Below are 56715 nucleotides of genomic sequence, written 5' to 3' on the forward strand. Positions count from 1 at the left end.
GCCCACGCGCGTAACTGCCAAAAATCTGCGCCTCTAACGCCGGTGAGGTAGTGAGACGAACTCCGTTTTCCGCTTCACTGAAATTGGCATCGGCAAAGTCTCGCAGGGCCTCGGGATCCCAATTAGCAAAGACACCTTTACCCTCAAGCTGCTGGCAGACCGCCTCCTTTGACGGGAAATGGGCTCTCCGGCGGCGTGTCATCGCAATCATGGGATGAAAATTTCCTAGCCCGACTGCACAGACGAAGCGAGTGAACCAAACTGTTCTGCGTGGCAGATAAATGGGATCGAGGAGTAATAGCTGATCAAATAAGTGTTGGTGTTTAGCTGCAATAAGCGTCGTGAGAACACCGCCAAAACTATGCCCAGCTCCTAGGCACGTTTTCCAATTTGCACGTTTTTCCTGAACTAAGTCAGCGATGGCCTCGGCCCATTCATTCCAGCCCTCAAATTTTCCGGTAGCCGGGTTATTACCGTGCCCCTGAATTTCAGGCAAAAATAAATCAAATCGCTCTGATAACTGAGTAAGTAGCTTCTGGTAAGTTCGCGGAGCGAAACCGTTGCCATGGAGAAACACCAGCACCGGACGCTGACCAATATTCGGTGACTCGTAATACGCCAGGTTCAAACCGTTAGTGGTTCGATAGTGCTTGTGATTCAACGCTAAAGACATCAATACAACCTGTTAATATTCGATGTTATCGATGTGTTGCAAACGAGCTAACAGGCTAGAGGTATCCCAACGGCCTCCCCCTGCACGCTGAACATCACCATAGAACTGATCGACTAGGGCAGTCATCGGCACACTCGCACCCTGTTGATCCGCTTCAGCTAAGACAATCGCAAGATCCTTGCGCATCCAGTCTACGGCAAAACCGTGTTCGTACTCGCCAGCCAGCATAGTTTGATAGCGATTTTCCATCTGCCAAGATTGGGCTGCACCCTTTGAGATCACCTCAATCACTGCCGCTGCATCAAGGCCTGCTTTTTGGGCAAAATGTAGCCCCTCTGATAGACCTTGGACGATGCCGGCAATACAAATTTGATTAACCATCTTAGTGAGCTGACCTGATCCCACTGGCCCCATCAGCTTCACCGATTGAGCGAAGTGATTCATCAGCGGCGCTACGCGATCAAACACTGCCTGATCACCGCCGCACATTACGGTTAGCTTACCGTTTTCTGCGCCAGCCTGACCACCGGATACGGGCGCATCAATAAACGCTAGGCTTAACTTTTTCGCCGCTTCCGCAAGCTCTCTGGCCACGTCAGCAGAGGCGGTAGTATGATCAACAAAAACACTGCCCGCTTTCATGCTCGAAAAGGCACCGTCATCTCCTAAACACACGGAGCGAATATCGTTATCGTTACCGACACAGGCGAATACGACATCTGCATTAACCGCGGCTTTGGCCGGCGTCGCCTCGGCAGCGCCGGGGTAGGTAGCCACCCAACGTTCGGCCTTTGCCGTGCTGCGATTGTAAACCACCACGTTATGACCAGCTTTCGCCAAGTATCCCGCCATTGGGAAACCCATGACGCCTAAGCCTAAAAATGCAACGTTCATATCCTGAGCCCTATATCAAAACAACGATGAGTAACGCGCCAAGTGCGAAGCGATAGATAACGAATGGCAACATTCCCAACTGATCCAACCAGCGCATAAATAGCTTAATACATACGAAGGCACTGATAAATGAGATTACTAGACCAAACAGCACTGGAATCCAATCGATGCTCGGTGCCGCCAATAACTCAGAAGCTTTGTATGAGCCGGCCGCCGCAATAAGCGGAATCGATAGCAGAAACGAAATGCTCGCCGCCGCTCTTCTTGAATAGCCCAAGAACAGCGCCGTCGTCATGGTAATTCCTGAGCGAGAAACTCCTGGAACCAACGCGAGCGCTTGTGCAACTGCAATCCAGAACATATGGCGAGGCGTTAGCTCATCACGAGTTCGGATACGCCTGCCGATAACGTCGGCATACCAGAGCAACGCACCAAATAAAATTGTGGTCCCGGCGATTATCCACCCAGAGCGGAGATACAGTTCGACAAAATCATTGAGTAGTCGCCCAACAATCACAGCGGGGATCGTAGCGAAAAGTATCATCCAGGCGAAAGTTGAGTCAGGGCTGCGGACTCCCGAAAACCAACCAAACCATGCCCTAGTAAAGCGGACTACTTCAACGCGAAAGTGAATCATAACCGCCATTAACGTTCCAACATGAACCGCTACATCGAAGGCCAGACCTTGATCGGGCCAACCGAAGATGGCCGTTGGGAGAATCAGGTGGGCCGAACTACTAATTGGTAAAAACTCAGTTAGCCCTTGAATCACTGCCAACAAAAAAGCATGGAATAAATCCATCTCAACTCCAAGTTACGACGATTTAAATTGATCAACCAGTTTCACGCGCTTTTTCCAACTTACTTCGTTGCGCAGATATACGGGTTCCACATCATCAGCCAAATCGGCGTCGCCGCGAACAAAGGCTTCCACCGCCAAGCGCGCAATAAACGCCGCTTGTGGATCTATCTGACCTTTAAATTTTGTGCCGGCCGAACGCCGCTGAGCGTCATTAATCATTTCAAAGCCTGTGCCGATGATCACTTCATCGGCAGTAAACACTTCAATTTGATCTGGGGAAATCAGTCTATCTGATAGTACTGGGATCACTGTATCACCCACTCGCTCCCAAATACCCTCATAACATTCAGACATACGTGCATCCTGAATAACGTGACAGCGGGATACCTCGTACTCTTCAGCTGCCTGAAGTGCCATCGCACCCAGCGTCGAGACCCCGACTACCGGTTTATTCACCGAAAAAGCCAAGCCTTGTACAACCCCTAGGCAAATTCGAAGCCCCGTAAAGCTGCCTGGACCCGCTCCATAGGCAATACAGTCAACATCGTTGAGCGTTAGCTGAGCCTCGGCAAGTACATCATCTACCATGGGTAGGAGGCGCTTTGTATGTTGCCTAGCGGCCTGCTCGAAACGCTGAACACAACCCTCCGCACTGAGCAGCGCTACCGAGCAGGCGTCAGTAGAGGTATCGAGGGCCAAAATAGTGGGGGCTTTAGACATAGCTTTTCCCTAGTAATAAACAAAACAGGCCCCATTAAAGGAGCCTGTCAGGGTTAACACAACACAGAATTACGCGATTGCTTCAAGAACCTGGGCCGTAATCGACTCAACGGAACCGATACCGTTCACTTTAGCAAAACGACACTGACCTGCGTCAGCCTGCTTCTTATAGAATTCGATTAGTGGTTGAGTCTGATCATGGAATACATCAAGGCGATTGCGAACCGTCTCTTCTTTATCGTCGTCACGCTGAATAAGCGCTTCGCCGGTTTCATCATCAATCCCTTCCTGCTTTGGTGGATTGTAATGGATGTGATAGGTGCGACCTGATGCCGGATGCATACGACGACCACTCATGCGCTTGATGATTTCTTCATCCGCAACGTCAATCTCTAATACCAAATCAATTTCTACGTTGTTCTGAATTAATGCTTCTGCCTGCACGATAGTACGTGGGAAGCCATCGAACAGAAAACCGTTGGCACAATCCGGCTGAGCAATACGCTCTTTGACTAGACCAATGATTATTTCATCCGAAACTAAACCACCGGACGCCATGACAGCTTTAACTTGTAGTCCAAGTGGAGACTCTGCCTTTACTGCTGCACGAAGCATATCACCCGTTGAGATCTGCGGGATGTCTTTGCTCTCGGTAATGAATCGAGCTTGAGTGCCCTTTCCTGCGCCCGGCGCGCCTAACAGAATTACTCGCATTTAATTTTCCTCTAATCGCTAATTGCCGCGACATGAATAACAATTTGATTCACTTATAAACAAATAGCCTACGCGAAGTGAGTATTCACGACCATAGCTCTGTGAAATTTGCCGACATTTTAAAGTAATTATCGCAAACTTCCCAGTGGCAAATGACGGTCATTTCGCCGATGAATTCTAGACTTTGGCCTTAGCGGCTTGCCACAGTGATTCCATCTGATCGAGGCTAGCATCAGCCATGGAAATACCCTGTATTTTAAGATTTTCTTCGATATAACTAAAACGCTGGTAAAACTTCTCATTGCTTCTGCGCAATGCGGTATTCGGGTCCGTGCCCACCGATCTCGCTAAATTGATAACGCTAAATAAGACATCGCCAATTTCATCCTCGATGGCGCCCGGGTTCGCTAATGCGACAGCTTCTTCCACCTCCGCCAACTCCTCGTGAACCTTCGCCATCACCTCAATACTATTAGGCCAATCAAATCCGACCTTCGCCGCTTTCTTTTGTAGGGCATAGGCTCTATCTGTAGGAGGCTGAGAGCGACTCACTGAATCCAGATAGCGTACCGTTGCGCGAGGTTTCTCCGCGCGCTTAATTTTATTCCAGTTAGCACGGATTTCTTCGTCGCTGAGCACATGGCTAGGATCGCGCGAACTTTGAAGCGTTCCATCGGGAAAGACATGTGGATGACGACGAAGAAGCTTAGCCACAATCCCATCAACCACTTCTGCAAAACTAAAGCGCTGGTCCTCTTCCGCCAAGCGACTGTAAAAGATCACTTGAAAGAGAAGATCGCCAAGTTCCTCACGCAGGTTTTCCATATCACCACGATCAATGGCATCGACTACCTCAAAGGTTTCCTCAATGGTGTGGGGTACAACCGACGCATAATCCTGCTTAATATCCCAGGGACAGCCCGTTTTCGGTTCACGAAGGCGCGCCATTAAATAGATCAAATCGGACAGGCTATGCATTGGCTGACTTCTTCGAACCAATGCGCTGCGCGCTGATCACGTTGGGTAACTGATTTAACACGCTAATTAACTGCGCGAGCGAGTGGATACTATCAACTTCGCACTCAATGCTCATATCTACCGTACTGGTGTCACGATCAGATTTGGTGCTAATCGCGGTGACGTTCACGCTTTCTAGATCCAGAACCGTGGTGACATCCCGTAATAATCCCGTTCTATCCCACGCCTCAATCTTTAATTGGGCGGCGTAACGATCTTCATTTTGCTGGCCCCATGTGAGCTTAATAATTCGCTCTGGTTCGTCTTGCATTAACTGCAAAACATTAGGGCAGTCACTGCGATGAACAATTACCACGCGTCGATTGTCAACGAATCCGGTGATCTCAGATTCAGAACTCGGAGCACAACAACTTGCATATTCCATTGCGAGGTTACCCACCCCATTGATAACGGGGCCAGACTCGTGTTGTTGAATAGATTGGACAGGAAGCAGACCATGACTTCCTGGGCCATTTTCAAGTTCAAGCGCCGCGCTGATGACATCCATAACTCCGAGGTCACTGGCGCCAACCGAGGCATAGAGATCATCCAAACTAGCGAAGCCTAAGCGTTCGTAGAGCGCTTGGAAGTCAATGCTCATCAATCCTAGACGCTTGAACTCGCGATCTAATAGCATACCCCCGTCGGCAACATTCTGATCTCGCGCTTGTTGACGAAACCAATGGCTGATATTCGTTCTGGCTTTGGAGGTGACAATATAGCCTAAGGAGTCATCTAACCATGAGCGGCTTGGTGCTTCACGGCGGCTAGTAATAATTTCTACCTGATCGCCGTTGCGCAGATTTTGATTAAGGGGAACGACTCGCCCATTGACTTTGGCGCCTCTACAGCGATGCCCAACTTCGGTATGAACCTGATAGGCAAAGTCTAATGCAGTGCCCCCGAGCGGAAGATCCACCACATGGCCCTCTGGGGTAAACACATAGACTCTATCTTGAATAATACCCACGCGAATTTGCTCAGCAAAAGCCGCCCGACTTCCCTCTTCCTCATGCCAACTCAGGACATTACGTAACCAGTCCATCTTTTGCTCGTAGGCATCGGCTGACTTCTCCATGTCTGCACCCTTGTAGCGCCAGTGAGCACAGACGCCAAACTCCGCCTCCTCGTGCATTTCGTTGGTGCGAATTTGCACCTCAATGACTTTGCCTTCAGGCCCCACTACGGCGGTATGCAACGAGCGATAGCCGTTATCCTTTGGGGAGGCAATATAATCATCGAATTCATGGGGGATATTGCGCCAAAGCGCATGAACTAATCCGAGCACCGAATAACAGTCTCGGGTGGAATCCACTAAAATACGAACGGCACGAATGTCATACACTTGGGAAAATGCAATTTCTTTCTTTTGCATTTTTTTCCAGATAGAAAAAATATGCTTCGCCCGACCTTCAACAATACCGTGAATACCCGCTTCACCGATAACATTGTTCAATCGGCCAATCATCATGGCGATGTATTCCTGCCGAGCAACCCGCTTTTCATCCAGCTGCTTAGCAATTTCTTTGTAAGTAGAAGACTCAAGGTAACGGAAAGCGAGATCTTCCAACTCCCATTTCAAGTGACCAATACCTAATCGATGGGCTAAAGGCGCGTAAACATCGCGAACTTCTCTCGCAACACGAATTTGTTTTTCCGGATCATTGAATTTTACGGTTCGTATTGCGCAGGTTCGCTCTACGATTTTGATGAGCCCTACACGGACATCGTCGATCATCGCCACCAGCATTTTGCGTACCGATTCAATCTGATCGGCTTCGGCTTGACCAAACGCGCCTGATGAGTCATTTCGGAGAGCCCCAATCACGGCCATCCGCAACACTCCGTCTATTAAATCAGCGACAGCATCGCCAAATAATTTTCTCACCTCATTTAAATCAACTTTTTCTTCGCGAACGCAGCGATAAATCGCCGCAGCAATCAACGTGTCGACATCACAATGGAGTTCGGCCAATACCTCAACCATCTCCAAACCGAATTCAAGCGTGCTCACTTCGCCGCCGCCCCAAACGTTATTCTCGGCGATGGCTCGCTGCTCGATAACATCCGCAAACTCGATAGCCGTGGTGAGCTTATTCTGCTGCTCTGTCGTTAAGTCAAAGCGATGACGAAATTTTTGGGACCACGCAGTTATGTCAACCCGTCCTTCTGGGCACAGCGGATGGTCGTCGCGTACTTTTACCATATAACTAACTTATCCTTGTTCTAAACACGCGTTAACAGCACGATAGTTTCAGAATGGATCGTATTCGGAAACATATCTGCCAACGCCAAGCCTTCTATGTTGAAGCCACCCGCCACCAGTATCTTAAGATCTCGCGCCAATGAATTGGTATCACAGGATACATAGACAACACGTTCAACTTTTGCTGCCTTCGATAATTGCTCACATAAACTTTGAGCTCCGGCTCTAGGAGGGTCTAGCAATACTTTATTATAATTTTCTAGCACTAACTGGGTGCCAAATAGATCAACACTTCGATAGACAATACGACTCGCAGTCGAGCGCTCTGCGGCCTCAGAAGCCCGCTTCACCATTGCATCACTGCCCTCAAAGCCAACCACGGCGGCCCCTTTGACCGCCATTGGCACGCTGAAGTTCCCGAGGCCAGAAAAGAAATCTGCAACGGAGTCGCCCTCGTCCACCGCCATCCATTCAAGCACTCGTTCAACCATCAGCGCGTTGATCTTAGTATTCGCCTGAAGGAAGTCTCCCGGCTGATAGGCAACTGACGAGCCATTATTGGAGACTAACCACGGCGTATCAACCAACCAAGCCTCATCGCGGGAGACCTTTAAGGCAACCCCAGGTAGGGATTGAAACGCATCAAGCTGCTGTTCCTGCAATGGCTCGGTAAGCCTTAGGTGCAGACCAACCGCGTGATCCAATTGGAGAAGATCAATATGAGAGACGGCTCGTTGCTGAGCTAGCAGAGGCTTTAACGCCTTAATCACCTGATTGAGCGGATCCGTTAGATTATAACAGCTGTCGATATCGACGATTCGATTTGATTTAGCTTGTCGGAAGCCCATCCGCAGCTTGCCACCGCGATAGCTAACCGACAGTCGCGCGCGCCTTCGATAGCCTCTGTCCTCAGCGCTGAGTAGCTCAACCTCAGGCAAGTTATCTAAAGCCAAACCATGAAGAAAGCGCGTCAGCCTATCAGCCTTGAAGTTTAGCTGCCCACGGGGCGTCACATGCTGAAGTTGACACCCTCCGCATTCACTCGCGTAGCGACAGGGTGATTTGCGCCGGTCATCACTTGGTGTTAACACCTTTATTAATTTAGGCGGCTTAGAGGCTAGAACTGAAACTAACTCATCAGGAATCGCTCCGGCCACAAACAAACGCTTCGAGCCGACATGCAGTTCGCCGTCGCCATGATCACCCCAGGCTAACACTTCTGCCTCAATAGGCTTAGGTTCTCGATCACGACTGATAGACGAACGCCAGCGATTACTCACTAAAGACTCCAGAGGAGAGGTAGCGATCACCGCGATCGCAAATAATGGCGACAATCGTGGCATTTTCTAGGCTTTTCGCCAGTTCAAGGGCAGCGAAAACTGAGCCGCCAGACGAGACTCCGGCGAAAACCCCCTCTTCTCGAGCAAGTCGGCGCATGGTGACTTCGGCATCACTCTGACTAATATCCATCACTCTGTCTACGCGCTTACTATCGAAAATTGCCGGTAGGTAAGCTTTAGGCCATCGGCGGATACCCGGGATCTGATCCCCGTCTACCGGCTGTAAGCCTACAATTTCTATCTCTGAGTTCTTGCCTTTGAGGTATTCAGAAACGCCCATGATTGTACCGGTGGTTCCCATGGAAGACACAAAATGGGTTATTTTGCCGTTTGTCTGCTGCCAAATTTCTGGACCCGTTCCGTTAATGTGAGCACGAGGATTATAGAGATTGGCGAATTGATTGAGCACAATACCTTCACCACGCGCTGCCATGGAATCGGCTAAATCTCGTGCGCCCTCCATTCCCTCTTCAGCCGACACCAAAATAAGCTCAGCTCCATATGCTCTCATTGCATCTTTGCGCTCAGTCGTGGCGTTGTCAGGCATGATCAAACACATCTTGTAGCCCTTAATTGCAGCGGCCATCGCTAGCGCAATACCGGTATTGCCGCTCGTTGCTTCAATGAGTCGGTCGCCCGGGCGAATATGTCCATCTTGTTCAGCCCCTTGGATCATGTTGAGTGCAGGCCGGTCTTTCACCGAGCCAGCAGGATTGTTACCTTCAAGTTTAAGAAGAATCGTGTTCGTGGTGGTATTCATCCTCTGTAATCGGACCAATGGCGTATTGCCAACGCAGTCTTCGATGGTGGGGTAGGACATAAAAATTCCTTGAGCAAAGGCTATGCAAATGTGAATCTAGCTAGTTCCCTATTTTAGATGACTCTGCATCAAAGACCTAGCTGCAAGATTGCCACAGTTTATTCCTCCCTTGCGTCATTGCCAACTTTCGGAATATGCTAAACCAAAGAAAGAAGGAATAGATTATGGAAAGTGCTTTAGTCATAGACACCCCTCGCTTCAAAGACATTTGCTGCCAACAGGCTGATATTGCAACTAGCCTTCTCTCTCAGATACAAAACGACCTTCCTGAACTAGCCTCAGCACTGGATTCAAAGGATACCGATGAGATACTTTTCGCCGCTCACCGATTCTTAGGCATTGGACGGTACTGTGGAATCGATCAGCTTGTAGCGGTGAGTCAAGAAATTGAATCTGAAGGGCTACGAGGGATATTTTCAGTCCATAAAATTGAAGAGCTCAAAGAACTTAGTTGCCAACTCAGTCAATGGCTGGGGGAATCGAAGGAATGGGTAGCGCAGAATTTTTCCTAGGAAAGGGTAATCCAGTTGACCTCGTCTATGCCAACACTACCCTCCGATCGATATGACCACGTCAAGAAAGGCGTTACTGTCCCTGAGCCAACCACTCTTCAAGACTAATGTCGCTCGTCGCATCAACGCGAATTAATTCAGACTCCTGCCCGCGCAACCAACCGACTCCGTCATTAGCTCGGGGGGCATGAACAACTACTCCCCCACCTTGTAACTCTAAAAATCTGGTAGCACCATCCTGGCTTAACTGCATCTTGTAGGCGTAGCACAGTGAGTCACCACTCCATGAGTGATTAACGATCGTTTGCTCTTCTACTACTTCCATACTCAGGCGCTGGGTAACACCTGTTGATTGCTGGCGCGCCGATAGCTCAAGCTCTCCTTCAATTGGCTCAGAACTAATATAATAAAGTCTTACTTCTTCGGGTTTGGCGGCAATTGTCTCGGTATCACTCCAAATTGCTAAGGGGCTCCAATCAAATGAACTCACCGAAGAACAGGCGCTAAGTACTATAACGCTGGCTAGAAAAGATATTCTTATTGTGAAACTCATGTGTGCCTCGGATTTGTGGCAAAACTGCGTATCGTTACGCACTATTAATATGTAATTATGAATAGTATTCTGTAATGCTTTTCGCAAAAGCACAAGGTCGAACTGACCTCAACGAGACGATCGAAACTATGCAAGAAATAATTGATGAACTTCTAAGCGTTGCCGACGAGATCGCTTACCCCCTAGACGAACCTGATTTCGATGATATCGTCCGAGTTGAGGAGGCCATTCTACTCCCTCTCTCTCGGAGCATGAAAACCTTCTTACAGGAATGCTCTCACATCACCCACGGCCGTTACGAACCTGTAACCGTGGCTGATGAACACTCGCATACGTATTTAGCGGATCTCACCGCACGAGTTTGGTCGGAGGGCATCCCGCGAGATTGTGTTCCACTGTGTCAATATGGCCGCGACTTATTTGTTGTCACACTTGATGATGAGGTCGCGCTCTATGAAGATGGCGAACTTTCGGATAAGACCTGGCCCAGCATTTGGCACTGGGTAGAAGAAGTATGGATTCGCGATTCGGATTATTGAGATGAATAGCTTAAAATTATTAACACTCCCCTGGCAGCTCTCGCGATTTGAGACACCCACCATCCTAGTCGACGGAGGTCTAGCCATCGAACTCCAGAATGCTGGAGCACGAGTAGATTCATCACTCTGGACGGCGAAGGCAATTATCAATCGCCCTGAGTATGTCATTGCGGCCCATCAGGCCTATTTGAACGCTGGCGCCAAGATTATCAGCACCGCATCCTACCAAGCTTCGCTACAGGGACTCGTTGCATCCGACTTAACTGAGGAAGAAGCTAAGGACGTCATACGCCAAAGCGTTGAACTTGCCGAAGAGGCTCGTATGCGCAGCAAATCTGAAGCGCTTATTGCAGCAAGTATTGGACCTTATGGCGCGTATCTAGCGGGAGGCGAAGAATATACCGGTGCCTACCATATCGAGCGTGAAGCGCTACTCACATTTCACCTAGATCGCCTTAATGTCATTTTTGAAACCAACGCTGATCTACTTGCTATTGAGACCATTCCGAGTTGTCTAGAGATTGATGTGCTCGTAGATATTTTACGAGCAAAGCCAGACGTAGCAGCTTGGATTAGTTTGAGCTGCAAGAATGATCATCAGCTTGCCGATGGATCGGAGCTACAACCTATCATCGAAAAGCTCAACACGCTCGGTAATCTTGTTGCCGTGGGTGTCAATTGCTGTGCCCCAGACCTCGCGGGAAAGCTGGCCGTATGGTTACGGACAGCAACTGAAAAACCACTCATCATCTATCCCAACCTAGGACAAATTTACGACGCTACCACCAAGAAGTGGTCGGGTGAAGGTGGTTCTTTAACTGACACGATTAATCTTGTTGCGGCATCCGGAACCAGCTTAGTAGGCGGCTGCTGTGAAGTTGACGCAAAAGCGATTGCCGAGCTAAATGAACATCTCTGGAGAACAACTGACTAGGTAACTTTTCAGTGTCAATACAACACTAACGTTAGATCTGGGGCTAGTATCGGGTTGAGGGTAAAGTCGATCTGACGTTAATTCTACGCCTGAGGTTAATCTGGATTTGAGTTTAATTCTACGTTTGAGGTGAATCTAGATTTGAGTTTAATTGTGCCTCTGAGACTAGCGTGGGGTTCTTCTCAGGGGCTCTACGAGGTGCTTCAGATTTTCGGTGTTCACTAACAGCGATAGCGCCAATAACTCCCCGAGCTCACCATTCGGAAAGCCTTCGCGCGAAAACCACTGTAGGTAAGCTTCGGGCAAGTCAATTAGGACGCGCCCCTGATACTTCCCGAAGGGCATTCGGGTGTTAGCAATCTTAATCAAACCACTGGTATCAAACATTTCTTACTCGCAAAAAAAACGCCGCTGAATGCGGCGTTCCATCCTATCGAAAACTTAACCAGAAATCTCAATCCAAGTTGTCTTCAATTCGGTGTAATCATCAAACGCGTGAATTGACTTATCACGACCGTTGCCCGATAGCTTAAAGCCACCAAATGGTACCGTCATATCGCCACCAAAGTAGTTATTCACACCCATGGTCCCAACACGAACTTTACGCGCTACACGCAGCGCCGTATTGATATTCAAGCTCCAGACTGCACCGGCTAGACCGAAGTCAGAGTCGTTGGCAATGCGAACCGCATCGTCTTCGTCTTTAAAGCGAATGATGCTGAGTACCGGCCCGAAAATTTCTTCCTGCGCAATACGCATGTCATTCGTCACGCCATCAAAAATCGTTGCCGGCATGAACCAACCGCCCGTCTCTTCCAACACGCGCTCGCCACCAATTAGACGCTTACAACCTTCTGAATCACCAATGTCTACGTAGGACTTAACCGTATCGTACTGACCTTTATCAACCATGGGCCCCATAGTCGTAGCAGGATCAAGGGTATCGCCACACTTCCAGCCTTCGGTTGCGGCTAAAAGCTTCTCAATAAACTCATCAGCAATTGATTCCTGAACAATCAAACGAGTTCCTGCGGTACAGGTTTGACCACTGTTGTACAAAAAGGCGGTTGCCGCGTTCGACGCTGCTGCATCAAGATCTGCATCAGCAAAAACAATATTCGGTGACTTGCCACCGAGTTCAAGGAAGGTACGTTTAAGGTTCGACTGACCCGAGTATTCCATGAGCGTTTGACCAACCGGGGTGGATCCCGTAAAAGTCAAACCATCAATATCCATGTGCATACCTAGGTGCTTGCCCAAGCTTGCGCCCGAACCAGGTAGCACCTGAAGCACACCACTTGGCAAACCCGCTTCAGTAGCTAGGCCCGCTATATAAAGCGCCGTAAGCGGCGTATTCGATGCAGGCTTAAGGATCACTGAGTTACCCGTGGCCAGTGCCGGTGCCAACTTCCAAGCGGTAGTAGAAAGCGGGAAGTTCCAAGGAACAATCGCTGCCACCACGCCTAGCGGTAAACGTTCAACTAAAGCCAATTCATTGTGTGCGGTAGGCGCTACTTCGTCATAGACCTTATCAATGGCTTCGCCTGACCAGCGGATGCAGCGAACGGCTGCTGGGACATCCACTTCGTAGGTGTTAGAAATTGGCTTACCCACATCCAAACATTCAAGTAGGGCAATAGTGTCGCGATGCGCGTCAATCAATGCCGCCCACTTCACCATTACTTCTTTACGCGCTGCAGGAGCCAAGTCTGCCCAGATACCCGTCGCAAACGCTTCGCGAGCCGAGGCTATGGCGAAATCCGCATCATCGAGTCCACAGCTAGCTACGTCCGTCAGCTTCTCACCGGTTGCGGGATTAAAAGTTGGTCGCGTAGCACCGGATTTTGCATCAACATACTGACCGTTGATAAATGCACGGCCTTCAAATTTGATTGCAGCAGCGCGTTGCTGCCACTCTTGATATGAATACATAGGAACCTCAAAAATATCGGTGCATTTATGTTGTTATATATGCACGGCTGCTAAAAGTTGATTCGAGTGTACCAGAGCCATTTTGGCTCTTAAAGTAAATGTTAAAAATATTTTACACCCGTTGAGTAATTAACAATTTATCAGTCACTGAAACTTAGAAAAACGTCTTCCATTTCGTACGGGCTCGACTCGACAAAGCGACCAATTTCGACACCTTCAGCATCTAGGACTACGAACGTAGGGGTGGATTTAAGTTCATAGAATGTGGCTAAACCCTTATCATCTTGCTTACTATAATCAACACCTACTAACTGATAATCAGTTATGTCAGCCGCTTCCATCAAGCGGATAAAGTAAGGCACTTCTCGCACCGAATCATGGCACCAACTGCCAAACAAGACGATGAACTTCATGTTTCGCAGGGTCTCTACCTCTGTCGAGCTCAGATCAATCTGCCCAAGTTCCCTGTATTGATGCGAAAAGTGGTCGTATTCAGCCAATAATTGCTCGGCTGTAATAGCGCCAATAACCATAGACTTCGATGACGAAGCCTGCATTGAGTCAACACACCCCGATATCGCACCCATAAATATCAGTAAAACAAGTAATTTGATTCGCATTTTATTCCTTTCACTTTTTAGCTTTTCGTCGAACTGTGAATATTAACCCAACTAGCTATTGAACCTATTCCATCTAGTAATCACAATCATATTACGGCGTGTATAAACACATATAAAAGCCACTAGAGCTTAACACTAGCCGAAGGTTCTCGTTCTACTTCATTGTCATTTATCATTAGGAGATTACTATGTCGGGTCAGTCAGCTCGCACAATTCTAAGTCTTGCAGTCAGTGTGGCGTTGAGCTCAACAGCATACGCTCAAGGTTTGGAAGAAATCGTTGTTACCGCTCAAAAGCGTGAGCAGAGTGCTATGGAAGTTCCGTTATCTGTTACTAGTGTCGATACCGAACTCATGCAATCAATTTTTGATGGCGGTAGCGATGTCCGCGCCCTATCAGCTCGGGTACCAGGTTTATACATTGAGTCATCGAATGGCCGTGTCGCACCGCGCTTTTATATTCGAGGTTTAGGTAATACGGATTTTGACCTTGCTGCGTCTCAGCCGGTATCAGTCATCATGGATGACGTGGTCATGGAAAACGTCATCCTCAAGAGTTTCCCAATCTTCGACGTGGAAAACGTTGAAGTGCTTCGTGGCCCACAGGGTACTTTATTCGGTCGCAACACGACGGCGGGTATCGTTAAATTCCAGTCTGCCAAGCCAACTCAAGAGCTTGATGGCTACGCGACGGTCTCTGCTGCTCAGTTGGGTTCATATAACTTTGAAGGTGCGGTTGGTGCAGGTATTACTGACAACCTAGCGTTCCGTGTATCGGTACTCAATCAGCATCGTGATGATTGGATTTCGAACGGCTACACGGGCGACGATGATGTCATGGGCGGCTTCGACGAGCTTGCTGTTCGTGGTCAGCTGTTATGGACTCCAAGTGACCGCTTAGAAGTACTCGCTAACGTTCACTCGCGAGATCTAGACGGCACCGCGGCCATGTTCCGCGCGAATATTTTCGACAAGGGCAGCAACGAGCTAAACGATAGCTTTGATCGTGAAACAGTTTACTACGATAGCCCGTACAACAACCCACAGTCCTATAAATCAAACGGCGCTAGTCTGAATGTTAGCTATGCTCTTGATTCAATCGAATTCACATCGATTACCGCAATTGAAAATGCGGAAGGCTCCAGCTTAGGTGATATCGATGGCGGTTACGGCTGTGCATTCTGCGGCACGCCAACTGGCCCAGGCTTCATTCCTTTTGATTCAACTACTTCGGATGAACTAGACGACTTGAGTCAGTTTACTCAAGAGTTCCGAGTAGCGGGTGATGCCTCCGACACGATTCGCTGGCAGGCCGGTGTTTACTACTTTGATTCAGGCTTTGACGTTACGACTAACCCATTCTTCGTCCCACCCACTGAAGTACGCCACGAAAACACGCTAAGCGCGGTATTCGGTCACGTTGAAATTGATCTAAGCGACGTGCTTCGCCTAACCGTTGGTGGCCGTTATACTAGTGACGAGAAACGCTTCTTCGGCCCAGGCATTGAAGATGAGGCTAGCGACAAGAAATTCTCAGGTGATGTGGCTGTAAATTATGACTTGAATGATGACATGGTGATCTACGGACGTATTGCCAACGGTTTCCGCGGACCATCAATTCAGGGTCGTGATATGGCATTCTCAGGAACCTACTCGATCGCAGATTCCGAGACGGTGACTTCTTACGAAATTGGTTACAAAGCTGAACTTGCAGATCGGATTCGTTTGAACGCCGCTATCTTCACTTATACGGTTGAAGATATGCAGTTCACAGCAGTAGGTGGCGACGGAAACAGTATTCGCCTGCTCAATGCTGACGAAGGTAATGTGGTCGGTGCTGAAATTGACACCACTATTCTTATCACTGATAACCTCGTTGCGACAGCTGGCTTTGCCTACAATGACACTGAAATCAACGACAAGGACTTACTCGTAAGTGCCTGTGGTAACTTCGGTTCATTCCTATGTACGGTTACAGATCCGATCGTTAATGGCTTTGCAGCAATTGATGGTAACCCGTTCCCGAACGCGCCGGAAACAACCTTTAACTTCACTCTAAGCTACACCCTGCCACTTGCTAGCGGGAATGAGCTTTTTGCGTTCACTGACTGGGCATATCAGGGAGCGACTAACATGTTCCTGTATGAGTCAAAGGAATTCCAGACCGACGGCCAATTTGAAGGCGGTCTTCGCGCGGGATACCGTGCGGGTGACACCTGGGAAGTGGCGCTATTTGGACGTAACATCACCGATGAAACGAACGTTCAAGGTGCTATTGACTTCAACAACCTAACTGGCTTCGTCAATGAGCCACGTATCTTTGGGGTTGAGGCGTCTTACAACCTATAAACTTGGTTGAACGATAAAAAAAGCCCGCGCTATTTCATAGTGCGGGCTTTTTTGTAGCTACCAAAAAGGCATTCAATGTCAGCTGCTTACTTACCTTTCACTTCATCATTCCACTGTATGCCCTTCAACTTAGCTCGCTTTTTCCAAAGCTCGTGAGCAGCCTGCTGCATATCTTCGGTTCGATCTAGTTCGTCAACAATCTCCAAACCAATCAAGGTCTCCAGCACGTCTTCCATCGTCGCCAAACCACGCACACTTCCGTATTCATCCACCGCCAACATAATATGGACATTTAAATCCACCATGGTCTGGAGTGTTTGGTAAACGCTTTGGCTGTGCACAACGGCAGCTACATCACGGATAAAGCGGCCTATACGCTTGCCCTCTCTTCCCGCTGCAAAGGCAGTCAAAATATCAGCTCGAAGGACAAAACCGATAATGTTATCGGGCTCGTTTTTGTAGATCGGGATACGGCTATAACTTTCGTAGTCCCCACTGGCCATGAACTCGGCAACCGTCATTTTTTCATCGGCAATCACCATGACGGGACGAGGAGTCATAATATCCTTAACTTGGGTATCTCGCAGTGCCATCAAGTTCTTAAAGATCTTCATCTCCGTTTCATCTAAGTGCCCTTCGACCTGCCCTACTGAGGCGAGCGCCGTGAATTCATCTCGATCGAAATTCTCGCCTTTCTTAGATGGAGAAATGAGCTGGGTAATTTTAGCCGTTAACCAAATAATACCCGTGTACTGACAGACTAATACTAAACCCACTAGAAACGTTCCGGTTATCGGAGCAAGCTGTCGCCAATAATACGAACCAATAGTCTTTGGAATAATCTCCGAGAACACCAAAATGAGAAACGTCAGTACAGCAGAGACCCACACCAGTGCGCTGCTGCCAAATACGATTCCAGCCTGAGCACCAACACCCGCCGCGCCAATGGTATGGGCGATGGTATTCAATGAAAGAATTGCCGAAAGCGGTGACTCAACATCTTCCTTCAACTGCGCCCACCGTTTCGCCCAGGGCTGACCAGCTTCTTTGCCCGCGCGAATATAGCCGGTAGATACACTCAACAGAACCGCCTCAGCGATTGAGCAGAGAAAAGACACCACAAGGGCGAGCATTAAAAATAACAAAAGCAGTAGCATACAATTTTCCAAACAATATCAATGCCAATATTAGCGCTATTTGGCGTCAAAGACGAAGCGAAATTCCCCTAGTGACACTTGTAACCTCTTACACTTTGAGTTACGTTTACGTTAACGTAAAGTAAATATCAGGAAACAGGGCGCTAACATGAACGGTTTTTACACCATCTCAGAGCTGGCTCAGGAATTTGACATCACCACGCGAAGTATCCGTTTCTATGAGGAAAAAGGGCTCATCACCCCTCAAAGAGAAGGTACCAAACGCCTCTTTAGTAGTGCAGATCGGGTTCGCCTTAAGCTCATTCTCCGTGGCAAACGCCTGGGTATGACACTTGAACAGAGCGCCGAGATCATCAATTTGTATAATCCCGAGGATGGCAACCGCCGTCAGCGAGCTCAACTCATCCAACAACTTGAAAACCGACGTCAACAACTGCTCAGTCAGCGCGAAGATATCGATCTTTCGCTGCGTGAACTCGATCAGCTCCAACAGCACGTTGAGCAACAACAGGAAGAAAAATAATGACAATTGCCCAATACCCTAGTTTAAATTTTGACCTTGGCGAAGATATCAATGCTCTGCGCGAGATGGTCCAACAGTTCGCCCAGAAGGAGATCGCTCCTATTGCCCAGCAGATTGATCGAGACAATGACCATCCAAAGCAACTTTGGCGTCAAATGGGTGATCTCGGCCTCCTAGGGATGACCGTAGACCCAGAATATGGCGGTAGCGGTATGGGCTATCTGGCGCACTGTGTAGCAATCGAAGAAATTTCTCGCGCCAGCGCCTCGATCGGTTTGAGCTATGGCGCACACTCCAACCTCTGTGTGAACCAAATTCACAGCAACGGCACCCCAGAACAGAAGACTAAATACCTTCCAAAGCTATGTACCGGTGAACACATTGGCGCCTTAGCGATGTCCGAAACGAGTGCTGGCTCAGATGTCGTGGCGATGAAGCTACGCGCCGAGAAAGTAGCGGGAGGCTTCAAGTTAAATGGTTCCAAGATGTGGATCACCAACGGCCCAGATGCTGAGATCTTCGTGGTCTACGCTAAGACCGATCCCAATGGCGGTAGCAAGGGCATTACTGCATTTATTATCGAGCGCGATACGGCGGGGTTTAGTCGTTCCCCTAAACTCGACAAGCTTGGTATGCGCGGCTCGAACACCTGTGAATTAATTTTCGAAGACGCGTTCGTTCCCGCAGAAAATATTCTGGGTGGCGAAGGTAGCGGCGCCGCGGTATTAATGAGTGGTTTAGATTATGAACGCACTACACTCGCTGCAGGCCCCGTAGGCATAATGCTTGCGTGCTTAGACATTGCGATCCCCTATTTGCATGAACGCAAGCAATTCGGCAAGGCGATTGGAGAGTTCCAATTAATGCAGGGCAAACTGGCCGATATGTATGTTGATCTCAATTCGACGCGCGCCTACCTCTATGCCGTGGCTCGGTCCTGTGACCGGGGCGAGACTACCCGCGCCGATTCTGCCGCTATCATTCTCTACGCCGCCGAGCGGGCCACACAGGTTGCATTACAGACTATCCAAACCCTTGGTGGTAACGGCTATATGAACGACTACGACACCGGCAGGTTACTCCGCGATGCAAAGCTCTATGAAATTGGTGCCGGCACGTCAGAAATCCGTCGAATGCTAATTGGCCGAGAACTATTCGCACAAAGCGAGGCTTAACTGATGTTCAAATCAACTTATGATCCCTTATCCGTCGTATCGCTTAACAATCGAGAAGCACTACTAGCGGCCATCGACGAGATTGAATCGGTTCGCCAACGTATTATTCTGGGTGGCGAAAAGAGCCGAGCTCGCCATGAGGCGCGCGGTAAACTGTTCGTTCGCGATCGAATCGATACGCTATTAGATCCCGGCAGCCCATTTCTTGAGTTAGGCACGTTCGCTGCCCATGACATGTACGGAGGCGATATCCACAGCGCCGGTATCGTAACGGGTATTGGCCTGGTTAAGGGCATTGCCTGTATGGTGATTGCCAACGACGCCACTATCAAGGGCGGCACCTACTTCCCTATGACCTGTAAGAAGCAGCTTCGTGCTCAGCAAGTAGCCATGGAGAATCATCTCCCCTGCGTTTATTTAGTGGACTCGGGCGGTGCAAACCTACCGCATCAGGCGGAGGTTTTTCCTGATCGAGACCATTTTGGTCGAGCTTTTTACATGCAAGCGAAGATGAGTGCCGCGGGTATTCCTCAATTAGCTGTCGTGATGGGGAGCTGTACCGCGGGTGGTGCCTACGTCCCGGCCATGGCGGACGAAGCGATCATCGTTCGTGAGCAGGGCACCATTTTTCTCGCGGGTCCGCCACTGGTAAAGGCTGCAACCGGTGAAGATGTGAGTGCCGAAGAACTTGGCGGCGGAGCCATGCACACTTCAATCTCGGGCACTGCCGATCAGTTGGCTGATTCCGATCAACATGCGCTCTCTCTGGCACGCCAATCTATCAATCGCTTCAACGTGCCTAAGCTTGAAACCGTTGCGGAGTTTGAGGAGCCACGCTATGACTCAGAGGAAATTCTTGGACTAATCCCTGCGGATAAACGTCAGTCCTTTGACATCAGAGAGTTGATCATCCGAATTAGCGATGGTTCGGTATTCGATGAGTTCAAGCCCAACTACGGCCCCACTCTCTGCTGCGGATTTGCCACCGTCGAAGGTCGCACTGTAGGGGTGGTCGCCAATAACGGCATTCTCTTCTCCGAATCCGCCGAGAAAGGCGCTCACTTTGTGCAGCTCTGCGCCCAACGCAAAATCCCACTCCTATTTTTGCAGAACATTACCGGCTTTATGGTTGGCAAGAAGCATGAACAGCAAGGTATCGCCAAGCATGGTGCGAAATTAGTTCGCGCAGTGGCCTGTGCCGAAGTTCCGAAGATCACCATCATTGTGGGCGGTTCCTATGGGGCCGGTAACTATGGTATGTGCGGCCGAGCCTATGATCCACGCTTCCTATTCATGTGGCCTAACGCGCGCATATCGGTGATGGGCGGCGATCAAGCCGCAGGCGTCATGGCGCAAATTCAAGAGGAACAATTGGCCAGTAAGGGCGAATCTTGGACGGCGGAACAACGCGCTAAGTTCACTCAGCCTATTCGCGATGAATACGAGCGACAGGGTCACCCACTATTCGCCTCAGCACGAGGCTGGGACGACGGCATTATTGATCCTAGAGACACCCGTAGAGTTATTGCCGCAACGCTAGCACTAAGTTGCCAGCAACCCATCTCCGACAGCCAATTCGGCGTATTTAGGATGTAATGATGAAGTCACTCATAAAGGTAAATTCCAACGGGGTTGTTGCCCGAATTACGCTAGACAATCCAGAGCGCCACAATGCGTTCAATGCCGGCGTGATTGCCGATCTTAAAGGGGCCATTACGCAACTCGCGGCCGAACCGTCGATAAGACTGCTGGTGCTAGACGCCACGGGCACCAGCTTCTGCGCGGGCGCCGACTTGGCTTGGATGAAGGAAATGGCGCAGTACAGCGAAGCTGAAAATCTGGAGGATGCCCGCCAGCTTGCCGCCCTCTTTCAACAATTAGCTGAATTTCCATCGCCAACGCTCTGTGTCGTTCAAGGTGCGGCATTTGGCGGGGCTATTGGCCTGATTGCCTGCTGTGATCTGGTCCTCGCCTCTAATCGTGCTGAGTTCTGCCTAAGCGAAGTGAAGCTTGGTTTAAGCCCCGCAACCATTTCGCCCTATGTCATGCGCGCTATGGGCTATCGCAATACCATGCGCTTCGCCTTAACTGCCGAGCGTTTTAGCGCCGACGATGCACTCGCTGCTGGGCTCATCCACTGGGTTGCCAAGTTGGATGACCTCGGTGAGAAGCAACTACAGCTGGAAAAGATGTTGCTTGATAACGGTCCTGAAGCCATGCGTGCCACGAAAGCACTACTTCATCGGGTAAACGAAACGCCCATTAAGGAAGTCATTGAACCAAGCTGCGAAGTCATCGCAGCATTACGCGTATCAACGGAAGGACAAGAGGGGCTCAAGGCATTCTTTGAACGCCGAGCACCATCCTGGAGAAACCAATGATTAAGAAATTACTCATCGCAAACCGCGGCGAAATCGCGGTGCGTATTATGAAAACCGCCCAAGCACAGGGAATTGAGTGCTTTGCCATCTATAGCTTTGCCGATAGAAACGCCCAGCACGTCATTCAAGCGGACCAAGCACTTGCACTCAACGGTGCTTCGTTAGGCGAAAGTTATCTGAACATCGAGCAAATCCTTACACTGGCCACGGCTTACAACATTGATGCCATCCACCCCGGTTATGGCTTTCTATCAGAGAACGATGTCTTTGCGGAACGTTGTGCTCAGGCCAATATCCGCTTCGTGGGTCCACCGCCAAGTGCTATTCAAGCCATGGGTAGTAAGTCTAAGGCGAAGCAGATCATGGAGGCGGCTAACGTCCCGCTGCTGCCGGGCTATCATGGTGATAAGGATGATGCTGAACTGCTGAAAGCGGCTGCCAAGCAAATGGGCTTTCCAGTGTTGCTCAAGGCTTCTGCCGGCGGCGGTGGCAAGGGTATGCGAGTAGTAGACTCCGAGGCAAACTTCGCCGATGGTTTAGCTGCTGCCAAACGTGAGGCCGAACATGCTTTTGGCTCTAGCCACATGATTATTGAAAAGTTCCTGGCTCATGCGCGACATATCGAAGTACAGGTATTCTGTGATAGCCACAACAACGGCGTGTACCTCTTTGAACGGGACTGCTCCATTCAGCGGCGCCATCAGAAGGTCGTAGAGGAAGCCCCCGCTCTAGGTGTGGATGAAACGCTTCGCATGGCCATGGGGCAAGCCGCGGTTCGAGCTGCTCAAGCTATAGGTTACGTGGGCGCGGGTACGGTGGAATTCCTTCTGGGCGAAGACGGCGGTTTTTATTTCATGGAAATGAATACCCGTCTTCAGGTGGAACACCCCGTCACCGAGGCGATTACGGGTGAAGATTTGGTGTCTTGGCAGTTGCATGTTGCCGAAGGAAAGCCGCTACCCAAGCTACAAAATGAACTCGCCATTAATGGACATGCTATTGAAGTCAGGCTCTACGCAGAGAACCCTCAACGAGGCTTCCTTCCCAGTACGGGACGAATTAGTCACCTTGAGTGGCCAAATAACGCACGTATCGATGCGGGCATAGTGAGCGGTGACACCATCACTCCGCTTTACGACCCAATGATTGCCAAACTCATTGTTCACGGTTCAACTCGCCAGGACGCCATCGGGCTAATCCAGTCGGCGCTCGCAGATACCCACATATTGGGAATCCATTCCAACACCCAATTACTTCGGCAGATTTGTGCGCACGCAGAATTCGTGCGTGGCGGAGTCTCAACGACTTGGTTGGACGAGCAACTCGCCACGCTACTTGAGAGCTCAGAGTTAGCGAACGAGATTAAAGAGCTCGCGGTGGCGAGCATCCTTCTCAGCCCAACCGAAGCCGCTAACAAACACGGTGCTTGGCATCAGTGCGATGACTTCCGCCTTGGTGAAGACACCCGCGTTTACCATTTTGACGTTGCTGGCGAGTGTATCTCACTCAGCTTAACTGCGGCTAAAAACCTTTTGGCTTCTACATCGGCTCTCGAAGTGATGAGCAAAGATAATGGCTACTGGGTGCAGGGAGCTGGCATTGAATTATGGGTTAAGCCGTTCCACCCCGTTCGCGCGCAGACAGCACGGAGCTCTGGGGCCATCTCGGCGCCCATGAGCGGCTCAGTAATTGAAATCTGCTGTAAAGATGGTGACCAAGTTAAAGCAGGTGACAAGCTCATTAGTATTGAAGCCATGAAGATGGAGCATGCCCTGTATGCACCGGTAGATGGTGTTGTGGTGACCACCGGCTTAGCGGTGGGTGACTCGGTAAATGATGACCAGCTATTGCTGAGCGTTGAGGAGATCAGCCATGCCTGAAGTACGACTTATTGAAGTAGGCCCACGTGATGGCCTCCAGAATCAGCCCGTCGTATTAAGCGTGGCACAACGGATAGAATTTATTAATCAACTCTATCTTGCAGGTTTTCAAAGCGTTGAAGTGGGCAGCATGGTTCGAGCTGATCGCATTCCACAGATGGCAAACTCTGAAGAAGTTATCGCAGGAATTCTCCCGACGAAGAATTCTGACGTGAGTGTTCTCGTGCCGAATCTGCGCGGATTCGAGCGAATAGACCCGAGCATTGTGACAGAGATCGGCGTCTTCACCGCGGCATCGGACACCTTTAATCAGCACAACATCAACTGCACTATCGATGAATCATTGCAGCGAATCAAGCCTTTGGTCGAGGTTGCACTCGATCAGAATATCAAGGTTCGCGGGACCGTGAGCTGTGTGGCCAAGTGTCCCTATGAGGGCACCACATCGGTGGCCAAGGTTGTTGAGACCTGCGAAAAACTCTTTGCGCTAGGCTGCTACGAAATTGTTCTCGGCGATACTATCGGCGCAGCGACGCCGCAGCGAACTCAAGCGTTAATAGGCGCACTTGCCCCGTCAATCGGCGCAGACAGAATTGCCCTCCATGCTCACGACACCTATGACACAGCTATCCATAATGTCGCCGCCGCGCTCGAATTAGACGTGCGCGTATTCGACTCGGCGGCGTCAGGCTTGGGCGGATGCCCCTATGCGCCAGGAGCCAAGGGGAACGTAAATAGTCGAACGGTGATCGAGTTCTGTGAATCTCAGGGGGTGTCAACAGGAATTGATTTGGAGCAGCTCGCTAGAGCAGAGGCCTATATTGCGGAGTGTTTGCGCTAGCTTAACGCGCTTCGCACGTATTAGGGCGAAGCGCGATTCATGCTGCCTAAGCCAACACCACCCCTTTATCCCGCTCTCGTTCGCGCTGCTCTAACAGCACAGCAATTTCCGGAGGGAGTGTGTGCAGGCAGATCAAACTCCGATACACACCCACCTCACAGGCATCAAGAAATTTATAGCGACACCACTTTACTGCCAAGTGCTTGTTTACGAGGAGGTGTTCGGAGAACGGATGTAACCCACCGGGGCGTCCGCGAGAGCATGGGATGAGGTTGTAGTCGTCACGACCGTTTTGGATGCTAGTTCGAAGGAAAGACTGTGAACGAATGTAGCGAAGATAGGCATCGCTCAGCCCCTCAAGATGATCACCTTGCAGTAACCATTCCGACAGGCTCCCCTTCGTGCATTGATACTCCAGTGAAGTAAGATCCAGGTCTGTTTCCACACTACTCACTGCCAGCACTACGGGGCCGCTTAACTGCTCAAGTGCCGCCAAATTAAGATCATCGACTTCATCTAAGCATAAGCTTCCCACGGCGACCATCCCCGTTGGCAGTGCGACATAGCGAATTAATGGATGCCGCTTAAGCGTTGGTGGACATAGATAGTATTCGCCAAGCAAATAGTGGCTAAAAATTGCCGTGCCGCCCTGATTACCACCTTCTTGGTAGCAGCTGTGCGCGAAATGACCACTGGCCTTCAAGGCGCTATAGAATCGCCTCGAAGCACCTTGGAGCGTGAGTACATCAATTTTCTGAATAGCGATTAGTGCCAGTTGTCGAGGACAAAAATCTGCCCCATCAACTTTCCAACTGCCGATAACACCCATACAGCCCTCCATCCTTTGGATTGTTTGATGGGTACTATTGATCACTACTTATAGGGTGGGAACAACTCTGCAAAAGTGCAGTTTTACTGGAGGGCGACCGGTTGATTAAGATCAGCATTAATTAACTCTCTATCGGGGAGTAACCCTGCCAACATATTAAGAACCACTGAATTCATCTCTAGCGAATCTGCATCACCAAGTAGTGACTCGGCGATGTCATGGTCAAAGCTAATATCCATAGAAAAGCCGCGTTGATTATCACTACACAGAGCACTAACGAGAACACCAGGCCCTAAATCGACCTCAAGTTTCCACCAGTAACCGCCATGGTTATCGTAGGTTAACTCCGATGATTTCACGGTAACTTCTATTGATTCTAGGTTTATATCCACGGGGCCGTCTCTAATTCAGCAAATTCGCGCCATTTTACGCGCTTTTGGTCGTATTCATAGTCGTTATTCCACTCACCTTGATCGTAGCCTCGCAAATTATCTTGGTTCAGGGACACCCAGCCCAGTGCGCTTTCTCGTAAGTCTCAGCGGATACATCGCGTTAACTGCAATTATAAATTACAATGGGAGAACTATTACTAAAGAGAGCATCACTATGTCAGCCGAGGAACAAACCCTTTTCAAGGTTATCGAGCAACTACTCGATCTCGCGAATGAAGCGGCAGAGGAAGCTGGCCCAGATTTAGTCAACTCAGCGCTATTGCAGGCCGCTGCGCGCTACAATGCATTTATCGTTGCAGCGAATAGCGATGATCTTCGCGACGAAAAACCGAGCGCCGTCAGCTACCTGGTAACACGTTATAAGGAGATGCTGGCTGACAATATTGATGACTTTATTGAAAACCCATTGCCAAAGGTAGAACTGGATGACTAAACCTTATCTCAACACCGGTCGTTACCGCCACTACAAAGGTGGCGAATATGAAGTGATAGACGTAGTAAGGCATTCTGAAACTGAAGCATGGCTGGTACTTTACAAACCACTTTACGGTGACGAATGTTTATGGGTAAGACCTTACGAGATGTTCTTAGAGTCAGTGGAGATAGCCGGGGAGAGGGTTCCTCGATTCAGTGAGATTCTGTCTGTTTAGTGAAGAGTGATTCATAGAGGCGGCGGCTTTCAAGTGGTCGTCCACCTAATGCCAAATCCACTAAGTAACGAAACAAGGGATTAAGACTCCCGTCATATCGATGCGCTTCCAGTCCTAGCAATACACTGCCTAAAAATGTATTTTTTTGTTCAGCCCCAACGAGTTCGAATTGACTATTCTGGTTGAAGCGATACCAGCTACTGGGGTCAACGGGATTCGCTAGGGTATCTACCGAGGCTTCTGGAAAAACACCTAACTCCTGCAACAGCGCATGCTCAAACGCGCGCAGAGCTTCAGCGCCATCCTGCTCCCTACTCAGGCTGATAAGACACTCTTGGTAGGCGCTAAATAACGCCTGGCTTGATGAAGGCCCTAATAGGCGATAGCAGAGTTCATTGATATACAGCCCCATATACAGAAAGCGCCCTTCCAGTCGAATCGGCGCACTAACCGGTTCAACTTTGGACAGTGTCAGCACGCTGCCCTTGCCACTCCAGCGGGCAAGCAAGGGCACGTAGGGTTCGCCCTGAAAGCCGCGCTTAGGCTTGCGCCAAACCGCCGTTACCTTGCCTTCATCGCGGGTAAGAAGCTCCACCAATAAACGCCCCTCTTGGTAGGGGCGCCGATGTAATATCCAGGCAGGTTTTAGAGGCGCTTCAGCCATGATTAATCCGAATCGTAACCAAGGCTCTTCAGCGCGCGAGCATCATCGGACCAGCCACTTCTCACCTTAACGAAGGTGTGCAGCATAATCTTGCGGTCAAACAGGCGTTCCATATCCAAACGAGCTTCCTGGCCAATCAGCTTGATTCTTGACCCCTGCTTACCTACGACGATGCGCTTTTGTCCATCACGCTCCACGAGAATAACAGCGTGAATATCCAGCACATTACCCTTATCCGTAAAGCTCTCAATCTCCACGGTCATCTGATACGGTAATTCATCACCCAACTGACGAGTTACTTTCTCGCGCACGATTTCTGAGGCGAGGAAACGTGAGCTCTTATCGGTGATCTGGTCATCTTCGAAGAAGTGCGGGCTCTCTGGGATATGCTTCTCAATAGCCGTCAGAAGGGACTCTACTTGAGTGCCCTGAAGGGCCGAAATCGGCACGATGTCAGCGAATTCACCCTTGGTCTGAAGCTCCTCAATATACGGAAATACTTCATTCTTATTCTCTAAACGCTCAACCTTGTTGATGGCAACCACCACAGGTGTCTTAGTACGTTGCACTAACTTCAACACGGCCTCATCGTCTTCAGTCCAGCGCAGACGGTCAATCACAAAGATAATGGCGTCGACATCACGAAGAGAGTCTGTCGCCTCTTTATTCATGTAATCGTTCAGTGCACGGCCCTTACTATTGTGTAATCCCGGCGTATCAACAAAGACATACTGCGTATCGGCTTCCGTATGAATACCCAACATACGGTGACGAGTGGTTTGTGGCTTACGGGAAGTAATGGCCAACTTTTGGCCTAAAATACGATTAAGCAGGGTTGATTTGCCCACGTTTGGACGCCCTACAATGGCGATAAATCCGCAGCGACTTTGATTCTCTGACATTACTTTTGCCTCAATAATTGCAGCGCCTTCGCGGCAGCTGCCTGTTCTGCTTTACGACGAGAGGTTCCCTCGCCAAAAACTTCACTTAATAGATTGGGAATATCACAACGGACTTTGAAAGTCTGGTTATGGTCTGCACCGTCAATAGATTCCACCTGATAGACCGGCAGTGCTACCTGCTTCTTTTGCACTGCTTCTTGAAGTTCCGTCTTGGCATCTTTCTTTGGCTTACCCACTTTAAGCGTGGCTAAACGGCTCTCATACCAGCGTAGGACGCTCGCCTGGGCAGTTGCCATGTCGGCATCTAAAGAGATAGCTCCAATTAAGGCTTCCACCGTATCAGAGAGAATTGAGGGGCGTTGAGCGCCACCACTTTTAATCTCACCAGCACCTAAGAAAAGGCTTACGCCTAAGTCCCATTCACGGGCAACCTCGGCAAGTGTGGTCTCACATACTAGATCTGCTCGAAGCCGACTCAAATCACCTTCGGTGGCTTTTGGCAGCTGTTGATAGAGAGCCTGGGCAATAGTGCAATTTAGAATAGAATCGCCGATGAATTCTAAGCGTTCGTTGTTGGGAGTGCCTACACTACGATGCGACAAGGCCTGCTTTAGCAGGCCTTGGTCCGAAAATTGGTAAGCAATACGCTTCAGCAGCTGATCAATATGCTGCTGTTTGGAACTATCTAGCATTCACTGCGCCTTAATCTCATTCTCAAAACTCAACACCACGTCAATATTATAGAATAGATCAATTCTGACCTCGTAGTTGGCGGTAACGACCAAAATCTCGTCTTCTCTAGCAATCACTAAGGCATTACGTGCCTGAGGCGAAATGTTGTCAATTACCATCGCCTTGCTAATACCTTCGCGAAATTCGGAAAGCGTAGTATCTTCCGTTCTTGAGTCAAATACCTTCTGAACCGATGAAACAAGCAGCGTGTTATCTAGGTAATAAGGCCCGAGCTTAACCGCAAGCATACCGAAAAATACCGCGATAACGATGACCAAACACATTCCATAAAATGACATACCGCGTTGAAAACGCTGCATAGTAACCCCCTAAATATTAGTTAATTGGACCAGCGTTCGAGAAGCTCGGCACACTGAAAAATTCATCCCAATGCATCCATTTATAAACGGCTTTACCAACAATATTGGCTTCTGGAACTGGTCCCCATTCGCGCGAATCACGAGAGTTATCACGGTTATCACCCATCATGAAGTAATGTCCTTCGGGTACCACCGTATTAAAATCTTCGCTATATCGACCTGGCTGAACGTGGCGGAACATCCGATGCGAAACCTCGCCCAGCTGTTCTGTAGTTTCTAACACTCGCGGCTCATTTACTGGGTAACCCATCACAAGTTCTTGCGGCTGTAGTTCGCCATTAACGTATAACATCCCCTGCTTTACCTGAACACGATCGCCCGGCAAACCAATTACTCGCTTAATAAAATAGCGCGGATCATTCGGCGGAAAAAACACCATGACATCGCCACGCTGCGGGCTATTCATTTCTATCAATGTAGAGTTTACGATGGGCAAACGGATGCCATAATCGAACTTGTTCACTAGGATGAAGTCGCCTACATCAAGAGTAGGTTCCATAGACGAACTTGGAATTTGGAAAGGCTCGTATAGGAACGAACGCAATACAAACACAAAAGCTAGTACTGGGAACACTGATTTAGAAATATCAATCAGCGCTGGATCCGGATTATTGCCGCGGTTCTTGGCGAGAAATAGCTTATCAATCAGCGCAATGAGCCCTGTCACGGCAACTGCCGAGGCAAAAATCAGGGGTAAATCTAAATCCATAGTTCTATCCTAGTTATGTTATTTTTATTGTGACTTAGCTATCAATCTTCAATACAGCAAGGAACGCTTCCTGAGGAATCTCTACGTTACCCACCTGCTTCATGCGTTTCTTACCAGCTTTCTGCTTCTCTAACAGCTTTTTCTTTCGACTGGCGTCGCCGCCGTAGCATTTCGCCGTTACATTTTTACGCAGCGCCTTCACGTTAGTACGGGCGATAATCTGCCCACCTAGTGCCGCCTGAATGGCCACATCAAACATCTGGCGTGGAATCAATTCTTTCATCTTTTCACACAATGCACGACCGCGTGGGGCAGCAAAATCACGGTGCACAATCAGCGCTAGTGCGTCAACCCGATCACCGTTAATCAAGACATCAAGTCGAGCTAGCTTAGCCGCTTCGAAATGATCAAATTGGTAGTCCAGTGAGGCGAAACCGCGTGACACAGACTTAACTCGGTCAAAGAAATCCATGACAACTTCGTTCATGGGCAGGTAGTAGCTCAATTGAACCTGACCACCCATAAACAACATATCCTTCTGTACGCCACGCTTTTCAACACACAGATTAATGACGTTTCCTAGGTAATCCTTCGGCACCAAGATATTGGCCAGCACAATAGGCTCGCGCATTTCTTTGATCGTACCGGGGTCAGGCAACTGCGACGGGTTATCTACCGTCACCACTTGATCATTGTTCAACATGACTTCATAAATCACCGTTGGTGCGGTGGTAATAAGATCAAGATTGTACTCACGCTCCAGACGCTCCTGAATGATCTCCATGTGCAGCATACCTAAGAAGCCACAACGGAAGCCAAAGCCAAGTGCTTCAGAACTCTCTGGCTCATAGAACAATGATGCATCATTCAGACAAAGCTTTGACAACGCCTCGCGGAATACTTCGTAATCGTCAGAGCTAACTGGGAATAGGCCCGCGTAGACCTGGGGTTTCACCTTCTGGAAACCTGGCAACTGATCCACTTCAGGAGTTTGCGCATGCGTAATGGTGTCACCTACTGGAGCGCCGTGGATATCCTTAATCCCGGCAACGATGTAACCCACTTCTCCAGCCCTAAGAACACCCGTTTCCTTACGCTTTGGTGTAAAAATACCCACGCCATCCACCACATGCGAACGACCTAAGCTCTTAATAATAATTTTGTCTTTCTTGTTAAGCGTACCGTGCTTGACACGAACCAACGACACAACGCCCAAATAGTTATCGAACCAAGAGTCGATAATCAACGCTTGAAGCGGCGCATCTAAGTCACCTTCGGGCGCAGGAACACTTTTAACTAGCGTTTCGAGAACGTCCTCAACACCAATACCCGTTTTCGCTGAGCAGGTAGTAGCATCGGTTGCATCAATACCAATAATTTCTTCAATTTCTTCACTGACTCGCTCGGGTTCGGCCTGAGGCAAATCAATTTTGTTAAGTACCGGAACCACCTCAAGACCTTGCTCGAGTGCGGTGTAGCAGTTAGCTACCGACTGCGCCTCTACGCCCTGAGCAGCATCAACAACCAATAGTGCACCCTCGCAGGCCGCGAGTGACCGCGATACTTCGTAGGTGAAGTCAACGTGCCCTGGCGTATCAATGAAATTCAGTTGGTAGGTTTCGCCATCTTTTGCGGTGTAATCAAGGGTGACACTCTGTGCCTTAATGGTAATGCCGCGCTCGCGCTCAATGTCCATTGAATCGAGCACCTGAGCGGCCATTTCACGTTCGGTCAAGCCACCGCAGATTTGAATAAAGCGGTCGGCAATCGTCGATTTACCGTGATCGATGTGGGCAATGATAGAGAAATTTCGGATATGACTGAGATCGGACACAATTACCTCTGAGAATCACCTAGATTCTGCGCTACTTTAAAAACGCTAATTGTAATCGAAAAATCCCGCCAGCCCTACACCTAATTCTACTTAGCTTGTTGAGATGAAGAGTAGGTCAGCTTAGTAGTTTACTGGTGATGCGCGGATCGACATTGACATTGCCACCCCCACTGTTCAAAACTTGACAGCCCAATCGGAACCCTCTAGCGTTGATCGCCTATTCATAGGCTTTAAAGGACTAAAAATATGAAATATCAAGCCTGGTGGCTAATAGCGATCCTTTCTTTTTCCATCTCTCCGTCACTGTTAGCCGAAAAAACGATCGAACAGCATTCGGTTAGCACAGAAATCATACGAGAGGATGGTATTGATAGGAACCAGTCTGAAGCCGCGCGAATCTACGGCGAAATGATGGCCAATTGGAACGAACATTGGACTTCCCACCCTCGCCCTTCATTCAATGATGTGATTGCTATCAAAGTCACAACAACGTCGGCTTCGGTTAGCCTTTATTCGGAGCTACCGCCACCATATACTGGCCCGACACTTGGAGACACTCGAACCACCGAGTCTACCTATTGCGCTGGAGGTTGGAGAGTGACTTCATCAACAACAGAGACGTACATGGCGGACCAAAACGGGACGCTTGGATGGATTACCACTTCAAGTTCTTGGTCTTCAGTGCAAGAACCTGCCTGTGGTATCGGCGGGCACTAAAGCCCTTCATTTTGACACTAAATTCAATACGACCCTCATAAAAAACCCCTCAAAAGAGGGGTATTTTCAGTTTTTTCGTGGTGACACTAATAAGGCTCAATCCTCTAACTCAATAGTCCTAAACACCGGCTGACCGTTGCGGAAGAAGCGAATGGGCAACTTCTGGCCAACGGGTAAATCTGCTTCAATACTCGCGAGGGATTCGATATCCATCACCTCTTTAAAGTTGAGCAAATTAATAACGTCTCCGGGGCGAAGTCCAGCTCGGTCTGCGGCAGAGCCATCGACCACTGCCTTGACCCGAACACCACCTTCAATCTCGAGTTCCGCAAGTTGATCCTCAGAGAGGTTTGAAGCTACTACGCCTAATGCTCCTGCTTCAGAATCCTGGCTTTCACCTGCCTTTGCCGCCGAGCCATTATTCGGCAGCTCACCCAAGGTCACCGTTAGTGTCATTGGCTCGAGCTCGCGCATAATATCTACGGAATAGCTTTCACCAGCCTGAGACAAACCCACAATATGAGGCAGATCGCCCGAGTTCATGACTGCTTTGCCATCAAACTGCAAAACGATATCACCCACCTGAAGGCCGCCCTCAGCAGCTGGACCATCCTTCTCTACTAAGGTAATCAGGGCACCGCGAGAACGCTCTAAGCCGTTTGCCTCGGCGAGATCTCGGTCAACGTTCATGATGGCAACACCTAACCAACCACGACTCACTGAGCCATTCTCCTTAAGTTGCTCGACCACCTGCAGTGCAACATCAGATGGGATAGCAAAGCTCAAACCCATATAACCACCCGAGCGGGTAAAAATTTGGCTATTGATGCCAACCACTTCGCCGTCGAGGTTAAAGAGCGGACCGCCGCTATTGCCGGGGTTAATTGCGACATCCGTCTGCAAAAATGGCACATAGTTGTCGCCATTCTCAGTAGGTAATGAGCGTCCACGAGCAGAGACGATCCCAGCACTAGCAGAATAATCTAGACCGAACGGGGAGCCGATAGCGACCACCCACTCGCCCACTTTTGGCTGCTCGCTAGCGAAGCGAACAGGTCTAAGGTCTTCGGCTTCGATTTTTAGTAATGCCAAGTCGGAGCGAGGATCTTGACCCACTACTTCGGCATCGTATTCACGTTGGTCAGGGAAGCGGACCACAATGGTGTCACCGTTGGCGACTACATGATCATTGGTTAAAATATAACCATCATCCGAGATGACAAATCCTGAACCGCTGGACTGAGCGCGCTGCGGGCCGCGATTACGAGGCTCGTCAAAGAAACGTCGGAACATATCCGGCATGCCTTCCGGCATCTGGCGACGGCCAACTTCACGGACCGATTCCACTTCAATCTTCACCACTGACGGTGAATTATTATCAATCAGATCAACTAAATCGGGAAACTGATTGGCGGACGCAAACGGCGCCATCACCAAACACACAAGTAACAACGACACCTTGTAGCAACGGTGTGTAAATGACATAAACAATCTCCTAAGAAAGACGATACGAGTTAATTACAGTTTACTATTCAAACTACTTGGCGAGAAAATCAATTCTCCAGAACCTAAGTAACATTGTCTGCCGCTAAACACCTAAGTTCAATTGCGCAATACCGAACTCGCGTTTAGCCACAGTTAATCCTTAGAGCCCTAGTTTTAGCAATGGTTCACTGCCGAAGGTAAAGAAGTGTTAATCCTTAGCAATCATTGCCGAAGGGAGGATGATGGGATGAAGCTTAGGATTGCATTGGTCTCTGCGAGCACGACGATATAACCACATACCGGATAAACCAAGCCCCGTTGCGGCGCCAAAAAACGAGCCCAGATTAGGGTTAAATAACTCGGCACCCACTAGCGCTCCCGCCACCAAAGCTAGGACAGGAACCAAATAGAGCCACAGCGAGCCCAAGGCGACAACTTCGCGCGGCACACCAATCTCTATGCTGTCGCCCACAGTTAAGTGTGGTTTAGGCTGACTGGGATCATACAGGGCATGAATTTGGGTGGTTTCACTGGTTGCTTTATTGAGTAGGCGTTGGCCACATACTGCCCGGGCACTGCAGGCATCACAGGCTGATTGACGAATGGTGAGTACCCACGCACCAGTGCTATCGATGGCGGTTACTTCGGCCTGCTCTACAATCAATCGCTATTACCTCGGCGGCGCAGTGAAGCAATAGAGCGCTCCACGGTCTCCGAAGGAACGTCACCTAATAGCGTAATCGTGTAGTCCTCATCCTCTACTTTGATAGGCTGAGCAACCAAAGAGATAGCGCCAACACGCTGAATACCACGGCCGTTCACGCCGGGCTCAATGAATACTGAGAAGACGGCGTAGCCATCGCCGTACATTAGCCAGGTTCGGTCGTTTTCGGCATCGTATTCAGCACTGAATAATTCGAAGCCTGGAGGGGGTTCAGTTACCGCCCAATTTACCTGATCGTAGTTGGCTAACTGCCCCTGAACACAATCACTGGACTGGTTAAAGATCAACGGGGTGTCGGTTTGTGCACTGAGCTCTTCGGGGGTAATAGGTCGAATCTGAATATCTAAGTACTGCATGGATTCAAGCACTTGCTGCTGACGATCTAAGAGTAAGCTTTTCAAGATCAGGCCGGATGCCTGATCGACGAAGACAAGATGAGCGAAGCGGTACTGATCAATCGGCTCCAACCGCATTTTCCAAGCTAGTCGACCTGCCACGCGCTCTTCACCAATAATTGATGGCTCGTAGACGCCACCAACCATACTATCGAGTTGAGCAAAACGAGCTCGCCTTAACGCTTGGCCCGGCTGGAGACAATTGACAGGCATTGCTTCCCGAATAACTTCTCGTGCAGCGCCGTCGAGGTGGAAAATACGTTCATACTCGATGCCTTCTTCAACCTGATGAACAACACGCACATTCTGCTCGGTCGTTCCATTCGTCCAATTCAGCACGCCGGTATAACTAATTTGACGACCGGCCTCTGACATCGCAGCTAATACAATTTCAACAGGATCCGTCACGGTATTGACTGGAGTGGTCTCAGTAGATTGTGCTACTAACGTTGGTGAGGACAATAATCCACTCAACGCTAGTATCAAGAGACATCTGAACATCGAAAAGTTATTCCGGGGCAGCTTGAAGATAAGTTCGAACTGAAGAGGCTGTATTGGGGCCTGCACGTTCAACATGGAGACGAAGGTATTCCGACATCAACAACTGAATACGCTGCTGTTCTTCGGGGGACTGTAACATCACACCATTCGGCTGAATGATGGTTTGACCCGCTTCGGCATCCGTTGAGCTCAGTGTTAGGGGGGCACCGGAGATCTGAGTGGATACTTGACGAGTCGGCAATTGCGGTAGCGCCAACTCTGCATTTAAACTGTATAAAGGCTCATCGACACTCTGAAATCCAGGAATCAAGGCGTCATCCGACTGGGTTTGTGTAAGCGGTGAAATAACCACCACCAAGGCAGCAACCGCTGCCGCTACGGCAAACTGACCCGCAGGCTTCAACCACCTAGCGTGAAGCTTCTGAACAACCGTTGGGGCATCACTCACCATGACTTCATCACCGATTTCGGCGCGAACTCGATCGGCGAGACCTAAGCCTAAATTGGCATCAACCGGCTCGATAAGAGCACTCTGCTGAAGGTTCAACTCCGACCAGTGGCTTCGCACCTCATCGCTTTCATCTGCCGCGCGCAAGAGTCGGTGCAGTTCTAGCTCCGATATCTCGCCGTCGATTAATTTCGACATGAGCTCTGATGTTGAGTTGTTGCTGTTAGTCATTCCATAATCCTCGATGCACAAACTACACGTGACGACGTGAGCTTGGTGTGCTCTTTATTTCGCTCAAGTAGGGTTTAATGGATTCATTAACCGCTTCTCGCGCTCTAAAAATTCTCGATCTGACGGTTCCTACTGGACAACCCAACGATTCTGCAATTTCATCGTAGCTCAATCCTTCAAGCTCACGCAGGCGAATCGCCGAGCCAAGCTCAGTCGGTAAATTGTCAATGGCAGTAACAATTGCCGCTGCCAATTGGTCAGTATTGGTAACCGCCTCAGGCGTAGAGGCGTCACTCAACTCCATTAATTCCGGACTTTCAGTGTCATCAATATCCACATCCATCGTAGGACGACGAGATTGCGCCACTAACCAGTTCTTTGCAGTATTAGCCGCAATTCGGTAGAGCCAAGTGTAAAATGCGCTGTCACCCCGGAACTTATCGATAGCGCGCCAGGCACGAACAAACGTATCTTGCGCAACATCTAAAGCCGCATCGCGGTCACTCACAAAGCGAGATATTACAGCTACGACTCGGTGCTGATACTTCAGTACCAGTAAATCGAATGCGCGCTTATCGCCTTTTTTTACTCGCTCCACTAGCAGTAAATCTGCATTTTTAGAGGCAAGTTGTGATTCAGACATATTGTTACCTAATTGGGTGCGTTGCTATCAACGCGTTACTATGACCAGAGAGATTTTTAGTAGTTCCCTAACACTTATAAAAAAACCTCAGTTATAATTTCGAATCAGGGAAATTCATCCTTCATTATACGGCATACAGTGGTCTAACACGAATGGCAATTAAACAACATGACGTACTCGTCATCGGCAGCGGCGCAGCAGGACTCACCATCGCAATTGAATTAGCACAACACCTCAACGTAGCTGTGCTATCTAAGGGTGAACTAAACGCTGGCTCTACGCGCTGGGCGCAAGGTGGTATCGCGGCGGTCCTCACCACGGAAGATACTGTAGAAAGCCACGTGCAGGATACCTTAGCCGCAGGGGGTGGCCTGTGTGATGAAGAGCGAGTTCGCCATGTAGTCAGTCATTCCAGTGAAGCTATTCACTGGCTCATTGATCAAGGGGTAGAGTTCACCAAGGAAGAAGACGGTGAACAATATCACCTCACCCGCGAAGGCGGCCATAGTAAACGCCGCATCATTCACTCCGCAGACGCCACCGGCCAAGCTGTTGCGAAGACACTCATTGAGCGCGCTGCCCAGTCTGAGCGAATCGAATTCTTCACTCATCACATTGCCGTAGACCTCATTACCCACGCCGACCCTTCGGACACCAAGGTTCGTTGTGCAGGCGCCTACGTGCTCGACACGGATTCGGGTGAAGTAGAAACCTTCTCTGCGCGCTTTGTGGTGTTAGCAACCGGTGGGGCTTCCAAGGTGTATCTTTATACCAGCAATCCAGATGGCTCGAGCGGCGATGGAATTGCGATGGCTTGGCGCGCGGGTTGTCGTATTGCCAACATGGAATTCAACCAATTTCACCCCACCTGTCTTTATCATCCCAAGGCGAAGTCTTTTTTGATTACCGAAGCCTTGCGCGGTGAAGGAGCTCAATTAAAGCTACCGAACGGTGAGCGCTTCATGGAGCGCTTCGATCCTCAAGGCGAATTAGCCCCCCGAGATATCGTAGCCCGTGCGATTGATCATGAAATGAAACGTCTGGGCGCTGATTGCCTATTCTTGGATATTAGCCACCAAGATGAAGACTTCATCAAGGCACATTTTCCTACGGTGTATAAGCGCTGCCTGAAATTCGGTATCGATATCACCAAAGAGGCAATTCCGGTCGTTCCTGCGGCTCATTACACCTGTGGAGGCGTAGTCGTAGATACCAATGGTGCTACGGACCTTAAACACCTCTATGCGATCGGCGAATCTAGCTTTACCGGCCTCCACGGAGCAAATCGGATGGCGTCAAACTCGCTACTTGAGTGCATTGTGTACGGTAGATCGGCTGCCAAAGACATCCTCGACCAAGTAACCGCCACCCCACAAGCTCAAGCGCTTGCCCCCTGGGATGCTAGCCGCGTGACCGATTCCGACGAGGACGTAGTAATTTCCCACAACTGGGACGAACTGCGCCGCTTCATGTGGGATTACGTAGGAATTGTGCGAACTAAAAAACGTCTTGAGCGAGCGCAACATCGTATCAAACTACTGCAGCGAGAAATTGCCGAATACTACGGCCATCACAAGGTGAGTAGTGACTCCATTGAGCTGCGTAATCTTGCCGATGTTGCGGAACTCATTATTAGATCTGCTCTGCAACGACGTGAGTCACGCGGCTTGCATTTCACTCGCGACTACCCAGATTGCTCACCCGTAGCACGAAACACCATTATGGTGCCGATCAACTTTGCGGGCCAGGATATTGTGGTAACGGATCCTCAACCTCACCGTTAGAGCTTAAGCATGAGGCAATGGTTACCAGACGCCAAGTGCCAAGTGCCAAGTGCCAAGTAAGTATTGATTAATAAGCTCGAAGTGGAAGCGTTAAGTCACGCCAGTGTTAAGGCGTCGCCGAAGTCGGCGCCAGCTCACGGGAGATAATTGGTCCCACCACCACGTGTAGGTGCCCCGCTGAGTAGTAATCTTGGTCCAAAATGCACCTAATTGCAGAGCATGAATTTTTCCCAGACAACGCCAATGACCTCGCTCACAACGCCAAAGCTGGCCATTGTGCAAGCTATATACCTGAGGATTACTGGGCAGCAGACACAACCACACCAATGCGACCACACCGGTGAAGACTGCCACCTCTGGGCGCGCCAATACCAGCAGGTAATGACAGGCGGCGAGGCTGAGAAATACATAGAGCCAGTGGAGTGATGAGCTAGGAATGACCTGAAAGATTTGATTAGTGCCGCGTTTAGCCGCGGGCAGCATGGCGTTCCAAAATCAACTTAACCATTGTGGCGTGTTCTGGATCTTCTGGCAGGTCTGCTTTGAGAAACCAGCGGAATAAATCTTGATCTTGTTCCTCAAGTAGCGATACATAGCGCTCTTTATCAGCCTGATCAAGCCCTGCATACTCAAACTCTACGAAGGGCCCTAGTACGAGGTCTAACTCCAACATGCCTCTGCGACTTGCCCAAGCAATACGATTTTGAGCGAATAGATCTGTCATACAATATTCCAACCTTAAGTACGTTTATCTTATTATCGCCCACCGCTGCGCGTTAAGTCACGCACTTCAGTGTAGCTTTCTTATCAACTCACCTTGATTTTCCTAGGTAGAGCCCCCATAAATAGCTCATATTGATCTACGAGGTTTTCATGGATACCACCAGCATTGGTCAGCTCAGCATCTACTCGATCACAGGGAAAGATGCCGCGACATTTTTACAAAATCAAATTACCGCCGATACCGCAGACATCACGTTAGAGAAAGCTGCCTTCACGGCTAGTTGCGATCTAAAAGGCCGTGCTATTGCTACCTTCGTCATTACGAAGATTGATCAAGGCTTCCTCATCCTAGTTGATAAAGATTGTGCTGACGAACTCATCGCCCATTATCGAAAGTACGCAGCATTTTCGAAGGTCGCCATCGATCAACGAACGGACCTATCAGTGCATTTCTCTGCCCAAGCCGATCAACTTGCTCCTGAGGCGTTTTCCCAAGCTGGCTCAATGATCCGTCATCCAAATGGCTCTTCAGCGTGGGTCATTAAAGAGCAGTCAACAAGTGTTGAGCAATCTGTCGCGGCCGCCTTAGCCAATGTGGCGGCCGGCGTAGTCTTTACGGATGCCTCATCAAAGAGCGCATTCATCCCACAGATTATTGGCATCGATCTACTCGGCGGCATCTCCTTCACTAAAGGCTGTTACCTAGGGCAGGAAATCGTTGCCAGAATGAAGTATCTGGGTAAGTCCAAAAAATCGCTCCATCGCGGCAAGTTGGCCGGCGCTGCGCCAAGCAATGGGGATGAACTTCTCACCCCTGAAGGTAAAACAGCGGGTACGGTTGTGACGATTGGTGGAGAGAATGGAAGCTATCAGTTCTTAGCCGTGGTAACAGACAAATTGGCCGCCGAACCCCTGACGCTAAATGGCGAAACCATCACCGAACTAACATCGAGTAAAGTATGACAGATCAACTCCTCACCCTTAGCGCACTCTTAGAGCAAGCCGATCTCGAGGTAGCGACCTATGATTTATCACGGCAGATTCGTCGGATAGAGCATCAAGACTGGCTAGCATTCGAACGAGGTGAACAAGCCTGGGAAAATCCCGTTCAAGCGGCAGCAACCTTTGCCATTGTCGGCTTGAATAAGCAGCAGATAGAAAATAGCGTGGTCTGGTTCTTCCAATTACCGCTGGATGAACGCATGCACCTCAACCTAGGAGCCCGAGACGGCCTAATTGACCAACTCCTCAGTAGGGCAGCAGCCAATGCTGAAAACCTCAACGCTGAAGAGGCCACCGATTTACAGGCCGCAGCCAAGGACCTGAGCGCTAGTATTCAGCCTCCGGTTGAACGGCGCGCCAAGTTTCATTCCATGTTGCGAGTGGATAACCAGCTTGCCTCAACGGACAACTATCAACTGGTGAAGCGCTGGTTGGACAATCCTGAGGACCAGGATGTTGATCTGCTGCCCCTCCAGGGCTTAGCAGATTTGAGCGTTCGTCTGAATCAACCTGGCGTCGCCCAAAAGCTCAGTGCGAATGCTCTTTTGCTCGGCGATCGTCACTGGCAAATTCTGGCTCATCTACTGGAAAATGAGACTCTCCCCGCGGTACTGATTAAAACTATCGAAAGCCACTTACAAGCCGAATTGACGAGTGACCGCGATGCCACCAACACCGCGGCCTTACTGCAGAGTTTGGCTGGCTGCGACACGGCGTGCCGCGAACGCAACCTGCTTCGTACCTTGAACTCCGCCCACGGTGTTTCGGGCGAGGTGATAGGCGTCGTAGCAGGCCGTTTCTGGAATGACCTGCAACAGCCAGACGTATGCCGCCAGTTCTTTAGCAACCTGCTGCAATTCAACGATGGCATCAGCTTCGTTCCCGTTGTTCGCCAGTTGATGACGTTCACGGCGCTTCGCCCGTTTATCATTGCCTGTCTAAATCAACCCTTCGAGGATGAACGACTCGAGACACTTAGAATTAAACATCTGGGCCATTAATCGCAACTCATTGGCTCTTTGTCTGGCGCTTCTCGCGAATAGGAGTTGCGCCACCCCCTCCTTGTTCTCCATAATAATCAAAATCTGAGCGGAGCATCGCGGTGACTACCAACACCATCCTTTGGCATGACTATGAAACTTGGGGTGTCAATCCTAAGCTTGACCGACCCTCTCAGTTTGCCGCTATTCGTACCGACGAAAATCTCAACGAGATAGGCGAGCCGATTAACTGGTTCGCCCAGCCCTCCCTAGATCGCTTACCGCACCCTCAAGCTGCTTTAATTACGGGCATTTCACCAATGGAATGTCTTCAACGTGGCATGCCAGAACCTGAGTTTATCGCCAAGATTAACGCTGAATTTATGAAGCCCAACACCTGCGGGGCTGGGTATAACAGCATCAATTTCGACGATGAAGTCACTCGCTTTACGCTGTTCCGTAACTTTCATGATCCCTACGAGCGCGAATACAGCAATAACAACAGCCGTTGGGATTTGATCAACGTGCTACGGATGGCGCGGGCACTTCGCCCTCAAGGGATTGAATGGCCAACGGTGAACGATAAGCCGAGTTTTCGTCTAGAGATTCTCAGCGCCGCCAACGGAATCAGCCACGAGAATGCCCACGACGCCCTCAATGATGTCCGCGCTACCATTGGAATGGCTAAGAAGCTACGCGATGCCCAGCCAAAGCTATTCAACTATCTGTTTCAGATGCGGCAAAAGCATAAGGTGGCCGAACTCCTCCATGTTGGCAACGGGCCGTTTATGCACACCTCGCCTAAGTTAGGTCCTGAGCGCCACTATACCTCGGCCATGTTGGCACTGGGACAAGGCGGCAGTAACCGCAACGCAGTGGTGTGCGTTGACCTCAATACCAACAATGATTGGCTGCTTCGTGAAAGTGCAGAAACGATCCGCGAAATTATGTTCACTCGCTTTAGCGAGCGCCCTGAAGGTTACGAGTCACTGGGTCTGAAGCAAATCATGTTAAACAAGTCTCCCGCCGTAGCTCCGTTGAGAACTGCCACCGCGGACCCAAAAACCTGCGAGCGTCTGCAGCTAGACGAAAGTGCGATGCTAAAACGCGCTGAACTCTTTAGTGACCCGGCCGTTCGGGCAAAGCTCTGCGACGTCTTCAACAGTGATTATCAAGTAGCTCCAGCGGACGCGGAAACCACCCTATACCAAGGGTTCCCGTCACCAGCAGACAAATCCACGATGGCGGATGTTCGCGCTGCCAGCGCTGACGACCTAGCAACACAGGTCTATCACTTCGCCGATGATCGCTACAACCAACTTCTCCTGCGCTACAAAGCACGCTTCTATCCGCAGACCTTGAATGACGATGAACGATATACTTGGCGAGAGCTCTTGCTAAGTCGCTTTACCGATGGTGGCCGAGGTGAGCTAAGCTTAGAGGAATTCGCCGGAGAATTGATGCTACTTAGCCAAGATGCTGACATCGTGAACAATGAGCGTAAGTTGAAGATATTGAAGGATTTAGAGCGCTTCGCAATGCTAATTCAGAGCGCCTAGCATAGGGCTATTCGCGCTTAACGGCTCGGATACAGAACACTTATCAGGCTGAGCATGAGCTGTTTAGCCCCTATGAACTAAGCAAGTAAGCGTAGCTAATGCTAGGGACGCAACGCGTTAAAAACAACACCACGTTAGGAGACACCTGACGTCAAAAGCAAAAAATAAGAGGACACTATGCAGTTTCGTGGAGCCAACATTTTATCTATCGGACAGTTTGAGCGCGCGGACATCGAATCGCTCTTCACGACGGCGGATATACTCGCACCGTATGCTCGCCGTGAGAAACGAACGCGTGTTCTCGACGGGGCGATTTTAGGCAATATGTTCTTCGAGCCCAGCACTCGCACCCGAGTGAGCTTCGGCTCAGCCTTTAACATCCTTGGTGGTTATGTTCGTGAAACAACTGGCCTAGAGAGCTCGTCGCTGAGTAAGGGCGAATCACTCTACGATACGGCTAGAGTATTATCGGGCTACTCCGATGTTATTTGTATGCGCCATCCCGAAATTGGCTCAGTAGCCGAATTTGCTCAGGGTTCTCGAGTCCCGGTAATTAACGGTGGTGATGGCCCGAATGAGCACCCCACCCAAGCGCTGCTGGACCTCTATACTATTCGTAACGAGTTACGCAGTTTTAATCGCAGTATCGATGGATTACGTATCGCCATGATTGGCGACTTGAAACACGGCCGAACCGTTCACTCCCTCAGCAAATTACTTTGCCTGTTCAAGAATGTAGAAGTCCGCTTGGTATCGCCGCAACCGCTTCAGCTGCCCGATGCTCTCGTTGAACAAATGCGTACCGCCGATGTCAAAGTAACCGTAACCGATAAGCTCGAAGAAGGTATCCATGCCGTAGACATCGTCTACAGCACTCGTATCCAAGAGGAACGCTTCGCTGATCAAGCTGAAGCCAATCTCTATCGCGGCCAATTCCGCCTCAACCAGAGCATCTACACCGCGCACTGCGAGCCGAACACAGTCATTATGCATCCGCTGCCTCGTGACTCTAGGGTCGAAGCGAATGAGCTAGATAACGACTTGGATCGTAATCCCAACTTGGCAATATTCCGCCAAGCGGATAATGGTGTTATCGTGAGAATGGCATTATTTGTGAAAGTCTTAGATGTGGAAGCAGAGCTGAAGAAATCCGAACAGCCTGTGATTTGGTATACACAAAGAAACAACACGCTTTAAGGACAATCAACATGGCAGTTCGACTCTTAGCAATATTTCTACTTTGTTTCTCCATGGCGGCCGAAGCAAATTGGCGCTCAGCGATCCCTCGCATCACGCCTGAGGATATGGCCCTACTATCTACCGCCGTGTCGGAAGGGTTGAACAATCAGCCAGTAGGAACTGAAGTCGCCTGGCAGAACGATGAAAGCGGCAGCTACGGCACGGCTAAATTACTACGATTATTTACCTTGGGCGATGTTCCGTGTCGGCGGATTCGCTACACCGTAACCACTTCCAATAAAGACAATTGGCAGCTGGATTTCGACTTCTGTCTCAACCAAGACGGCTTATGGGAACGACAGCCAGGTTTATTTAACATTCCAGAGGTACCGCAAGATGACTAACCGTGCAGACAATTTCTTTAGTTCGAGTCTTAGCAAATTCAGCGTAAAAATTGTAACGCTCAGTGCAACCCTACTGTTAGCAGCCTGTGCCAGCTCGCCGAATATGGATTACGATCCCAATTACAATTTTGGCGCGAGCAAAACCTATCAGCTAACACCATCATCTGCGTTGGAGTCCACCGAGACGGCTATTTCTAGTCAACTACTTAATGATCGAATGGTTGCCAGTATCAGAGCTCAGTTAGCAGCAGCGGGTTACAGTGAGCAAAGCGAAGGAGCAAGCCTGCAGGTCACCTATCATTTGGAAAGCCTAGCCGCCTTCCGCGGCAACTCGGTTGGCGCTTCTACAGGGCTTGGTTGGTATGATTATCATCGCTACCCAATCCACCACTCACCGCGTCTCTATAGTGAGCAAACAACGCTCCAAGAAACTGATAATGATAAAGTGAAGGTGACCATCGATTTCACCGATGTTACCTCTGAAAAGTTAGTGTGGAGAACCAGTTCAGCGCGAAGATTACTAAACCAATCAAGCCCCGAACGTTCGCAAGCAGCAGTAGATGACGCCGTTCAGTACCTATTAAAAAACCTACCTCAGTAGCCTTACTGAGTCGTAATACTTCAGAGCACTGGCAAAATTAGCGCCGCCCAACGTTAGCGCTAATTTTGTCAGCGAACGTATGTAGCGAACCGGGTCAACCCAAGGAGTTGGCAACTCCCCCCACTAATTGTCCGGCGAAGCCTTCTTAGTCCTTTCCTGAAGGTATAAACCAACCAGTCGTGCTAAGACAATAGTGAGATAAAGCTGTCCCAAAATGGATTCCAATATTGTTACGGACCGCGCCGCTGGAGAAATCGGCGTGATGTCACCATATCCCAACGTGGTCAACGTTACGTAGCTGAAGTACTCCATCTCCGCCATCAATTCGTGGTAGTTCAGTTCCCCAAGTACGCGCAGCTCATCGTTAAATAGGAACGATCCCGGCAGCCACGCTTCAATCGCAAGATAAGCATAGGTCCAACTCTGTCCGATCATTAGATACACGCACATCGCCGCATAAATCGTCGACAGATTAGCGTGACGAGCGTAAATGAGAGTAAGCACTAGGAATACGGTTACGGAAATATGCGAGATAACGAATAAGATATTATTAATAATCTCTAGCTGCGGTATACCTAAGATTGAAACGAGTGAGTTATTCACAATGGCTGGAATACTTGTCAAACTCAAAACAATAAGCCACTTACGACTGTGAGATACGAGGTAAATCGCCGCAAGTAATACACCTGCGGAGGTGAGGTTACCAACACTCATGGCAAAAGAGCTTGCTGCGAGTAATCCCGTGGATAGAATATTGACAATCATTACCCAAAATAACGCTGTAAATGCGTAGTGAGGGTCGTGCGGAAGATCAAATTCTTTCATCGTGAGCCTGCTTCTTCATCGTATTTTCGGCAACTTGATAGCCAATATCAGCCAACTCCTTGGCTCGCCAAAATTCATGGATTACCGCCAAATCTCTAGCAAATTCAAACACCACATCCGGCGAATGCGTTGCGAGTTTAATGCGCGAGATAGCCGTTTGCATGATATCAAAGCTTCTATTGCTAATATCAAGCACACTGGGAAGCTCGACGACCTCTTCGTCGTTATCGCCAATTAAATCGGCGATAAATGAGGCGATTCGACCTCTTTTTTCCGAAGCCTTAGGCATTTTAGAACGCGCGAGTTGTTTTCGGTTGTCGGTCGAGCGGGCAGCTAGATCTACCGCTAAGATCATATCTGTTTGATCAGCCAGGACAGGAGCTATAGGTACGGGATTAAGAAGACCACCATCTACATAGATTCTACCGTTAATAACGTGCGGAGACAGTACATTGGGCACTGCAATTGAGGCTCGAATAACGTCAAATAAATCGCCACTTTGGAACCACTTTTCCTGCCCTCGGTCCAAGTCTGTCGCCACTGCAGTGTAACGTATTCCCAACTCCTCGATGTGTTTGTCACCCACCAACGAGCGCAGCGCAGCCATCACTCGGTCACCCTTAATGAAACCACCAGCGCCCCAGTGCAAATCCGTAAGTCTAAGCACATCGCGCTTTTCGAGCGCGAAGACCCAGGATTTAAATTCCTCGAATTTCCCAGCGGCATAGACGCCACCAATCAACGCACCTACCGAACAACCGGATATGGAGTCAATTTGATAGCCGTTATCTAGCAGCCAATCAATAACGCCAATTTGCACGAGGCCACGGGCGCCCCCGCTCCCGAGAACAAGCGAGACGCTAGTCATTAATTTCGCGAAGGAATAATCTTATAGGCTTTCTGTAACCCCTCTTCGATACGTGCCATCAAGCCTTCAGTGGTTGCTGCGTTTTCATGCACGCCACGAATCTCAATTTTATAGATTGGTTCCTTCGTGGCCGTATCAACAAACAAAAGTACTAACTGATTGACTGAAACGTGGTCACTACTCGACTGAAAGACATCACCATCATGGACGATACTCGCTTGCATACTATCACCCAACGAGTTGTCTATGGTGTAAACAGGTTCTTCGAACACTTCAACTTCACTTCGTCCTGCGCGCCAGGTCATCGTAACTTGAGACCCCTCGTCGACAATTTCATAACCCTTACTCTGAAGCTCTTTAGTTACCGATGTGCGAATTGCTGAATCCGCAATCGCTAGTGCGCTTTGTGTACTGGGATCTAAAGGGCTGTCACCCCAGGAAAAGTACTCATAGCTTGCTAGGTCGGTTTCTTTTTCATTGTATTCAATAACACGAATACTAGAACAACCAACCACTAGGCTACACAATACGATGCCAACTAAAAAATTCTTCATGATTTACCTCTTATTGCTGAATGCCGAGGGCGTGAGCCATCGCATGATGTAAAAATGTTTGCTCCACAAAGCCATGAAAGGCATGAGCCATCGGCCCTCGAGCCATCACCACAACGTCTTCACCACCGTGGTGTTCGCCACGACTTGGAATCCGTGCTCCCTGACGGAAATTAGGATCGGCAGGATCTTGCTCTCCAAAGATCTCATCTCGGTCCACAATGACACCTGTAGTGTAGCCTAACATGGTATAAGGTTGGCCATCTTCAGCCAATGTCACTTCGTCGTTAGGGTGACCGTGCTCATCGGTACCGCGAACCCAATCAAAAACGCCATTCCCTTTGGCGGGATATCCGGCAAGTGCAAAACTGTGACTATGGTCGGCCGATACGACTATTAGCGTATCCTCCTCTGACGTCATTGCCATCGCCTGCGCAACGGCTCGAGACATTTCAACCGCATCGTGAAGTGCTCGAAAGGCATTGTTGTAATGATGAGCATGGTCAATACGGCCAGCCTCGATAAATAGATAATAGCCTTCTTCACTACCTTCTAAACGACTAATTGCCGTCGCCGTCATCTCAGTTAACGATGGCTCGCCGCCGTTATCAAGCTGTCGATCGACCTCAAATTGCATGTGAGAAGGCTCAAACAGCCCCAGTAGCGGCTGATCTTTGGGGGCATTGCGAAGCTGCTGTTCGTTCCAAACAAACTGACCGCCTGCTGCCTGCCATTGCGCAACTAAATCACGTCCATCCTCGCGTCGGCCTTTCTGATCCGGGTATTCCGGGTCGGTCACGGTATTTGGCAGGAAGCCACGACGACCTCCCCCCAGGATCACGTCAACGCCATCGCCGTGTGAGAACTCGATCAGCTGCCGAGCGATATCGACACAACCCATCTCTATATCGGCAGGTTGCATATCTGTATCGGTTTCCCAACCTCTGCTAGCAGCATGGGCATACGCCGCGGCCGGTGACGCATGGGTGATCCTAGCAGTACTGACCAATCCGGTGGCCATACCTCGGTCTTCCGCCATTTTGAGTAAACTAGTCACTTCATGTTCCGCCTGACCTTCGCAGACGCCGTAATCCGCAAATTCAGAGAGCCCAATAACTCCGGACTTAGTTTTCACTCCAGTATGAAAGGCTGTAGCCGTGCCCGCTGAATCAGACACCTGATGATTAGTCGTGTACGTCTTCACTAGCGCGGTGTAAGGGAGCGTCTCGAAGCTGAGCAAATTTTCTTCGCCATCCTGCCCATTTAGCTGCCCTTCTAAAATACGCGCTGCGGTTTGAGTGGTGATACCCATACCATCACCAATGAAAAAGATGACATTCTTTGCTCGTTTATTAATCGGCTGCTGATTCAGTGCATTCGCGAGGTCTCGCTGGCCATCAATCGTCCACTGATTAACATTTTGATCAATACTTTGACTCGATACTGTCTCATCAGTGCAACCCGATATCGTCATTGTGAAAAGACTTGCTGCAGCCGCTATAGAAAATACATTCTTCATCGAAAACGTCCTATTTATCATATTTATGGCTATAGGCTTTCATAGTAGCTGCTCTAAACCCACTGCTCAACACGCGGGCCGCGATTACATAGTATTAATGTCCATAAAACGCTAAACTAGAGCCGCTTCAATAGAGATAATTCAGATGATTTTAGGCGTAACAGGCGGAATCGGTAGCGGTAAATCGGCCGCAACAGACCACCTTCAACAGTTGGGTGTCACGGTTGTTGATGCCGACCTTTGCTCGCGCGTTGTCGTTCAGCCTGGGCGCCCAGCACTGCAGGCGATTTTTTCGCACTTCGGCGAGCGCCTAAAGTCAGCCGACGGAAGTTTAGATAGAGCAGCCCTGCGACAGCTCATTTTCTCTGACCCTGAGCAAAAATCGTGGTTGGAAGCACTGCTACATCCATTGATACGAAACGAAATTCAGACCCAACTGCAAAACGCCGATGGGCCTTATGCGGTGCTGTCATCTCCATTGCTTTTTGAAACCAAACAGAGTGAACTCTGTGATCAAGTACTCGTGATTGACGTTGATGAAGCAACACAGCGACAGCGAACGCTTAGTAGAGACGGCGTCAGCGAGAAACAGGTGGAGGCCATCATGGCTGCTCAGCTGCAGCGAAAAAAGCGACTCGACAAAGCTGATTATGTGATCGACAATAGTGGCTCGCTTGAGCAGTTACATAATGCACTGCAACAATTTCACGAAGCGCTTATACCGCGCGATGTTTCATGAGAACTATTTATGACTAAGAAGACGTCAACGGCATCAACACCACTTGTGGACTGCCCAACCTGTGGCATTGCCCACAGCTATGACACTTCGTCACCCTACCGCCCGTTTTGCAGCGATCGCTGTAAACTCATTGATCTCGGTGAATGGGCCAGTGAAGGGCACGCCATTCCGGGGGAGCCGGTCTGGGACGATATGATGTCAGACGAGCTTGAGCTAAAGCACTAATCATGCAAACTGGATTACTTGTTCACTCATCAGTGTTTAAAAACATCGCGGATTTAGTGGTGGTATTTGGCTCGTCTCCCAGTAAGCTACTTGAGAAATTCGACATCGACTTTTCAAAGCTTGATATCCCTGACAGCTATCTGCCTATCGATACCTACCACCGCGTAGTCGATGAGTGCAAAGAACGTTTCAACCAGCCTAATTTTAGTGCCATCCTGGGTGAACTGCATGTAAGTAGCCTGTTCAGGGGCTATAACAGCAACATTCTAAGTATGAAAAATGTCTCTGCAAAGCTTATGGAATTTAGCGAGCGCTGCGCCCATTTGCTACCGGGTGTTTCCTACAGAAGTAATGTGACTGCGGATACCGCTTCTATCGAGCTGGTTAGTGAACAGACACTTCCATTAAGTGCACAAATCCATGCGTTAAGTTTAATTGATCAATTGATTTGCCAACTTACTAATCGCTCGAGCTCGATTCGTAGCTGGGTTGTCTCGGAATACCATGAAGGCAACTATCATCGCCCCGTTATGGTTGAGTCAGGTAGAACCGCGCTTCATTTCGCTCCGGAATTACTTACTCAACCCGTTAGTTCAGCACAGTTAAGGCCGGCGAAAAAGTTGACTGCTATCCTGGCTGTTATTCGCGAGCAACTCAATTTGGAAGACGCTTCCCTTGAAAGCGTTGCGGCGAGATTTAATGTCTCGGGGCGCCAACTTCAACGCCAGTTGAAGGAAGCCGGTACCACCTTCAGAAATGTCCTCGACGCCGTTCGTTTTGATCGTGCGCGCGGTTACCTTAAGAATCCCGCGTTCAAGTTAGGGATAATCGCCAATTACTTAGGCTACTCGGAAGACAGCGCCTTCAGTCGTTCGTTTAAACGTTGGTCCGGCATGGCGCCGAAGGCTTGGCGCAGGATCACATCAGACTCTCCATCGCCTCGCAAGTAAGCCAATCAAAGGATGTCCAATATGGACATGCTCAATTATCGAAGAGCAAAGCTCGCGCTGTGTATGACCATTAGCTTGGCCACTATTAGCTCATAGGCCGACATATACGTTGATGGTATCGCCGAGCAAATCTCTGGCATCACCGAGGCGATAAGTAAAAAGGCCGAATCAGTCACTGATTCGGCCTTTCTTATTCTCGCTAGCTCACACTAAACAATCACTCAGGACGCATGTGTGGGAATAGCAATACATCGCGAATCGATGGGCTATTGGTTAACAACATCACTAACCGATCAATACCAATACCCTCACCAGCTGTTGGCGGCAAGCCATATTCCAACGCGCGAATATAGTCATGGTCAAAGTGCATGGCTTCATCATCACCGGCGTCCTTGTCCGCTACCTGAGCGGCAAAGCGAGACGCCTGATCTTCAGCATCGTTAAGCTCCGAGAAACCGTTAGCAATTTCGCGACCGCCGATAAAGAACTCAAAACGATCCGTCACATCTGGGTTGTCATCGCTACGACGAGCAAGCGGCGATACTTCGGTTGGGTAATCGGTAATAAAGGTAGGCTGAATCAAACGTGCTTCAACCGTCTCCTCAAAGACTTCAGTTAAGATCTTACCGTAGCCATAACGCGCTTCAACTTTAACGCCCAACGACTTCGCTACGGCCGTAATACCTTCAAGGGTATTAATATCCTCAGCCTTCAGGGTGGGATTGTAAGCCAATACCGAATCAAACATGCTTAGACGGGCAAACGGCTTGCCGAATTCGTAGGTCACCGAATCAACCACTTCACCATCAGTATTCTTGGTAGTGTTCACAACGTCCGTTGAGCCCAATACGTCTAGGCACACCTGGCGAATCATCCCTTCAGTAAGATCCATCAAGTCACGGTAATCCGCGTACGCTTGGTAGAACTCCAACATGGTGAACTCAGGGTTGTGACGTGTTGAAAGACCTTCGTTACGGAAGTTACGGTTGATTTCGTAAACACGCTCATACCCGCCCACGACCAAACGCTTCAGGTAAAGCTCAGGGGCAATGCGCAAGTAGAGGTCCATATCTAGGGCATTGTGATGGGTCACGAACGGACGTGCCGAAGCGCCACCTGGAATCACATGCATCATGGGAGTTTCCACTTCCATGAAGTGCTTTTCGCCCAGGAAGTTACGGATAGACTGAATAACAGCTGAACGCGTAGCGAAGACATTACGCGAATCTTCATTCATGATCAGGTCAACATAGCGTTGACGGTAGCGCTGCTCAGTGTCAGTTAAGCCATGGAACTTGTCTGGAAGTGGACGAAGGCTTTTAGTCAACATCACGACACTGTGCATATCCACGAAAAGATCACCCTTTCCCGAACGCTGCACCGGACCTTCGATGCCGACAATATCACCGATATCCCAAGTTTTAACATCAGCAGCTTCGGCTTCCGATAGCACCTTGCGGTTGATGTACAGCTGGATCTGACCAGAAACGTCCTGCAGTACCATAAAGGCACCGCGCTTACGCATGATTCTACCCGCTACCTTCACACGGTGACCCAGTGTTTCAAGGGTTGGCTTGTCGTGCTCAGCAAACTGCTTTTGCAGGTCGGCCGCTAGGGCATCTCGACGCCAATCATTCGGAAAGGCATTGCCGCGCTCACGCAGACCATTTAGCTTCGCTCGGCGTTCGGCTACTAGCTTGTTTTCTTCGCTACTATTACTCATTGATTTTCCTACAGGCCGCTCTTCAAACTGGCGACAATAAATTGGTCAATATCGCCGTCGAGAACGGCATTACAATTCGATGACTGCACGCTGGTACGGAGATCTTTAATACGCTGATCATCCAGTACATACGAGCGAATCTGGCTTCCCCAGCCAATATCCGACTTGGTATCTTCCAGCGCCTGCGCACTAGCGCTACGCTTTTGCAGTTCAGACTCATAAAGTTTGGCCTTTAACTGCTTCATAGCACGGTCACGGTTTTGGTGCTGTGAACGTTCGCTCTGACACTGCACTACAATTCCCGAAGGTTCGTGGGTAATACGCACCGCTGAATCAGTGGTGTTAACGTGCTGTCCACCCGCTCCCGATGCCCGATAGGTATCGGTACGCAAATCGGCAGGGTTAATTTCAATTTCGATATTATCGTCGATTTCCGGCGACACGAATACTGAGGTAAACGACGTATGTCGACGACCACCAGAGTCAAAGGGACTCTTGCGAACCAAGCGGTGTACGCCGGTTTCGGTGCGTAGCCAACCGTAGGCATACTCGCCTTCAAACTGAATGGTCGCACTCTTAACACCGGCTACATCACCAGCCGAGCATTCCACCAAGCTTGTCTTAAAGCCCTTCGAATCACCCCAGCGAAGGTACATGCGCAGGAGCATTTCGGCCCAATCTTGAGCTTCCGTTCCGCCGGAGCCAGACTGAATATCCAGGAAGCAATTGTTGGGGTCCATCTCGTTGGAGAACATCCTGCGAAACTCGAGTTCTTCCAACAGTGCTACGATATTAGCTAGTTCTGCCTCAACCTCGGCAACGGTATCTTCGTCATCCTCTTCAACGGCTAGCTCAAGTAGGTCTGAGACATCATTGATACCTGCGTCAACGTCATCGATGGTCTTGACGACACCTTCGAGTAGCGAGCGTTCTTTGCCCAGCTCTTGAGCCAGTTTTGGATCGTCCCAAACGGACGGTTCGCCAAGCTCTAGCTCAACTTCTGCAAGTCGGTCTTTCCTGTTGGCATAGTCAAAGATACCCCCTCAAGATATCAACGCGTTCGCGGACATCTTTGATGGTATTGAGGATCGGATTAATTTCCATTTAGCGGCTAACCATTATCAAATTCGAATTAGGCGGCGATTCTACTTCAAAGCCATAAAAAAATCATGTTGTTTGCGAGTATAGCGAGCGAAAGTCACTCCTGCCAAAGCACGGTGAAATCAATGGCTATCAATCGTAGACCACCTCCAAGTGGCGCAACATCAGTTGTAACGATTCATTACCTCGCCAACGATTCACATCAAGCTGATACACCGCGCGGATCTTTGAGGTTTGCTCATGCCACCGGCGCTCTGCTGTTTGATAATTAAACAGGATACCGTCAACCAGATGCTGGCGATTATCAACCGGTGCTAAGGTCAGTTTCAGGTGCTTATCCTGCAGCAACTTGCTGGAGACCACCCAGAATTCTCCGTCAAAGCTCGGCTCTGGGAAGCCCTGCCCCCACGGTTGCGACGTTGACAGCAATTTAGCATTTTCCGTGTGCAGTTGAGTACTGGCGAGTGAACCGTCAGAAAACATCGTTTCGGTCAGATCATCGTGAGTTAATTGCCCTCGAACCACTTCATCGAATAGCTCGCAGAATCGCTCGAAATGATTGCTCTGAATACTTAATCCTGCCGCCATCGCGTGGCCACCAAACTTCTTGAGCACCTCAGGCGCTTGCTTCGCTACCTGATCTAGTGCGTCACGCAAGTGCAAACCGGGAATACTTCGCCCGGACCCTTTGATATAACCCTCACCCTCATCGGCGAAGACAATGACGGGACGGTGATGCTGTTCCTTTAGCCGTGACGCAACGATACCGACAACACCCGCATGCCAAGTAGGCTCGTAGACGCACAACCCCCAGGGTAAATCACCCGCGAGCTTAATCGCCTTGACGGCGATGGCCGCTTCAGCCTGCATTGACGCCTCAATTTCGCGGCGCGAGACGTTGTATTGGTTGAGTTGATCGGCAAGCACCATAGCCTGGGAGTCGTCGTCAGTGAGTAGGCAGCGAATCCCCACACTAATATCATCGAGTCTGCCTGCCGCATTGAGTCGTGGTCCCACGGCAAAGCCTAAGTCCGTAGCCTTACTCACAGCTGGGTCACGTTTAGCGATTTGCAACAGCGCCTTGATACCAGGTCGGCATCGGCCGCTACGAATTCGCGCCAAGCCCTGACTAACGAGCAAGCGGTTGTTGGCATCTAGTGGCACCACATCGGCTACCGTTCCCACCGCCACGATATCTAGCCACTGGGCCAGATTCACCTGTTCAACCGCAGTTTCCCCGCGGGCTCGGAGTTCTGACCTAAGCGCAATAAGCAGGTAGAACATCACGCCTACCCCCGCTAGGTTTTTAGAGGGGAATTCGCAACCGTGCTGGTTGGGATTAACAATCGCCGAGGCGCTAGGAAGCTGATCCCCGGGTAGATGATGATCAGTCACCACAACTTCCCAGCCGTAGCTGCGAGCTAGCGCGACGCCCTCCACACTGGAAATACCATTATCTACTGTAATTAACATATCGGGTGATCGCTCGCGCGCCACTTCAACTATTTCCGGCGACAGCCCATAACCAAACTCAAAGCGATTCGGCACGAGGTAATCAACGTGAACAGCTCCCAATGCGGGCAGGCCAAGCATACCTAAGGCAACGCTCGTTGCACCGTCACAGTCGAAATCACCCACAATGAGAATACGTTTTTGCATGGCAATCGTGTCCGCGACCAGGGCAGCTGCCTGAGCAAGCCCCTTCATTTTGGGCGGCGGTAGTAACTGTGCGAGAGATTGCGGCAGTTCAGCATCGGACTGAATACCACGGTGAGATAGCACCCGAGCGAGTAGCTCGGGATATTGGGGAAGCGGATCGCTCAGCGCCTTGCGACGCTGAATATTGACTAGATGTTCACCTGTTGCTGAATCCACGATTGCACGGTTTCCAAGTTATTCTCGATAACCTCATAGGACTCCTCGCGTTCAAGCAAATCAGTCAGATGAGCGGGAAGCACCACCTCTTGATTTACCCCAGAGGCTTTTACGGCCTCGTCGAATTTAGCTGGGTGTGCTGTGGCTAAGCATACCATTACCTCATCTTCACTGCGACGACAAGCGGCGCCCGCGCCAATGCCAATAGCCGTGTGAGGGTCTGCCAGGTAGCCAGAATGCGTAAAGGTGTCGCGAATCCACGTTAAGGTATCTTCATCATCTAAGGCCGCAGAGCTAAAGTGAGTAATCACATTCTGATATACCTCGACAGGAAGAGATAGCTCACCGGTTTCGGCAAAGGCTTCCATCTGCGTCTTGAGCGCATCGCCGTCTTGGCTGAAGGCATCAAAAAGCAGTCGCTCGAAGTTACTCGACACCATGATATCCATGGACGGCGAATAGGTTTTCTGTAGCCCCTGCTTGGAGTAATCGTTGGCCGCAATAGCGCGATGCAGAATGTTATTCGCATTCGTTGCCACCACCAACTGGCCGATAGGCAAGCCCATTTTCTTCGCTAGATAACCGGCATAGATATCGCCGAAGTTGCCGGTCGGCACACTGAAACTGATGTGCTTTTGCGGAGCTCCAAGGGCGAGTGCTGACGAGAAGTAGTAAACAATCTGCGCCATGATACGCGCCCAGTTAATGGAGTTGACCGCAATTAACTGACGCCCTTCCGGCAGGAAGGACTGATCGGCAAAGCTAGTTTTCACCATCTGCTGACAGTTGTCGAAGTGACCTTCTAACGCGATATTATGGACATTCTTTGACAGTACCGTCGTCATCTGGCGGCGCTGAACTTCTGATACACGCTGGTGAGGATGCAGAATAAAGATATCGAGGTGGTCACAGGCCACACAAGCTTCAATTGCCGCTGATCCGGTATCACCCGAGGTTGCCCCCATCACCACGCCATGCTGGTTACGTTGAGTAAGGAAGTGATTAAGTAATCTACCCAGAAGTTGCAGGGCGAAGTCCTTAAACGCAAGGGTTGGACCGTGGAATAACTCCAATACCCACGTGCGTTGATCAATCTGTATTAATGGCGCAATCGCGGAGTGATTGAATTGAGCGTAGGCATCATCAATTAGGGCACGGAAATCTTCCGCTGAGATAGAGCCCTCAACAAATGGCCACATGATTTCGAAGGCTAGCGCTTCATAACTCAGC

At 49.7% G+C, this 56715-nt stretch carries 60 protein-coding genes (2 of these 60 running past the window's edge); 23 read left to right on the forward strand and 37 right to left on the reverse strand.

The genetic code is table 11. The features are described from left to right. From Q0698_RS05055 to cysM, 9 genes are all read right to left on the reverse strand, one after another. Positions 1-673, reverse strand: the 5' portion of a protein-coding gene (locus Q0698_RS05055) for an alpha/beta hydrolase (RefSeq protein WP_298634360.1). Its footprint begins 212 nt before the window's first position; only the first 673 of its 885 coding nucleotides appear in the window; its start codon is at positions 671-673; the stop codon falls past the left edge of the window. A 12-nt stretch (positions 674-685) separates the two neighbouring features. Then, positions 686-1567, reverse strand: coding sequence for an NAD(P)-dependent oxidoreductase (locus Q0698_RS05060; protein WP_298634362.1), 882 nt, complete (start codon positions 1565-1567; stop codon positions 686-688). Positions 1568-1577: 10 nt separating this feature from the next. Beyond that, on the reverse strand, positions 1578-2369 hold the full coding sequence (locus tag Q0698_RS05065) for an undecaprenyl-diphosphate phosphatase (RefSeq protein ID WP_298634364.1): 792 nt from the start codon (positions 2367-2369) through the stop codon (positions 1578-1580). Between the two features lie 12 nt (positions 2370-2381). Then, positions 2382-3089, reverse strand: coding sequence for a tRNA (adenosine(37)-N6)-threonylcarbamoyltransferase complex dimerization subunit type 1 TsaB (gene tsaB, locus Q0698_RS05070; protein ID WP_298634366.1), 708 nt, complete (start codon positions 3087-3089; stop codon positions 2382-2384). Between the two features lie 69 nt (positions 3090-3158). Continuing rightward, positions 3159-3803 (reverse strand): adenylate kinase, encoded by a 645-nt coding sequence (adk, locus tag Q0698_RS05075; protein WP_298634368.1) that lies wholly within the window; start codon positions 3801-3803, stop codon positions 3159-3161. Between the two features lie 177 nt (positions 3804-3980). Then, positions 3981-4781 (reverse strand): nucleoside triphosphate pyrophosphohydrolase, encoded by an 801-nt coding sequence (mazG, locus tag Q0698_RS05080; protein ID WP_298634370.1) that lies wholly within the window; start codon positions 4779-4781, stop codon positions 3981-3983. Beyond that, positions 4774-7026 carry a bifunctional (p)ppGpp synthetase/guanosine-3',5'-bis(diphosphate) 3'-pyrophosphohydrolase gene (locus Q0698_RS05085; RefSeq protein WP_298634372.1) on the reverse strand — a complete coding sequence of 751 codons (2253 nt, stop codon included), beginning with the start codon at positions 7024-7026 and terminating at the stop codon, positions 4774-4776. Before Q0698_RS05085 ends, mazG begins: the two co-directional genes overlap by 8 nt. Before the next feature lie 20 nt (positions 7027-7046). Then, positions 7047-8306 (reverse strand): hypothetical protein, encoded by a 1260-nt coding sequence (locus tag Q0698_RS05090; RefSeq protein ID WP_298634373.1) that lies wholly within the window; start codon positions 8304-8306, stop codon positions 7047-7049. Further along, positions 8299-9192, reverse strand: coding sequence for a cysteine synthase CysM (gene cysM, locus Q0698_RS05095; RefSeq protein ID WP_298634784.1), 894 nt, complete (start codon positions 9190-9192; stop codon positions 8299-8301). Before cysM ends, Q0698_RS05090 begins: the two co-directional genes overlap by 8 nt. Positions 9193-9350: 158 nt before the next feature. On the opposite strand from cysM, the gene Q0698_RS05100 reads away from it, so the two are divergent. After that, complete coding sequence (locus tag Q0698_RS05100) at positions 9351-9698, forward strand: Hpt domain-containing protein (protein ID WP_298634375.1); 348 nt, start codon at positions 9351-9353, stop codon at positions 9696-9698. A gap of 73 nt (positions 9699-9771) precedes the next feature. On the opposite strand, the gene Q0698_RS05105 is transcribed toward Q0698_RS05100, so the two are convergent. Then, a complete protein-coding gene (locus Q0698_RS05105) occupies positions 9772-10251 on the reverse strand; it encodes a hypothetical protein (RefSeq protein WP_298634376.1) in 480 nt (159 codons plus the stop codon). Between the two features lie 128 nt (positions 10252-10379). Here Q0698_RS05105 and Q0698_RS05110 point away from each other — a divergent pair, with 128 nt between their 5' ends. Next, a complete protein-coding gene (locus tag Q0698_RS05110; protein ID WP_298634378.1) occupies positions 10380-10790 on the forward strand; it encodes an SMI1/KNR4 family protein in 411 nt (136 codons plus the stop codon). 1 nt (position 10791) lies between these two features. Further along, a complete protein-coding gene (mmuM, locus tag Q0698_RS05115; RefSeq protein WP_298634380.1) occupies positions 10792-11724 on the forward strand; it encodes a homocysteine S-methyltransferase in 933 nt (310 codons plus the stop codon). A 165-nt stretch (positions 11725-11889) separates the two neighbouring features. Here mmuM and Q0698_RS05120 read toward each other — a convergent pair whose 3' ends face one another. The 3 genes from Q0698_RS05120 to Q0698_RS05130 all read right to left on the reverse strand — a co-directional run bounded on the left by Q0698_RS05120 (position 11890) and on the right by Q0698_RS05130 (position 14276). Beyond that, on the reverse strand, positions 11890-12111 hold the full coding sequence (locus tag Q0698_RS05120; protein WP_298634382.1) for a DUF3820 family protein: 222 nt from the start codon (positions 12109-12111) through the stop codon (positions 11890-11892). A gap of 54 nt (positions 12112-12165) precedes the next feature. Then, positions 12166-13656 (reverse strand): aldehyde dehydrogenase, encoded by a 1491-nt coding sequence (locus tag Q0698_RS05125; RefSeq protein ID WP_298634384.1) that lies wholly within the window; start codon positions 13654-13656, stop codon positions 12166-12168. 140 nt (positions 13657-13796) lie between these two features. After that, complete coding sequence (locus Q0698_RS05130; protein ID WP_298634386.1) at positions 13797-14276, reverse strand: thioredoxin family protein; 480 nt, start codon at positions 14274-14276, stop codon at positions 13797-13799. 188 nt (positions 14277-14464) lie between these two features. Between Q0698_RS05130 and Q0698_RS05135 the strand changes: the two genes are divergently transcribed. Then, a complete protein-coding gene (locus Q0698_RS05135) occupies positions 14465-16624 on the forward strand; it encodes a TonB-dependent receptor (RefSeq protein WP_298634388.1) in 2160 nt (719 codons plus the stop codon). 86 nt (positions 16625-16710) lie between these two features. Here the strand turns inward: Q0698_RS05135 and Q0698_RS05140 are convergent, their stop codons facing one another. Then, the gene (locus Q0698_RS05140) at positions 16711-17781 is read right to left on the reverse strand and encodes a CNNM domain-containing protein (RefSeq protein WP_298634390.1); all 1071 of its coding nucleotides are present in this window, start codon (positions 17779-17781) and stop codon (positions 16711-16713) included. Between the two features lie 148 nt (positions 17782-17929). Here Q0698_RS05140 and Q0698_RS05145 point away from each other — a divergent pair, with 148 nt between their 5' ends. From Q0698_RS05145 to Q0698_RS05170, 6 genes are read left to right on the forward strand one after another with little or no spacing between them, the layout of a single operon-like run. Then, positions 17930-18304, forward strand: coding sequence for a MerR family DNA-binding transcriptional regulator (locus Q0698_RS05145; RefSeq protein ID WP_298634393.1), 375 nt, complete (start codon positions 17930-17932; stop codon positions 18302-18304). Beyond that, the gene (locus tag Q0698_RS05150; protein WP_298634395.1) at positions 18304-19479 is read left to right on the forward strand and encodes an isovaleryl-CoA dehydrogenase; all 1176 of its coding nucleotides are present in this window, start codon (positions 18304-18306) and stop codon (positions 19477-19479) included. The genes Q0698_RS05145 and Q0698_RS05150 overlap by 1 nt, the downstream gene beginning before the upstream one ends. A 3-nt stretch (positions 19480-19482) precedes the next feature. Further along, complete coding sequence (locus Q0698_RS05155) at positions 19483-21075, forward strand: carboxyl transferase domain-containing protein (RefSeq protein WP_298634397.1); 1593 nt, start codon at positions 19483-19485, stop codon at positions 21073-21075. Positions 21076-21077: 2 nt separating this feature from the next. Beyond that, positions 21078-21860, forward strand: a complete 783-nt coding sequence (locus Q0698_RS05160; protein WP_298634399.1) for an enoyl-CoA hydratase-related protein — start codon at positions 21078-21080, stop codon at positions 21858-21860. Further along, the gene (locus Q0698_RS05165; RefSeq protein WP_298634401.1) at positions 21857-23740 is read left to right on the forward strand and encodes a biotin carboxylase N-terminal domain-containing protein; all 1884 of its coding nucleotides are present in this window, start codon (positions 21857-21859) and stop codon (positions 23738-23740) included. The genes Q0698_RS05160 and Q0698_RS05165 overlap by 4 nt, the downstream gene beginning before the upstream one ends. Beyond that, the gene (locus Q0698_RS05170) at positions 23733-24581 is read left to right on the forward strand and encodes a hydroxymethylglutaryl-CoA lyase (protein WP_298634403.1); all 849 of its coding nucleotides are present in this window, start codon (positions 23733-23735) and stop codon (positions 24579-24581) included. Before Q0698_RS05165 ends, Q0698_RS05170 begins: the two co-directional genes overlap by 8 nt. Before the next feature lie 46 nt (positions 24582-24627). Here Q0698_RS05170 and Q0698_RS05175 read toward each other — a convergent pair whose 3' ends face one another. Next, on the reverse strand, positions 24628-25410 hold the full coding sequence (locus tag Q0698_RS05175) for a hypothetical protein (RefSeq protein ID WP_298634405.1): 783 nt from the start codon (positions 25408-25410) through the stop codon (positions 24628-24630). Between the two features lie 83 nt (positions 25411-25493). Then, positions 25494-25802, reverse strand: a complete 309-nt coding sequence (locus Q0698_RS05180; protein WP_298634407.1) for a hypothetical protein — start codon at positions 25800-25802, stop codon at positions 25494-25496. A 214-nt stretch (positions 25803-26016) separates the two neighbouring features. Between Q0698_RS05180 and Q0698_RS05185 the strand changes: the two genes are divergently transcribed. Next, on the forward strand, positions 26017-26295 hold the full coding sequence (locus Q0698_RS05185) for a DUF3144 domain-containing protein (RefSeq protein ID WP_298634409.1): 279 nt from the start codon (positions 26017-26019) through the stop codon (positions 26293-26295). Continuing rightward, positions 26288-26512, forward strand: coding sequence for a DUF1653 domain-containing protein (locus tag Q0698_RS05190; protein ID WP_298634411.1), 225 nt, complete (start codon positions 26288-26290; stop codon positions 26510-26512). Before Q0698_RS05185 ends, Q0698_RS05190 begins: the two co-directional genes overlap by 8 nt. Here Q0698_RS05190 and recO read toward each other — a convergent pair. Genes recO through lepA form a run of 6 tightly spaced genes read right to left on the reverse strand, consistent with a single transcriptional unit; the run spans position 26490 to position 31733 of the window. Next, on the reverse strand, positions 26490-27176 hold the full coding sequence (recO, locus tag Q0698_RS05195) for a DNA repair protein RecO (protein ID WP_298634413.1): 687 nt from the start codon (positions 27174-27176) through the stop codon (positions 26490-26492). The two genes, Q0698_RS05190 and recO, sit on opposite strands and share 23 nt — an antisense overlap. A gap of 2 nt (positions 27177-27178) precedes the next feature. Next, the gene (era, locus tag Q0698_RS05200; protein WP_298634415.1) at positions 27179-28078 is read right to left on the reverse strand and encodes a GTPase Era; all 900 of its coding nucleotides are present in this window, start codon (positions 28076-28078) and stop codon (positions 27179-27181) included. Next, entirely contained in the window at positions 28078-28770 is a 693-nt protein-coding gene (rnc, locus tag Q0698_RS05205; protein ID WP_298634417.1) for a ribonuclease III, read from the reverse strand. Before rnc ends, era begins: the two co-directional genes overlap by 1 nt. Further along, a complete protein-coding gene (locus Q0698_RS05210; RefSeq protein ID WP_298634419.1) occupies positions 28771-29130 on the reverse strand; it encodes a DUF4845 domain-containing protein in 360 nt (119 codons plus the stop codon). It abuts the gene before it with no gap. Positions 29131-29146: 16 nt separating this feature from the next. Continuing rightward, positions 29147-29899 (reverse strand): signal peptidase I, encoded by a 753-nt coding sequence (gene lepB / locus Q0698_RS05215; RefSeq protein ID WP_298634421.1) that lies wholly within the window; start codon positions 29897-29899, stop codon positions 29147-29149. A 34-nt stretch (positions 29900-29933) separates the two neighbouring features. Next, positions 29934-31733 carry a translation elongation factor 4 gene (gene lepA / locus Q0698_RS05220; RefSeq protein ID WP_298634423.1) on the reverse strand — a complete coding sequence of 600 codons (1800 nt, stop codon included), beginning with the start codon at positions 31731-31733 and terminating at the stop codon, positions 29934-29936. Positions 31734-31979: 246 nt separating this feature from the next. On the opposite strand from lepA, the gene Q0698_RS05225 reads away from it, so the two are divergent. After that, positions 31980-32450: a hypothetical protein gene (locus tag Q0698_RS05225; RefSeq protein ID WP_298634425.1), complete on the forward strand. Its 471-nt coding sequence runs from the start codon at positions 31980-31982 to the stop codon at positions 32448-32450. Positions 32451-32546: 96 nt separating this feature from the next. Here the strand turns inward: Q0698_RS05225 and Q0698_RS05230 are convergent, their stop codons facing one another. The 5 genes from Q0698_RS05230 to rpoE form a co-directional block, all read right to left on the reverse strand. Then, positions 32547-33935, reverse strand: coding sequence for a trypsin-like peptidase domain-containing protein (locus Q0698_RS05230; protein WP_298634426.1), 1389 nt, complete (start codon positions 33933-33935; stop codon positions 32547-32549). Between the two features lie 208 nt (positions 33936-34143). Beyond that, a complete protein-coding gene (locus Q0698_RS05235; protein ID WP_298634428.1) occupies positions 34144-34599 on the reverse strand; it encodes a SoxR reducing system RseC family protein in 456 nt (151 codons plus the stop codon). After that, positions 34596-35516, reverse strand: coding sequence for a MucB/RseB C-terminal domain-containing protein (locus Q0698_RS05240; RefSeq protein WP_298634430.1), 921 nt, complete (start codon positions 35514-35516; stop codon positions 34596-34598). Before Q0698_RS05240 ends, Q0698_RS05235 begins: the two co-directional genes overlap by 4 nt. A 46-nt stretch (positions 35517-35562) precedes the next feature. Then, on the reverse strand, positions 35563-36234 hold the full coding sequence (locus Q0698_RS05245; protein ID WP_298634432.1) for a sigma-E factor negative regulatory protein: 672 nt from the start codon (positions 36232-36234) through the stop codon (positions 35563-35565). A gap of 22 nt (positions 36235-36256) precedes the next feature. After that, entirely contained in the window at positions 36257-36877 is a 621-nt protein-coding gene (gene rpoE / locus Q0698_RS05250) for an RNA polymerase sigma factor RpoE (protein WP_298634434.1), read from the reverse strand. Positions 36878-37029: 152 nt separating this feature from the next. Between rpoE and nadB the strand changes: the two genes are divergently transcribed. Next, the gene (gene nadB / locus Q0698_RS05255; RefSeq protein WP_298634436.1) at positions 37030-38661 is read left to right on the forward strand and encodes an L-aspartate oxidase; all 1632 of its coding nucleotides are present in this window, start codon (positions 37030-37032) and stop codon (positions 38659-38661) included. A 90-nt stretch (positions 38662-38751) separates the two neighbouring features. Here the strand turns inward: nadB and Q0698_RS05260 are convergent, their stop codons facing one another. Beyond that, the gene (locus tag Q0698_RS05260) at positions 38752-39144 is read right to left on the reverse strand and encodes a hypothetical protein (protein ID WP_298634438.1); all 393 of its coding nucleotides are present in this window, start codon (positions 39142-39144) and stop codon (positions 38752-38754) included. Continuing rightward, positions 39128-39385: a succinate dehydrogenase assembly factor 2 gene (locus Q0698_RS05265; protein WP_298634440.1), complete on the reverse strand. Its 258-nt coding sequence runs from the start codon at positions 39383-39385 to the stop codon at positions 39128-39130. Before Q0698_RS05265 ends, Q0698_RS05260 begins: the two co-directional genes overlap by 17 nt. Before the next feature lie 149 nt (positions 39386-39534). On the opposite strand from Q0698_RS05265, the gene Q0698_RS05270 reads away from it, so the two are divergent. The 6 genes from Q0698_RS05270 to Q0698_RS05295 all read left to right on the forward strand — a co-directional run bounded on the left by Q0698_RS05270 (position 39535) and on the right by Q0698_RS05295 (position 45109). Continuing rightward, a complete protein-coding gene (locus tag Q0698_RS05270) occupies positions 39535-40347 on the forward strand; it encodes a hypothetical protein (protein ID WP_298634442.1) in 813 nt (270 codons plus the stop codon). Beyond that, entirely contained in the window at positions 40344-41387 is a 1044-nt protein-coding gene (locus Q0698_RS05275; RefSeq protein ID WP_298634444.1) for a DUF3549 family protein, read from the forward strand. The genes Q0698_RS05270 and Q0698_RS05275 overlap by 4 nt, the downstream gene beginning before the upstream one ends. Positions 41388-41488: 101 nt before the next feature. Next, the gene (gene sbcB / locus Q0698_RS05280) at positions 41489-42925 is read left to right on the forward strand and encodes an exodeoxyribonuclease I (RefSeq protein ID WP_298634446.1); all 1437 of its coding nucleotides are present in this window, start codon (positions 41489-41491) and stop codon (positions 42923-42925) included. Positions 42926-43102: 177 nt separating this feature from the next. Further along, positions 43103-44122, forward strand: coding sequence for an aspartate carbamoyltransferase (locus Q0698_RS05285; RefSeq protein WP_298634448.1), 1020 nt, complete (start codon positions 43103-43105; stop codon positions 44120-44122). Between the two features lie 11 nt (positions 44123-44133). Then, positions 44134-44508, forward strand: coding sequence for a hypothetical protein (locus tag Q0698_RS05290; protein ID WP_298634450.1), 375 nt, complete (start codon positions 44134-44136; stop codon positions 44506-44508). After that, entirely contained in the window at positions 44501-45109 is a 609-nt protein-coding gene (locus Q0698_RS05295; RefSeq protein WP_298634452.1) for a DUF4136 domain-containing protein, read from the forward strand. The genes Q0698_RS05290 and Q0698_RS05295 overlap by 8 nt, the downstream gene beginning before the upstream one ends. Before the next feature lie 123 nt (positions 45110-45232). On the opposite strand, the gene Q0698_RS05300 is transcribed toward Q0698_RS05295, so the two are convergent. The 4 genes from Q0698_RS05300 to Q0698_RS05315 are packed head-to-tail and all read right to left on the reverse strand — an operon-like array spanning position 45233 to position 48872. After that, the gene (locus tag Q0698_RS05300; RefSeq protein ID WP_298634453.1) at positions 45233-45934 is read right to left on the reverse strand and encodes a potassium channel family protein; all 702 of its coding nucleotides are present in this window, start codon (positions 45932-45934) and stop codon (positions 45233-45235) included. Then, positions 45921-46802 carry a patatin-like phospholipase family protein gene (locus Q0698_RS05305; protein ID WP_298634455.1) on the reverse strand — a complete coding sequence of 294 codons (882 nt, stop codon included), beginning with the start codon at positions 46800-46802 and terminating at the stop codon, positions 45921-45923. Before Q0698_RS05305 ends, Q0698_RS05300 begins: the two co-directional genes overlap by 14 nt. Continuing rightward, positions 46802-47356, reverse strand: a complete 555-nt coding sequence (locus Q0698_RS05310) for a DUF4136 domain-containing protein (protein ID WP_298634456.1) — start codon at positions 47354-47356, stop codon at positions 46802-46804. Before Q0698_RS05310 ends, Q0698_RS05305 begins: the two co-directional genes overlap by 1 nt. 10 nt (positions 47357-47366) lie before the next feature. Beyond that, positions 47367-48872 (reverse strand): alkaline phosphatase, encoded by a 1506-nt coding sequence (locus tag Q0698_RS05315; RefSeq protein WP_298634458.1) that lies wholly within the window; start codon positions 48870-48872, stop codon positions 47367-47369. 145 nt (positions 48873-49017) lie between these two features. Here Q0698_RS05315 and coaE point away from each other — a divergent pair, with 145 nt between their 5' ends. Genes coaE through Q0698_RS05330 form a run of 3 tightly spaced genes read left to right on the forward strand, consistent with a single transcriptional unit; the run spans position 49018 to position 50786 of the window. Further along, positions 49018-49611: a dephospho-CoA kinase gene (coaE, locus tag Q0698_RS05320; protein WP_298634460.1), complete on the forward strand. Its 594-nt coding sequence runs from the start codon at positions 49018-49020 to the stop codon at positions 49609-49611. Positions 49612-49620: 9 nt separating this feature from the next. Then, positions 49621-49836 (forward strand): DNA gyrase inhibitor YacG, encoded by a 216-nt coding sequence (locus Q0698_RS05325; protein WP_298634462.1) that lies wholly within the window; start codon positions 49621-49623, stop codon positions 49834-49836. A gap of 2 nt (positions 49837-49838) precedes the next feature. Continuing rightward, positions 49839-50786: an AraC family transcriptional regulator gene (locus Q0698_RS05330; RefSeq protein ID WP_298634464.1), complete on the forward strand. Its 948-nt coding sequence runs from the start codon at positions 49839-49841 to the stop codon at positions 50784-50786. A gap of 217 nt (positions 50787-51003) precedes the next feature. On the opposite strand, the gene lysS is transcribed toward Q0698_RS05330, so the two are convergent. From lysS to thrC, 4 genes are all read right to left on the reverse strand, one after another. Next, positions 51004-52509: a lysine--tRNA ligase gene (lysS, locus tag Q0698_RS05335; RefSeq protein WP_298634467.1), complete on the reverse strand. Its 1506-nt coding sequence runs from the start codon at positions 52507-52509 to the stop codon at positions 51004-51006. An 8-nt stretch (positions 52510-52517) separates the two neighbouring features. Next, a protein-coding gene (prfB, locus tag Q0698_RS05340; protein ID WP_298634468.1) for a peptide chain release factor 2 occupies positions 52518-53613 on the reverse strand; the annotation gives its coding sequence in 2 pieces (ribosomal slippage) (positions 52518-53540 and positions 53542-53613; 1095 coding nt in all). Positions 53614-53742: 129 nt separating this feature from the next. Next, entirely contained in the window at positions 53743-55485 is a 1743-nt protein-coding gene (gene recJ, locus Q0698_RS05345) for a single-stranded-DNA-specific exonuclease RecJ (protein ID WP_298634469.1), read from the reverse strand. Continuing rightward, positions 55458-56715, reverse strand: partial view of a threonine synthase gene (gene thrC / locus Q0698_RS05350; protein ID WP_298634470.1) — the 3' portion only. 143 nt of this gene lie beyond the right edge of the window; the window shows 1258 of its 1401 coding nt (coding positions 144-1401); the start codon falls outside the window, past its right edge; the stop codon is at positions 55458-55460. The genes recJ and thrC overlap by 28 nt, the downstream gene beginning before the upstream one ends.

The organism is uncultured Umboniibacter sp. (assembly GCF_947497555.1).
In the GTDB taxonomy this organism is placed as follows: Bacteria; Pseudomonadota; Gammaproteobacteria; order Pseudomonadales; family DSM-25080; genus Umboniibacter.

Coding starts and splice junctions, on each gene's coding strand:
- Q0698_RS05060 (WP_298634362.1), bottom strand. CDS start 1,567: ATGAACGTTGCATTTTTAGGCTTAGGCGTCATGGGTTTCCCAATGGCG.
- Q0698_RS05305 (WP_298634455.1), bottom strand. CDS start 46,802: ATGACTAGCGTCTCGCTTGTTCTCGGGAGCGGGGGCGCCCGTGGCCTC.
- lepB (WP_298634421.1), bottom strand. CDS start 29,899: ATGGATTTAGATTTACCCCTGATTTTTGCCTCGGCAGTTGCCGTGACA.
- Q0698_RS05085 (WP_298634372.1), bottom strand. CDS start 7,026: ATGGTAAAAGTACGCGACGACCATCCGCTGTGCCCAGAAGGACGGGTT.
- Q0698_RS05290 (WP_298634450.1), top strand. CDS start 44,134: ATGGCAGTTCGACTCTTAGCAATATTTCTACTTTGTTTCTCCATGGCG.
- Q0698_RS05260 (WP_298634438.1), bottom strand. CDS start 39,144: ATGCTGCCCGCGGCTAAACGCGGCACTAATCAAATCTTTCAGGTCATT.
- Q0698_RS05295 (WP_298634452.1), top strand. CDS start 44,501: ATGACTAACCGTGCAGACAATTTCTTTAGTTCGAGTCTTAGCAAATTC.
- coaE (WP_298634460.1), top strand. CDS start 49,018: ATGATTTTAGGCGTAACAGGCGGAATCGGTAGCGGTAAATCGGCCGCA.
- Q0698_RS05185 (WP_298634409.1), top strand. CDS start 26,017: ATGTCAGCCGAGGAACAAACCCTTTTCAAGGTTATCGAGCAACTACTC.
- mazG (WP_298634370.1), bottom strand. CDS start 4,781: ATGCATAGCCTGTCCGATTTGATCTATTTAATGGCGCGCCTTCGTGAA.
- Q0698_RS05190 (WP_298634411.1), top strand. CDS start 26,288: ATGACTAAACCTTATCTCAACACCGGTCGTTACCGCCACTACAAAGGT.
- Q0698_RS05160 (WP_298634399.1), top strand. CDS start 21,078: ATGAAGTCACTCATAAAGGTAAATTCCAACGGGGTTGTTGCCCGAATT.
- Q0698_RS05155 (WP_298634397.1), top strand. CDS start 19,483: ATGTTCAAATCAACTTATGATCCCTTATCCGTCGTATCGCTTAACAAT.
- Q0698_RS05285 (WP_298634448.1), top strand. CDS start 43,103: ATGCAGTTTCGTGGAGCCAACATTTTATCTATCGGACAGTTTGAGCGC.
- Q0698_RS05125 (WP_298634384.1), bottom strand. CDS start 13,656: ATGTATTCATATCAAGAGTGGCAGCAACGCGCTGCTGCAATCAAATTT.
- Q0698_RS05130 (WP_298634386.1), bottom strand. CDS start 14,276: ATGCGAATCAAATTACTTGTTTTACTGATATTTATGGGTGCGATATCG.
- Q0698_RS05230 (WP_298634426.1), bottom strand. CDS start 33,935: ATGTCATTTACACACCGTTGCTACAAGGTGTCGTTGTTACTTGTGTGT.
- rpoE (WP_298634434.1), bottom strand. CDS start 36,877: ATGTCTGAATCACAACTTGCCTCTAAAAATGCAGATTTACTGCTAGTG.
- adk (WP_298634368.1), bottom strand. CDS start 3,803: ATGCGAGTAATTCTGTTAGGCGCGCCGGGCGCAGGAAAGGGCACTCAA.
- mmuM (WP_298634380.1), top strand. CDS start 10,792: ATGAATAGCTTAAAATTATTAACACTCCCCTGGCAGCTCTCGCGATTT.
- Q0698_RS05210 (WP_298634419.1), bottom strand. CDS start 29,130: ATGCAGCGTTTTCAACGCGGTATGTCATTTTATGGAATGTGTTTGGTC.
- Q0698_RS05110 (WP_298634378.1), top strand. CDS start 10,380: ATGCAAGAAATAATTGATGAACTTCTAAGCGTTGCCGACGAGATCGCT.
- Q0698_RS05145 (WP_298634393.1), top strand. CDS start 17,930: ATGAACGGTTTTTACACCATCTCAGAGCTGGCTCAGGAATTTGACATC.
- Q0698_RS05330 (WP_298634464.1), top strand. CDS start 49,839: ATGCAAACTGGATTACTTGTTCACTCATCAGTGTTTAAAAACATCGCG.
- Q0698_RS05270 (WP_298634442.1), top strand. CDS start 39,535: ATGGATACCACCAGCATTGGTCAGCTCAGCATCTACTCGATCACAGGG.
- Q0698_RS05105 (WP_298634376.1), bottom strand. CDS start 10,251: ATGAGTTTCACAATAAGAATATCTTTTCTAGCCAGCGTTATAGTACTT.
- Q0698_RS05300 (WP_298634453.1), bottom strand. CDS start 45,934: ATGAAAGAATTTGATCTTCCGCACGACCCTCACTACGCATTTACAGCG.
- lysS (WP_298634467.1), bottom strand. CDS start 52,509: ATGAGTAATAGTAGCGAAGAAAACAAGCTAGTAGCCGAACGCCGAGCG.
- Q0698_RS05140 (WP_298634390.1), bottom strand. CDS start 17,781: ATGCTACTGCTTTTGTTATTTTTAATGCTCGCCCTTGTGGTGTCTTTT.
- Q0698_RS05170 (WP_298634403.1), top strand. CDS start 23,733: ATGCCTGAAGTACGACTTATTGAAGTAGGCCCACGTGATGGCCTCCAG.
- recO (WP_298634413.1), bottom strand. CDS start 27,176: ATGGCTGAAGCGCCTCTAAAACCTGCCTGGATATTACATCGGCGCCCC.
- Q0698_RS05100 (WP_298634375.1), top strand. CDS start 9,351: ATGGAAAGTGCTTTAGTCATAGACACCCCTCGCTTCAAAGACATTTGC.
- Q0698_RS05175 (WP_298634405.1), bottom strand. CDS start 25,410: ATGGGTGTTATCGGCAGTTGGAAAGTTGATGGGGCAGATTTTTGTCCT.
- tsaB (WP_298634366.1), bottom strand. CDS start 3,089: ATGTCTAAAGCCCCCACTATTTTGGCCCTCGATACCTCTACTGACGCC.
- Q0698_RS05275 (WP_298634444.1), top strand. CDS start 40,344: ATGACAGATCAACTCCTCACCCTTAGCGCACTCTTAGAGCAAGCCGAT.
- Q0698_RS05225 (WP_298634425.1), top strand. CDS start 31,980: ATGAAATATCAAGCCTGGTGGCTAATAGCGATCCTTTCTTTTTCCATC.
- rnc (WP_298634417.1), bottom strand. CDS start 28,770: ATGCTAGATAGTTCCAAACAGCAGCATATTGATCAGCTGCTGAAGCGT.
- Q0698_RS05310 (WP_298634456.1), bottom strand. CDS start 47,356: ATGAAGAATTTTTTAGTTGGCATCGTATTGTGTAGCCTAGTGGTTGGT.
- Q0698_RS05325 (WP_298634462.1), top strand. CDS start 49,621: ATGACTAAGAAGACGTCAACGGCATCAACACCACTTGTGGACTGCCCA.
- Q0698_RS05065 (WP_298634364.1), bottom strand. CDS start 2,369: ATGGATTTATTCCATGCTTTTTTGTTGGCAGTGATTCAAGGGCTAACT.
- Q0698_RS05245 (WP_298634432.1), bottom strand. CDS start 36,234: ATGACTAACAGCAACAACTCAACATCAGAGCTCATGTCGAAATTAATC.
- Q0698_RS05120 (WP_298634382.1), bottom strand. CDS start 12,111: ATGTTTGATACCAGTGGTTTGATTAAGATTGCTAACACCCGAATGCCC.
- Q0698_RS05165 (WP_298634401.1), top strand. CDS start 21,857: ATGATTAAGAAATTACTCATCGCAAACCGCGGCGAAATCGCGGTGCGT.
- Q0698_RS05265 (WP_298634440.1), bottom strand. CDS start 39,385: ATGACAGATCTATTCGCTCAAAATCGTATTGCTTGGGCAAGTCGCAGA.
- nadB (WP_298634436.1), top strand. CDS start 37,030: ATGGCAATTAAACAACATGACGTACTCGTCATCGGCAGCGGCGCAGCA.
- Q0698_RS05135 (WP_298634388.1), top strand. CDS start 14,465: ATGTCGGGTCAGTCAGCTCGCACAATTCTAAGTCTTGCAGTCAGTGTG.
- Q0698_RS05315 (WP_298634458.1), bottom strand. CDS start 48,872: ATGAAGAATGTATTTTCTATAGCGGCTGCAGCAAGTCTTTTCACAATG.
- era (WP_298634415.1), bottom strand. CDS start 28,078: ATGTCAGAGAATCAAAGTCGCTGCGGATTTATCGCCATTGTAGGGCGT.
- Q0698_RS05150 (WP_298634395.1), top strand. CDS start 18,304: ATGACAATTGCCCAATACCCTAGTTTAAATTTTGACCTTGGCGAAGAT.